Source organism: Anoxybacillus sp. MB8, assembly GCF_011006755.1.
In the GTDB taxonomy this organism is placed as follows: Bacteria; Bacillota; Bacilli; order Bacillales; family Anoxybacillaceae; genus Anoxybacillus; species Anoxybacillus gonensis.
This window is the reverse complement of the sequence record NZ_RXXX01000018.1, coordinates 1-51,972: the sequence shown is the minus strand read 5'-3', so window position 1 is coordinate 51,972 and position 51,972 is coordinate 1. Positions and strand designations below refer to the sequence as shown.

Sequence of the window (51,972 nt, the reverse complement as noted above, 5' to 3'; positions counted from 1 at the left end):
AAAAAGTATGTGATGAATTTTGTCGAAAAATATTTTTTTGGCACCCCTAAGATGCCAAGAAACCTTGATATATCAACATTTCTAGAGGGAGTGTGAATATTCATTGGGAGATTTGCCTCTGAGTTTAATTTTTTTACTCATTGCTTTAATTTTATTATCCGCCTTTTTTTCAGCTTCAGAAACAGCGTTTTCGAGCGTCAATAAAATTCGCTTGAAAAACTATGTGGATGAAAAGCGACGTGGCAGTAAAAAAGCACTATATATTACAGAAAACTTCGACAAAGCCCTCTCTACCATCTTAGTCGGGAATAATATCGTGAACATTGCCGCAGCGTCCATTTCTGCCAAAGTGGCGACAGATTTGTTTGGTGGCAGTACAGGTCTTGTCATTAGCACCGTTGGCATGACGATTTTAATTTTAATTTTTGGTGAAGTATTGCCAAAGTCATTGGCGAAAGAACATGCGGAGTCGTTTTCACTTCTTATTTCCGATGTACTATATATGCTTATTCAACTATTTACTCCCGTTACAGCATTGCTCGTCATGTTAAAAAAACTTGTATCGAAATTCGTTGGCCATCAAGCAGATATTCCTTCTGTAACAGAAGAAGAAATTAAAGTCATGGTCAATTTAAGTGAGGAAGAGGGAGTGATTGATAATAAAGAGAAAGAGCTCGTCCATCGTTCGCTCGATTTTAATGATATTTTAGTTGGTGAAATTTTTACACCCCGTATCGATATGGTTGCAGTAGAAGTGAATCAGCCCGTTGAAGAAATTCGCGACATTTTTTTACGTGAACGATATTCGCGCGTGCCGGTATATGAAGGAGATATTGATAACGTCATCGGCATTTTATCGGAAAGCGACTTTTTTAGTCAACTCGTACAAGGGAAAGAAGTCAACGTTCGCGAGTTGTTGCGTACGCCGCTATTTGTTGTTGAATCGATGCGCATCTCTACATTGTTGCCTGAATTGCAAAAAAGTAAAGTACATATGGCGATCGTTATCGATGAGTTTGGCGGCACATCGGGATTGATTACGTTAGAAGATATTTTAGAACAAATTGTCGGCGAAATATGGGATGAACATGATGAAGCGGTGAAAACGTTCCAAAAAATTAACGATTACGAATATGAATTTAATGCCGAATTACCGCTTGATGAGTTTTGTGACATTTTAGGAATTGATGAATTAGAAAGTTCTTCTCATACGCTTGGAGGATGGGTGTTTGAAATGTTTGAACGCATCCCCACCGTTGGAGAATCGTTTGAATACGAATCATTAACCGTCACCGTTCGCCAAGTGGAAAACCGTCGTATTCGCAAAGTGCTCGTTCGCATTCGTGAACCGATTATGGAAAATGTGTAAAAAGGGAGCGATTCGCTCCTTTTTTTGTTGACATCTTTGTCAACTTCCATTACGATGAATAAGCGTAAAAACCGATAAGATTAATGGGGGTTATATGATGAAAAAGTGGTTATTAATGATCGCATTGTTCGTAATGGGGGTATTGCTGACGGGTTGCGGTCAAAATGAAAAAGAAAACGACTTATTTGCTCAAATAAAAGAAAAAGGGGAATTAAAAATCGGAACGGAAGGAACATATCCGCCGTTTACGTTTCATGACGAAACAGGAGAGTTAACAGGATTTGACGTTGAAATTGCTAAAGAAGTAGCAAAACGTCTCGGTGTGAAACCTGTATTTGTAGAAACACAGTGGGATGCGATGTTTGCTGGCTTAGATGCGAAACGTTTTGATATGATTGCGAACCAAGTCGGTATTCGTCCAGATCGTCAAGAAAAATACGACTTTTCTGATCCGTATATTACGTCAGCAGCTGTTCTCGTCGTTCATAAAGAAAACCAACAGTTGAAATCATTTAACGACCTAAAAGGGAAAAAAGCAGCACAATCGATGACGAGCAACTATGCTGATTTAGCTCGTTCATACGGGGCTGAAGTGGTAGGAGTAGAAGGATTTAATCAAGCGATTGAACTGTTAAATTCGAAACGAGTCGATGCAACGATTAACGATAAATTATCTGTCCTTGATTTTCTTAAACAAAAACCAGACGCTCCCATTCAAATTGTGGCTACACACGATGATGCTTCCCAAAGCGGACTTATGTTCCGAAAGGGGAGCGACACGCTTGTTGAAGCTGTAAACAAAGCGCTAAAAGAGATGATGGAAGACGGCACGTATGCAAAAATTTCAGAAAAGTGGTTTGGTGAAGATGTATCTAAGTAATATGTGGATTGATCCAGAACGATTAGAAAGATTGATGAATATAGCAGAAAGTTCCCTTCTCCCTTTGGTGAAGGGAGCTTTGTTATATACGATTCCGTTAGCGGTGATAACGTTTATTATTGGCTTGGCTATTGCACTTTTCACTGCTTTAGCTCGGCTATCCACCATAAAAACGTTGCAATGGGTGGCGCGTGCGTATGTGTCGGCCATTCGCGGCACACCATTGCTTGTGCAATTGTTCATTATTTTTTATGGTTTTCCAACTGTCGGGATAACAATCGATCCGTTTCCAGCTGCAATCATTGGTTTTTCACTCAATGTCGGAGCATACGCATCCGAAATTATTCGTGCCGCTATTTTATCGATTCCAAAAGGTCAATGGGAGGCGGCATATTCTCTCGGAATGGACGATGTGCAGACGTTACGCCGTATTATTTTGCCACAAGCTGCACGCGTATGTATTCCTCCGTTATCGAATACGTTTATTAGCTTAGTGAAAGATACATCTCTCGCTTCGCTCATTCTTGTTGCTGAAATGTTTCGAAAGGCACAAGAAATTGCGGCGACAAATTATGAATTTTTATTGCTTTATACCGAAGCGGCACTGATTTATTGGATCATTTGCTTTGTCCTTTCAATTGTCCAAGGGATCATTGAAAAACGCTTCAGTCGTTATGTTGTTCGATAAACGAATAAGGAGAGCTACGATGTTAGTTGTTGAAGGATTGCGTAAAACGTTTGGAAATCATGACGTGTTAAAAGACGTTCATTTAACGGTGAAAAAGGGAGAAGTTGTTGTCATTATCGGCCCATCGGGATCAGGAAAAACGACGTTATTGCGTTGTTTAAACGTATTGGAAATGCCTGATCGTGGAACAGTAACGATCGATGGTGAGCAACTTCAATTTATAAACAAGTTATCAAAAAAAGAAATCATACATTTTCGCCGATTGACAGGAATGGTGTTTCAAGCATACAACTTATTTCCACATATGACAGCGCTTGAAAATGTTATGGAAGGGCCGATGACCGTTAAACGACTAAGCAAACATGAAGCAAAAGAAAAAGCGGAACAATTGCTTATGAAAGTCGGATTAAAAGATCATATGCATATGTACCCATTTCAATTATCCGGAGGGCAACAACAACGTGTCGGCATCGCACGGGCGCTTGCGATGGAGCCGAAAGTATTGTTATTTGATGAACCGACGTCAGCATTAGATCCGGAACTTGTTGGTGAAGTGTTGAAAGTGATGAAAGATTTAGCGAATGAAGGAATGACGATGGTCGTTGTAACTCATGAAATGCGCTTTGCGCGTGAAGTTGCTGATGAAGTGATCTTTTTTGATGAAGGAATGATCATTGAACGTGGTCATCCGGAGCAACTTTTTACAAATCCAACACATGAACGAACGCGTCAGTTTTTACAACGTATTCAGTAAAACCCCCAAGCAAACGCTTGGGGGTTTTCAGCCATGTTATTTAGTTGTGTAAGATCCGCCTAATTGTTGTTGCGCCATTGCAACAAGACGTTTTGTAATTTCGCCACCAACTGAACCGTTTGCGCGTGATGTTGCATCTGGTCCAAGGTTTACACCAAATTCTTGAGCGATTTCATATTTCATTTGATCGATTGCTTGTTGTGCACCGTATACTAGTAATTGATTTGTGTTTGCCATGTTCATTCATCTCCTCGTTACAATTTTTTATGGTTGGGTTAGCTGGATTTGCACCAGCAACACGTGATGATTTTCACGCTGCCAAGCTTGGCTTAACCCATCGAATGTTGTTTGCTTGTTTGTACTACTATTTTGGGGAAAAAACATTTTATTATTCTTTTTTTTATGTGGTAATTTTTTGTGTAGTGGGAAAGATAATGGAAAATCACGAAGCGAGGGATGAATATGCACATTTGTCCGTTATGTAATGGTTTGCGGACAATCGTTTTTTATTGTGAGCAATGTGGAGAAAAATTAAAAGATGAAGGAAAATTAACGGATTATTTTGATGATTATAGTCCGTATATGGATGCAGATATGATGAAAATGGTTGATGGCTATGCACATACGAGAAAACAACATGTCTGCGTTCATTTGTTTCATTGTGATAATTGTGATGACGATGTTGTTCGTTTTATTCAAGAGTAAAAGCCCGCTCAAACGAACGGGCTCTGTTATTATTTTTCACTATTTGAACGAATACGTAATTCTGTGTTGACGTCGAAGAAATGTGCTTTATTCATATCTAACGCAAGATCGATCGTTTGACCTGCTTTGACGTCTGTGCGTGCATCGACACGCGCAACAAATTCTTGACCGTTAATTTGAGAATATACCATAATTTCTGCGCCGAGCAGTTCTGCCACTTCAACATGTGCGCGCACTTTTGTATTTTGTGACGCTTCTAGAAATACTGGCTCGTCATGGAAATCTTCTGGGCGAATGCCTAAAATGACTTCTTTTCCAACGTATCCTTGTTCACGAAGCACTTTCATTTTTCCTTCTGGAACTGCAATTTTGACATCGCCAATAACGAATACACCGTCTTGAAGTACGCCGCGCAAGAAGTTCATTGCTGGTGAGCCGATAAATCCGCCGACGAAAATATTTTCTGGTTTTTCATATACTTCTTTTGGTGTTCCAACTTGTTGAATGACGCCATCTTTCATAACGACAAGGCGCGTCGCCATCGTCATTGCTTCCGTTTGGTCGTGTGTGACGTAAATGGTCGTTGTTCCTAAACGTTGATGAAGTTTTGCGATTTCTGCACGCATTTGTACACGCAATTTGGCATCTAAGTTTGAAAGCGGCTCATCCATTAAAAATACTTTCGCATCGCGCACAATGGCACGTCCTAATGCTACGCGCTGACGCTGACCGCCTGATAATGCTTTCGGTTTACGATCTAAATATTGTTCGAGACCGAGAATGCGTGCAGCTTCCCGAACGCGACGGTCGATTTCATCTTTCGGGAACTTACGCAATTTCAATCCGAATGCCATGTTATCGTATACGCTCATATGCGGATAAAGGGCATAGTTTTGGAACACCATCGCAATGTCACGATCTTTTGGCGCAACATCATTCATTCGCTTTCCATCAATGTAAAAATCACCTTTTGAAATTTCTTCAAGACCTGCGATCATGCGAAGCGTTGTCGATTTTCCGCAACCAGATGGACCGACGAATACGATAAACTCTTTATCTTGAATGTGTAAGTTAAAGTCTTTTACAGCGGTTACGTTATTGTCATAAATTTTATACACGTGTTCTAAACGAAGCTCAGCCATGTATATGCCTCCTCATGTAATCGATTTCATTTGATTTAAGCATATATAAAAATAAACGAACGGTAAATGGACATCGTGCACAAAAAAAGAAAACGTTTTCGGGCAATGTGCCTAGTGCCGTTCATAAAGTAAAATGGCTAAATACACGGTTAGTGCTCCTTTAAACTGCTTTATATCAATCCCTGTTTTTTCGATCAGTTTATCAATGCGGTATTGTAAGCTGTTGCGGTGCATATGAAGCTTTTTTGCCGCAAGAGAAACGTTTAAATTGCATTCAAAAAACGTCTTCATCGTTTTAACTATATCGGGATCTTGCTTAATCGGTTGTAAAAACGTCATCGCATACGTGATGTCCTCATTGTTGATCAGCAAAAGAGGAAAGACGTCTTCGATGCAGTAGACGCGTTGTTCGGGCTTATGCGTTATGGCAACTTGAAAATATCGTTTTTCGGCAAGGAACATGTGCGCAAGTTCAACAGTATGTGGACACTTTTGCCCAATATATGCCCGCAATTGAATGTAAAAATCGCTACATAACGTATCGATCAGCTCAGACAAAGTAGAAGCAACGTTTTCTTCTTGTTGTTCAATGACGATAAAGCATTGTTCTGTTTCGGAAATGATCGTCACGTCATAAGGAAAAAGCGATTGAATCGCTTCCATAAAATCGTCTGCATCCACCGTCCCTTTTTGTATGTAAAAGTAAATGAAGCGCGTATATGTCGAGGAAGGTAACTGTTCAAATGTTTGTTTGTCGTTTTGAATTAAAAAACGATACCATGCTCGTTCGTGTTCGGTCATCCAAGGAGGCATAAGTTTACGAGGTGCAAACAACGTCGCTAAAAGTTCCCGTTCTTTTACGGTAAGTGCTTCTTTTTTTATGCCAAAAAGCTCACCTTGTTCTGTGACAAACCATTCATATTCATGCTGCTCGCTCACATGTGCATGTTCAACAAGCGCTTCTTGATAATATGCTCGTAATTTTTTTAACATATATGCCCATTCCTTTCGTCTCCCATCACGATCATTATACAAAAAGCGGCGAGAAAATGCTCGCCGCTTTATTTCACTTCATGTGGCGGTTGTTCTGTTTGAACATCGCGCGCCTCTTCAATATTTGTTGCTTGATAGCACGAATATACGTATCCTCCTGCCATGCCTTCGTTAATCATTCGATCAATATCCCATTCATAATTATCGCGTTCTTTCATGATCTATGCCCCCTTATTCGTTATTTTGTATATGCGAAAGAAAAGTATGCATTGTTCATTTGTTGTCCACATATATTCATGACGAGAGGTGAAAATGATGACTGTTCAGTTTTTACACGCATTAACGAATTACTATTTAGATAAAGAGGAAGAAGCACTCGTTCGTTATTTATATGTGTTGCATATGGGGAAAGAATGGGAAAGAAATCAAAAAGAAACAAAAGATGAATGGCGCGAGCAGTTTGAGAAAATGAATATATATAAAGAAGCGTGGCTTGCGTCTGAACGTGCGACAGAACGAGAACTGTTTCGCATCTTGTTATGTAAAAGTTTGAAACAGCTGCACAAACAGTTATCACACGTTTGCACTCATAACGGACAAGCCCTATAATGAATGGTTAGAAAAGCTTATTGGCAGAAGGGAGATCATTATGGGGCTTTTTCTTTATTTATTGTTTATGATCGCTGTTGGCGCATTGATCGGAGGGGTCACAAATTCACTGGCGATTAAAATGCTTTTTCGTCCGTATCGCCCAATATATATTGCGGGAAAAAGGCTTCCATTTACCCCGGGATTGATTCCGAAGCGGAGAGAAGAATTAGCGGAACAACTTGGGCGCATGGTCGTTGAACATTTATTAACAGCTGACGGACTGCGACGGAAACTAAACGACGAAACATTTGTTCATGATATGACAAGCTATGTACAGGAAGAAGTAGAACGTTGGCTACAATCGGATCGAACGGTTGCCGATTGGCTTGAGCGATTCGGTGTTAAACATCCTGAGCAAATCGCTGAAATGTGGATTGAAAAAAAATATAAAACGATGATGTCACAATATAGAGACCAGCCGCTTTATCATGTCATTCCAAGTGAAATACTCCAAAAAATTGATCGCGCCATTCCTTCGATCGCCGAGCGGTTATTGTTTCGCCTGCGCACGTATGTAGAGAGCGAACAAGGAGAGCGGCAAATTGAACAGATGATTAATGAATTTTTACAAAGCCGCGGCATGTTTGGCAATATGATTCAAATGTTTCTTGGCAACGTCAGCTTAGCAGACAAAATTCGCCCGGAAATCGTGAAATTTTTACAAAGCGATGGTGCAAAGCAGTTGCTTGTGCAACTATTTACAAACGAATGGGAAAAAGTGAAAGCAATACATGTGCACGATGTGGAGCAAATGATCGGTGATGAAAAAATGGTGCTATGGATAAAGAGACTGACAGCAGCCGTTGTGCAAGAACCGCTTCAGCAGCCGTTCGGTCCGCTTGTCGCTTCTCATGTGCGCGCTTCATTGCCGACATTCGTTCGTTTTCTTTTACAGTTCGCTTCTCAACGCATTGAACAATGGATGAAGCGACTTCATTTGCAAGACATCGTTCGGGAAGAAGTGGCATCTTTTTCTGTTGAGCGGCTAGAGGAAATGATTTTAACGATTTCGCGCCGCGAGTTTAAAATGATTACATATTTAGGGGCTTTGCTAGGTGGAGTGATCGGACTAATTCAAGGTTGTATAACGTTTTTCATTCAATTGTAGACATACAGCGACCGCTTCGCTCATATCGTAAATAGAAAGGGAAAAAGAGAGGAGCGTGTCGCATGGACGTCCTTCAAGCGATTGACGAACTTTCAACAGTCATTCGTATGAGTGAACCGTTTGCGGAACTTCGCCGCGCTTATGAACAAGTGCAACGTGACCAAACGGCGCACCAATTATTTACGAAATTTCGTACGCTGCAAAAACAGCTCCAACAAAAACAAATGAGCGGATTCCCGGTCAGCGATGCAGATGTCGAATTGTTGCAACAACATTTACACGTTATTGAAATGAATGAAAATATCGCACGGCTTATTCAGGCAGAAGAACGTTTAAACGAATTGTTTGCTCAAGCGATGGCTGCGATGATTCAACCAATTGAGCAGCTATATGACGGACACTCATGAAAATGGGTGTTCTTTTTTTTATACCCTTGTCATACGTATGAATGAAGCCACGACATCGAGGGGGGACGATCATGTATAAATTGCTTGCGCTCAATATTGACGGTACGTTATTAAAATCAAACGGAAAATTAGAGAAAAAAACGAAAGAAGCGATCGATTTTGTGAAGAAAAAAGACGTATATATTACGTTGCTGACGTCAAGAAACTTTTTGTCAGCTAAAAAAGTGGCGAAAGCGTTGAAATTAGATTCGTATTTAGTGACATTTCAAGGGGCGCTTGTGGCGAAGTCATTAGAAGAAAAGTTATATGAGTCGGTTATTCCAGCACAAAAAACGTTTGATGTTGTGCACGTGCTTGAACATTTCAACTGCAACGTTCGTTTGCTTCACGAACGGTATTCAATCGGAAATCGAAAAAAAGTAAAAAACAATATGATTGCGAAAACGATTTTAGGGGATCCGTTTTTTTACCCAGCGCAGTTTGTAGACTCATTAAGTGATGTGTTGCGCGATGACCCGATTGATGTCATGAAAATCGATGTTTTTTATTCGAATGAAGACGAACGTGATGAAATTGTTGAAACGATGGAGCGTGCGTTTCCAGAGCTCTCCCTCACTATTAGTGATGGGAAAATTGAATTGTTGCCAAAAAACGTTTCAAAACTAAATGGGCTTATTCGTCTTGGAAACGAACTTGGAATTTCGTTACAAGAAATGGTTGTGATCGGCGATCATATGGATGATATGCCGGCCATTGAAGCGGCTGGTCTTGGCGTTGCGATGGGGAATGCGGCAAATGAAGTAAAAGCGATTGCCGATTGGGTGACGCGTTCAAACGACCAGCTCGGTGTTGCTTATATGATTAAAGAACATTTTCGAAAACAACATCGCCCACAATTTTTACGGCAAATTCGCACGACAGAGAAAAAATAATTTCCGTTTCTTGACGAGCTTTTCGCTTCTTCTGTACACTTAAATGAGTTTAATACTTTGAAGCGAAAGGTGATTTCATTGCGTATTGACATTTGCGGACTTGAGCCGGTTGATCGTTTTCAACGTTCTTTAGAGGTTATTACCGGTCTATTTTTTGAAGAGCAAACGCTCTCTTTCGCACGAACAGAAGAAGCGAATGTGCGTGTAACTATCGATGTACAACAAGGAGACCAGCTCATCGTTGTTGGTACGTTGCGAGATGAACATGGTCGCACGTATGCGGCTCATTACGAACGGTTTTGGAAAACAGAAGAAGAAAAAGGACGTATGAAGCAAGTAAAACATGCGGTTTCGTATATATATTTATCTCTATTACAGCAATACACAGGCGTTGTGCAACAGTGGGGGATTTTAACAGGCGTTCGTCCGGTAAAGTTACTTCATCAAAAATTACGTTCTGGTTTCACAAAAGAAGAAGCGCATCGCACATTGCGTGAAGATTATTTAGTGACGGACGAGAAAATTGAGCTTATGCAACAAATTGTCGATCGTCAGTTGACGGTTGTGCCAGATTTGTACGATTTATCGAAAGAAGTGAGCATTTATATTGGCATTCCGTTTTGTCCGACGAAATGTGCGTATTGTACGTTTCCAGCCTATGCGATTCAAGGAAAACAAGGGTCTGTCGATTCGTTTTTATTCGGATTGCATTACGAAATGGAACAAATTGGACGGTTTCTGAAAGAGCGCAACATTCCGATTACGACGATTTATTACGGTGGTGGCACACCGACAAGCATTACAGCGGAGGAGATGGATGCGCTATATGCGCATATGTATCGCGCTTTTCCAAACGTCGAGCGCGTGCGTGAAATTACAGTTGAAGCAGGAAGACCAGATACGATTACAACAGAGAAGCTAGCGGTGTTGAAAAAATGGAACATTGACCGCATTAGCATTAACCCGCAATCATATATTCAAGAAACGTTGCGAGCGATCGGCCGTCATCATACGGTTGAAGAGACGATTGAAAAATTTCATCTTGCGCGCGAAGCAGGTATGAACAATATTAATATGGACTTAATTATCGGATTGCCGGGTGAAGGGATTGAGCAATTCCGTTATACGCTCGAACAAACAGAAAAGTTGATGCCGGAGTCGTTGACGGTGCATACGTTGTCGTTTAAACGCGCTTCAGAGATGACGAAAAATAAAGAAAAGTATAAAGTGACGGATCGGGACGAAATTAGTGAAATGATGAAGCGCGCGGAACGATGGACGAAGGAAAAAGGATATGTGCCGTATTATTTATACCGTCAAAAAAACATTCTCGGCAATTTAGAAAATGTCGGTTATGCATTGCCAGGTCAAGAAAGCATTTATAATATTATGATTATGGAAGAACAACAGTCGATCATCGGATTAGGATGTGGGGCATCAAGCAAGTTTGTGCACCCAGAAACAAAAGCGATTACGCATTTTGCTAATCCGAAAGAACCGAAAGTGTATAATGAACATTATGAACATTACACAAATGAAAAATTAAAAATGATGGAACAATTATTTTAGCCCCGACATGATCGGGGCTTTATCGATGAAATAAAATGAGTTTACCGCTTGATGTCGTGCAACGATGCGTTTTATGTTCTAACTGTTTCTCTTTTAATTTTTGCTCGCCGATTCGTTTTGCTTCGTCATCGTTTGCGGCAGTAAATGTTTCATCAAGCAATTTTTCTCCCGTCTTTTCAAAAACGGTTAACGTATATGTTTTCAAATTCCCCACCCCTTTCTTTTCATGTATTCGCTTCTTCATCATCATTTCCTTCTTTTATACTTCTATTTTTCCGGTTGTGCGCATATGTGTAAAGTAAGACAAGCTTAAAGGAGGATATGTATGGTTATTACATTGCTTCTTGTTGGGATTATCATTAGCGGATATATGGCCATTCGTACGGCAAAAGAAGAACGAAAAATAGATGAGAAGTTGTTAGAAAAAGAAGGAGAAGTGTATATGGAGCGCATTCGTCAAGCGCGCCAGCAGCGACAAAAGGCCTTGGAATAACAAGGTCTTTTTTCTTTTTTAAAAATTCACAAAAATTTTTCTTCATTTTTTTGCGTTTCATGTTAGGATATATATTATTACATGACATGAGGGGGAGAAAAGCGTGAAGCGAGCGTACAATTTTAATGCAGGACCGTCAGCTTTGCCGCTAGCTGTGTTAGAGCGAGCGCAAAAAGAATTGCTCAACTTTCGACAAACAGGCATGTCAGTCATGGAACTGAGCCATCGAAGCAAAGAATATGATGCGGTGCATGAGCGCGCAGAAACGTTGTTGCGCAAGCTGATGAACATTCCTGATACGCATGATGTGCTTTTTTTACAAGGAGGAGCAAGTTTACAGTTTTCTATGGTGCCGATGAATTTATTGAAAGAAGGGGAAGTCGGCAACTATGTGTTAACGGACTCATGGTCGGATAAAGCGATGAAAGAGGCAAAAAAAGTAGGAGCAACGCACGTAGCAGCTTCGTCGAAGGAGGAACAATATACGTACATTCCGACGAATATTGAGCTGTCCGAGCGTCCAGCGTATTTGCACATTACGTCGAACAATACGATTGTAGGAACACAATGGCGTGAATTTCCGAACGTGTCTGTTGATTTAATTGCTGATATGTCGAGCGATATTTTAAGCCGCGATATAGATGTGAGCCGTTTTGCGCTCATTTATGCAGGAGCGCAAAAAAATTTAGGACCTTCAGGCGTGACGGTAGTCATTATTCGGAAAGATTTGTTGGCGAAAGGGGACGACCGTTTGCCGACGATGTTAAACTATCGGACGTATAGCGAAAGCCGTTCGTTATATAACACGCCACCGACGTTTGCGATTTATATGTTATCGCTCGTGCTCGAATGGGTAGAGGAACAAGGTGGCGTGCAAGCGATCGAAAAGAAAAATGCGGAAAAAGCCGCGATATTATACCGTTGTATTGATGAAAGTGAAGGATTTTACAAAGGGCATGCAAAAAAAGAAAGCCGTTCGCATATGAATGTAACGTTTACGTTGCCGAATGAGGAGCTCACAAAGAAGTTTTTAGCGGAAGCAAAAGAAAAAGGGTTGATTGGATTAGCAGGTCATCGCTCTGTTGGGGGATGTCGCGCATCTATTTATAATGCGGTTGACATCGAAGCATGTGAAGTGTTAGTGCAATTTATGGAAACGTTCCGAAAAAATATTTTTTGAAAATTTTTATTTTACGTCGACACTTTAAAGTGCTATAATATTGTTAAACTTGTTTACAAGCTGAGAAGAGAAAAGAATGAGATGAGGAGAGATGAGAAATGAATACGAGAACGTTAGTATTATTATCGCTTTTTGTTGGGATCGGTGCGGTGTTGCACGCAGTCATTCCGGGATTTTTCTTTGGGATGAAGCCAGATATGATGTTGACGATGATGTTTTTAGGTATGATGCTCTTCCCGAACAAAACAGCCGTTAGTTTATTAGCGATTGCAACAGGGATCATTTCTGGGGTGACGACAAGCTTCCCTGGGGGATTTATCCCGAACGTCGTTGATAAAATTGTGACGGCTACACTCTGTTTTGGATTGTTAATGCTGTTTAAGACGAAAGTGACGCCAGTAAAAGCGGCATTGCTTACTGCGATTGGCACGTTTATTTCTGGTGCGACGTTCTTGGCCGTTGCTTTAGCGGTTGTCGGTTTGCCAGGAGGAGCAACGTTTGGCGGATTGTTCGTTGCTGTCGTCATTCCAACAGCGTTTGTCAATACGATTGCGATGGTCGTCATTTATCCGATCGTACAATCGCTGATGAGACGAACATATACCGTTCCGCAACAATAATAAAAAGAACCCGATCGTTTATGGTCGGGTTTTCCTTATATCGTTGTTACTGCTGCATGCGTAAAAGTAAAAAGGTAATGGCGATAAAAAAGAGAGCAAGGCTTCCAAATACACTCATGCGTTGCTTTAACACTTTTTTCGGGGGATACATGCGCGCTTTATTCAACATAGAAAACGTGGCAATCGTCAAATACAAAAAGATGAACCCAAGCGTCGCCGTCGCGATGACCATGTTTGTTCCTCCTAGTTCGAAAATTCTATATTTCAATTTATTAAAAAATTCTAATATTTAATACTTTATTATTTATTGTTTTACTGGCATAATAAAAGATAAAAAGAAAGAAATACGAAAAAGTGGGTGGAGAGATGAAAAGCACGGAACGACATTATTCTGTTAAAGAGGCGATGTTATTTAGTCAAAGGGTGGCCCAATTAAGTAAAGCGTTGTGGAAATCAATCGAAAAAGATTGGCAACAATGGATTAAACCATTTGACTTAAACATTAACGAGCATCATATTTTATGGATTGCATACCATTTAAAAGGAGCATCGATTTCTGAAATCGCAAAGTTTGGTGTCATGCACGTATCGACGGCATTTAACTTTTCGAAAAAATTAGAGGAGCGCGGGCTATTGTCGTTTTCGAAAAAAGAAGACGATAAGCGAAATACGTACATTGAGTTGACGGACAAAGGGGAAGAGATTTTATTAAAATTAATGGAGTCGTATGATCCGAAACGGACGTCTGTTCTTCAAGGGATTCAGCCGCTGTACGAATTGTATGGTAAATTTCCAGAAATGTTAGAAATGATGTGTATGATTCGAAATGTGTACGGCGACGATTTTATGGAAATTTTTGAACGTTCCTTTCAAAACATCGACCAAGAGTTTGTTGAAGAAAATGGAAAGTTAAAAAAGAAAGATGAGCAAAAAGAAGAAGTAGCTTCATTCGTTGAGCGTATGTAATAAACGTTGAAACTCTGTCATAAGTGGAACGAATAATTGTTGTTTTTTTAACGCGTCGATCGTCTCAGCAAGTGGAAGGTTCGGATGAAGCGCACCCGCAAATTCATGAAAAAGCGAGGTGAAAATGACGAATCCTTCCTCTTTTTGTTGTTTATATTGTTCACTTAATTGTTCGCAAAGGCGCAACGTATGTTCAACTTCTTCTTTTGTCAAGCCATACCGAATGACGAGCGCATAAAATGGCTTCGTTTCTGGTACGATCATGTCCAACATGAGCGAACAATAATATTCAAGTTTTTCAATGCGTTGTTCGATGCTCATCTTTCGAAACTCCTTTTGTGTGCTTATGTGTATTATATTTTACAGGAATTGTTGCATAAATGAAATGTCCATTATTGATTTATCAAAAAAATCGTTGTAAAGTAGGGGAGTAAATACATAAAACTAGGAGGGGAATGTTTTGGCGCTTTATTTTATACCCCTTGCGACAATTATACTTTTCATGATCAATCAGCTCACGAATTCACTTTGTATTCAAAAAGAAATTCCAGAAGAAAAACAGCCGAAAGTGTTTCGCACAATTAACGTCCTTATTACGATTTTACTTATTTCTTCCTACATCGAAGTATTATTTGCGTAAAAAAGCTGACAGTGTCCCTGTCAGCTTTCGTTCGTTTAGTATAACCAAGCCGCACCAACGATAATTAATAAAATAAACAACACAACGATTAACGCAAATCCGTTTGCATATCCTACTCCTGCACCCATAGACGACACCTCCTTTCGTATATGAAGGCGTTGCGACGCTTTGACAATGTATTGTATGTCAATAGAGGTGAAATGGTATGGGCGCATACGTGCTTTATTTTAGCTTTCGGAAAAAATATGGTATAGTATGTTTTGTGTACATTTATAGATAGGAGTTGTGAGGAAATGAAAAAATGGACAGTTGCAATGTCGGCAGCGGCAATGCTTGCGCTTTCGGCTTGTAATAACGGATCAGACGTTGTCGTCGAAACGAAGGCAGGCAACATTACAAAAGACGAGCTATATAACGAAATGAAAGAGCGTTTCGGGAAAGATGTGTTGCGCGATCTTGTACATGAGAAAGTGTTAAGCAAAAAATTTAAAGTAACAGATAAAGAAATCGATAAGGAAATCGAAAATTTAAAAGAGATGTATGGCGTTCAATATGATTTAGCGGTGCAACAAAACGGAGAAGAAGCGATTCGCAACATGGTAAAACTTGATTTGTTGCGACAAAAAGCTGCGATGGAAGATATAAAAGTGTCCGATGAAGAATTGAAAAAATATTATAATGAATATAAGCCGAAAGTGAAAGCGAGCCACATTTTAGTGGACGATGAAAAAACAGCAAAAGAAATTAAAGCGAAATTAGAAAAAGGCGAGGATTTTGCGAAATTAGCAAAAGAATATTCGAAAGATACCGCTTCTGCTCAAAATGGCGGCGATTTAGGTTGGTTTGGACCTGGAAAAATGGTTGAAGAATTTGAAAAAGCAGCTTATGCGTTAAAAGTCGGTGAAGTAAGCGACCCAGTGAAAACGCAATTTGGCTACCATATCATTAAAGTGACAGATAAAGAAGAGAAAAAGTCGTTTGATGAAATGAAAGAAGAAATGGAATACGAAGTGAAAAAGAGCAAACTCGATGCATCGAAAGTGCAATCGAAACTCGATAAGCTTATGAAAGAAGCGAATGTCGACATTAAAGACAAATCGTTAAAAGACGCATTAAAAAGCGAATAAAACGTTTATAAGAAAAGCGCAAAGCGCCCGCCTATCGGCGAAGAGCGCACAAGCCCCACCGAGGAGGCTGTTGCCGCCGCAGTGTGGGGCGAAGCGACTCGAGCCGATGGCGCTTGGAGCTAGACATCAACTCCAAATTTTATACTTTCTTATCTTCGAACGAAAGAAGGTGCCCACGAAGGACACCTTCTTTTTATAAACCTTGTTTTATTTGCGAAGCGATATGTTGTAACTCATCAAACGTGTAGTCGCTTTGATGTGATTTCCACACAGCCCCGAATCCATCCCCTTTACCGTATCGCGGAATAATATGCATATGATAATGGAAAACGGTTTGTCCCGCAATTTCTCCGTTGTTGCTTAAAATATTGATGCCTTCTGGGGAAAACTGTTCACGAATCGCATTGGCGATTGTCGGAACGACCTCAAATACACGTTGGGCGATGTCTGAAGTTAATTCATAAATATTTTCTTTATGTACTTTCGGGACGACGAGCGTATGTCCTTTCGTCACTTGGCTAATGTCTAAAAAGGCGATGACATGCTCGTTTTCAAATACTTTTGCGGCAGGAATGTCTCCGTTTATAATTTTACAAAAAATACAGTCGCTCATCATAACGCCACCTTTCTTTCCATTTTGTCTTTATTTTACCACACGATTGTCGTTTCGAAAACGGAAAGAGCAGGATGCGCCTCGCATCCTGCCCATTGAAGAGGGAGCTTCATGATTACGTGTCTTTTGGGAACACCTCATTTACGAGTAGAGTCCGTTACGCGTTTGTGAGTACGACGTTGTTCAAGATGACCATCCCCTTTTTAAGGGAGTGCTTTCGTTGTTACAGGCTAGCTTATGTGCGGCCCGTAGACACCTCATTTCATCGTGTTCTTGAACTTGCTTTGTTGCTCACTGCGACTTGCTACTTGTTTGTCCCTCTTCGCTACTTATCATAACCCGTTTTTCTTTTCGTTATTCATTTGTTAAAATAAAAAATAATGATATGAAGAAAGGAAAGCGACGATGGCGCTATTACAAGTTCAACACATATTCGGGGGCTATACGAAACAAAACATTTTAGATGACGTATCGTTTACTGTACAAAAAGGGGAAGTCGTTGCGTTAATCGGGTTAAATGGGGCAGGAAAAAGCACGACGATTAAACATATTATCGGCTTCATGCAACCACGTAAAGGGACGATTACGATCAACGACATAACGTTTCAAGACGACCCAGAACAATATCGGGCGCAATTTACATACATTCCCGAAATGCCTGCTTTATACGAAGAATTAACGTTAGAAGAACATTTACGCCTCACTGCTATGGCTTATGGCGTATCGGATGAAGCGTATGAACAGCGCGTGTCAACATTGTTGAAGGCGTTTCGGCTTGAGAAAAAATTGAATGCGTTCCCTGCGTTTTTTTCAAAAGGGATGAAACAAAAAGTGATGATTATGTGCGCTTTTTTAGTAGACGTCCCGCTTTATATCATTGATGAACCGTTTGTTGGATTAGATCCGCTCGCCATTCAAGCGTTGCTTCAGCTTATTGAGGAGAGAAAAAAAGAAGGGGCAGGCATTCTTATGTCAACGCACATTTTAGCGACAGCAGAGCGGTATTGTGATTCGTTTGTCATTTTACATAACGGACAAATAAAGGCAATCGGATCATTGCCGATGCTTCAAGAACAGCTACATATGCCTCATGCGACGTTAGATGATATATACATCGAATTAACAAAGGAAGAGACGAACGATGATTGATGGAAAACAGTTATGGAAACAGCGAATGGCCGCTCATATGGCGGAAGTGAGACGATACGGTCGATATATGTTTAATGATCATTTATTGCTCGTCTTATTTATTAGTATCGGGGCGGGTGCGGTATTTTATAAGCGGGCAGTCGATGAACTGACGTCGTTTCCTTACGCGATCGTTGCGGCGCTTCTGCTCGCTTTTGCGGTGACGCAAGGCGGGGTGCGGACGTTCGTCAAAGAAGCCGATGCGGTGTTTCTTCTTCCGGTGGAAAGACGGCTCCGCCCTTATTTTTGGCGCGCAGTGGGATATAGTTTTTTTCTTCACTTGTCCGTTTCGCTTGCTGTCTTCGTCGTTCTTTTGCCTCTTCATGTGAAGTTTTCCGTTCAGCCATTTTCAGTTGTCGCGATAGCGATTGTGTTATTAACGGGGTGGAATACGTTCGTTCAATGGCAAGAGGAGGCACGAATCGGGCGAGATCGCTTTCACACATTCGTTCGCTTTTTTGTGAACGTGACGTTATTTTATTTTTTATTATTGAAACAATATGTATGGATGCTTGTCCCTTTATTGTTCATGGTCATCATTGCGCGACATGTAAACTTAAAAGGGAGAAAAAACGGAGTGCAATGGGAACAGCTGCTTGCAGATGAGCGAAAGCGAATGCAAGCATTTTATCGGCTCGCACATGCGTTTGTCGATGTTCCATACATCAAACATACAGTCAAAAAACGAACGTGGCTTCGTTTCTTTTTCCGTTTACTCGATCGTTCACATATGCGACCGTATACGTATTTGTATGTACGCACCTTTTTCCGCGCAGGCGACTATTTCGGTTTGTTCGTTCGCTTAACAGCGATCGGTAGCATCTTTATTTTTACGTTGCCTCGCGGTGTAGAGTGGTTTGCTCTTTTGTGTGCTTATGCCACAGCGCTTCAACTGCTTTCGATTCGTTCGTATCACCGAGGTCATTCCCTGTTGTTTCTTTATCCGTTGTCGCCTCATGAGGCGCGTCGGTCGTTTATGCTCGTACTACTTGTTATTGGGATGAGCCAGGCGCTTATTTTTGCGATGGTTGCATATATCGCTCACAGCGTTTTTGTTATGCTATGGACGTTTTTTGTTGTTTTTATTTGTTATGTTGCGGTGATATTTTATGTCGGAAAGAAACGAGAAGCGGTTTAAAACGGCTTCTCGTTTTTTTTCATATAATTGATTGCTGTAAGACCAAGCGTTTTTGCTGCAATAAGCATGGCTCGTTCATCGAAATCAAATTTCGGATGATGGTGCGGATAGGCGATCGTTGTTGTTTCCGCTTTTGCGCCTGTAAAGAAAAACGTTCCTTTTACATGTTGTAAATAGTAAGCGAAATCTTCTCCGCCCATATGTGGCTGAATTTCAACGACATTGGTTACGTCTTCTATTTCACGAGCGGTAGCGACGAGAAATTTCGTTTCGTCTTCATGGTTTACAACGGGTGGATAGCCGCGCATATACGTGTATTCGTACGTACAACCGTTGGCGATGCAAGTCCCTTTGACAATTTGTTCAATTTCCCTTTCAATGTCATTGCGCACTTGTTCAGAAAATGTGCGCACTGTCCCGACTAATGTCGCGCGGTCAGCAATCACGTTAAATGCGTTGTCGGAAACGAAAGAGCCGATCGAAACAACAGCAGGTTCAAGCGGATCGACGCGTCGGCTGACGATTTGCTGCAAATGCAGGACAAGCTGTGATGCAGTAACGATCGCATCTTTCGTTTTGTGAGGTTCTGCGCCGTGACCGCCAGAGCCTTGAATAACAATTTGGAACCGGTCTGCAGCTGCCATGATCGGCCCTGTACGATATTGAATGACACCTGTTGGCTCTGTTGCCCATAAATGTGTGCCAAAAATGGCGTCTACTCCTTCTAAACAACCGTCTTCAATCATCGCTTTTGCTCCGCCTGGTGCGTATTCTTCTGCGTGCTGATGAATGCACACGATCGTGCCGCTCCAATGCTCGCGCAATTCATAAAGCGCCTTAGCAAGCACAAGCAACGTGGCCGTATGTCCATCATGTCCACATGCGTGCATGACACCCGGAACGGTCGATTTGTAAGGGACATCTTTTTCATCTTGAATCGGGAGAGCATCGAAGTCCGCCCGAAGTGCTACTGTTTTTCCGCCTTGTTGGCCGTGGATGGTGGCGACTACTCCATTTCCTCCGACATTTGTTCGAACAGGAATGCCGAGTTGTTTATAATAATTGGCAATATACGCGGCTGTTTTATACTCTTGAAACGATAGCTCAGGATGTTGATGGAAATGGCGACGAATCGCCACCATGTCGTCATAATATTCGTGAAGTTTATGAAATAACAACGTTTTCATACGCACGATCCTTTCTGTTTTTTTCCATTATACCATCGTTGACAAACGTTCGAAAACAATGTAATATACCCATATACGTATTTAGGAGGAGAGCATATGAGCACATGGGTGAATGTTGTTTTCATTATTTTACTCATTTACTTCGTTGCGACGAAAATGTTGCCGACAAAAGGTGTTGAACATATCACGCCAGATGAGTTAAAAAGCAAACTAAAAGAAACGAAAAATCGTCAATTCGTCGATGTACGCACACCGGCAGAATATCGCGCTCGCCATATTCGCCAATTTAAAAACGTGCCGCTTCATGAGCTATCTGCAAAATTGCACGAACTTGATCGGGAAAAAGAAACGATTGTTATTTGCCAAAGCGGCATGCGCAGCAATCAAGCAGCGAAAATATTAGTGAAAAATGGTTTTAAGCGCGTCGTCAATGTGCGTGGCGGCATGAACGCTTGGAACGACTAAAGGCTGACGAGATGTCAGCCTTCTTTTACGACTGTATATGTTGTCACATAGGATGGACGCGGGAAAATGGAGCGTTGTTGATCAATTCCTTCTTCTGTGCCACGTTTTTGATGCGCTTTTTCATACGCTTTTGATTGTTGCCAACGGCGAAAGGCACTTTCGTTTTCCCACATCGTCATAATGACGTATGTATCGCTTTTTAACGGACGTAAGACGCGAATGGCGATAAATCCTGGTTCTTGTTCAATTAAGCGCGCCCGCTGTTGAAACCGATGTTCAAATAGCGGTCTTCCTTCATCGGTGACAGGAATGTTATTACACACAACAAACGTCCCTCCGAATGATCCGACAGCATCAAGTACTTCATACGGACGCGGCTCATGAAAGACGCTTTTTCCTTCCGTCTCATGAATGAGCATTCCGTTTTCTCCATCGCATACGAGCAACATCTGCTCGCTCGGATATTGATTGCGCAATCGTTGTAAATAATCGATCGTACCATTTGTTATAAATACGTACACGAACATCCTCTCCTTTCATCCACTACTCGTATTTTATCACTTTCTTTTCTTCTTGGCGATTTCATGAACGTTGCGTATTATTACTACCCAGACGGTGAAAAAATCGGTATAGTTGTGTTAGTGGAAACAAATCAGTTATTTCGCTACACTATAATATAAGCGATTACATAATGTGAAAGGATGGACATGATGATTAAAAACGATACATTTTTACGCGCTTGTCGCGGAGAAGCGACGGAATACGTTCCAGTTTGGTACATGAGACAAGCAGGACGTTCACAACCAGAATATCGGGCTTTAAAGGAGAAGTATTCCCTTTTTGAAATTACTCATCAACCAGAGCTATGTGCGTACGTGACACGTTTGCCTGTCGAACAATATAACGTCGATGCGGCGATTCTTTACAAAGATATTATGTCACCGCTTCCAGCCATCGGGGTTGACGTTGATATTAAAGCGGGAATTGGACCGGTCATTGCGAATCCAATTCGCTCTCTTGCCGATGTCGAACGCCTCGGTGAAATCGATCCAGAAAGTGATGTACCGTACGTGCTTGAAACGATTCGAATATTAACGAAAGAGCAACTGACTGTGCCGTTAATTGGTTTTGCCGGTGCACCGTTTACATTAGCGAGCTACATGATTGAAGGTGGGCCGTCGAAAAACTATAATAAAACGAAAGCGTTTATGTATGCAGAACCGAAAGCATGGTTTGCACTGATGGATAAACTAGCGGATATGACGATTCGTTACGTCAAAGCGCAAATTCGCGCAGGAGCAAGCGCGATTCAAATTTTCGATTCATGGGTCGGAGCGGTGAACGTTGCCGATTATCGTCAATTTATTAAACCGACGATGGAGCGTATTTTTACAGCACTTCGCGACGAAAATGTGCCGCTTATTATGTTCGGTGTCGGTGCAAGTCATTTAGCGAAAGAATGGCATGACTTGCCGCTTGACGTCGTCGGTTTAGATTGGCGTTTACCAATTCGTGAAGCGAAAGACATGGGACTAACGAAAGCGCTCCAAGGCAACTTAGATCCAGCCGTGTTGCTTGCGCCATGGGAAGTGATTGAAGCGCGCGTGAAACAAATTTTAGATGAAGGAATGGCACATGAAGGTGGGTACGTATTTAACTTAGGGCATGGCATTTTCCCACAAATTCAGCCGGAGACGTTAAAACGGCTTACGGCGTTTATCCATGAATATTCAGCAAAAAGAAAAGGATGAATGAACGATGTCAAAAAAAGTCATGGGACTGCTTGTCATGGCGTATGGTACGCCATACAAAGAGGAGGATTTAGAGCGATATTATACACATATTCGTCACGGTCGCAAACCGTCGGAAGAAATGTTGGCCGATCTTCGTGAGCGATATGAAGCGATCGGGGGGATTTCTCCGCTTGCGGCCATTACGAAGGAACAGGCGGAAAAGCTTGCTGAACGGCTAAATGAAGTGCAAGATGACGTTGAATTTCGCGTATACTTAGGGTTGAAGCATATTGAACCGTTCGTTGAAGATGCCGTTCGGCAAATGTATGAAGACGGCATAACAGAAGCGGTTTCGATCGTATTAGCCCCACATTTTTCAACATTTAGCGTCAAATCGTACAACGGGCGAGCGAAAGAAGAAGCGGCTCGTTTAGGTGGACCGACATTGACGTGTGTGGAAAGTTGGTATACTGAGCCAAAATTTATTCAATATTGGGCAGATCGAGTAAAAGAAACGTATGCAACGATGTCTGAGCAAGAACGAAACAAAGCTGTATTAATTGTGTCAGCGCATAGCTTGCCTGAAAAAATTATTGCTATGGGAGATCCGTATCCGAAACAGCTACAAGAAACAGCAGATTTGATTGCGAAAGAAGCAGGTGTTTCCGAGTATGTGATCGGATGGCAAAGTGCAGGGAATACGCCAGAGCCGTGGTTAGGCCCTGATGTGCAAGATTTAACACGACAATTATACGAAGAAAAGAAATACGAGGCGTTTGTATATGTTCCAGCGGGGTTTGTCGCAGATCATTTAGAAGTATTATACGATAACGACATTGAATGTAAGCAAGTAACGGACGAATTAGGGGTAAGTTACTATCGTCCACCGATGCCAAATGCGCATCCACAGTTTATTGACGCCCTTGCAACCGTTGTTTTAAACCATTTACGTAAAGAAGGCGAGTCATTATGAAAAAGAAAGTCGTCATTATTGGCGGTGGAATGACGGGATTGACAGCTGCGTATTACTTGCAAAAAGAAGCGCGAGAAAATCAGCTGCCGATTTCGTGTGAATTAATTGAAGCGAGCCATCGACTTGGAGGAAAAGTGCAAACGGTGTATCGCGACGGGTTTGTTATTGAACGCGGTCCAGACTCTTTTTTAGCACGAAAAATGAGCGCTTCACGTCTTATTCACGAAGTCGGGCTTGAAAAAGAACTTGTGCATAACACGGCCGGTCAATCGTACATTTTAGTGAATCGAACGCTACATCCGATTCCGGGCGGAGCGGTGATGGGGATCCCGACAAAGCTTGCCCCGTTTGTCGTGACGCGTCTTTTTTCTCCGTTTGGCAAGCTTCGTGCCGCTGCTGACTTTGTTTTGCCGCCGTTGAAAACAGAAGGAGATGTATCGCTCGGTCAGTTTTTCCGTCGTCGTCTCGGCAATGAAGTTGTCGATCGGTTAATCGAGCCTTTACTATCGGGCATTTATGCGGGGGATATCGATCAGTTAAGCTTAATGGCGACATTCCCTCAATATTTCCATTTAGAGCAAAAGCACGGAAGTCTTGTGCTAGGGATGAAACGATCGATGCCAAAGCAAAAAACGAAACAAAAAAGCGACAAAGGCATTTTCCAAACGTTAAAAACAGGGTTGTCATCGCTCGTTGATGCCATAGAGCAAAAGCTCGAAAAAGGAACCGTGCATAAAGGGGTACGTGTTGAGCTCATTGAAAAGATAGATGACCGATATGTGTTAACGTTAAGCAACGGAGAGAAAAAAGAAGCGGATAGCGTCATCGTTGCGGTTCCACATCAATCGTTAACATCGCTTTTTCCGAACGAACCGATGTTTTCTTCTTTTGAAACGATGCCATCTACATCTGTCGCAACGGTCGCATTAGCCTTTCCGAAAGAGGCGGTAGCAAAAGATATGAACGGAACAGGATTTGTCGTTTCACGAGATAGCGACTATACGATTACGGCATGTACGTGGACGCATAAAAAATGGCCGCATACGACACCAGAAGGCTACGTGTTGTTGCGTTGTTATGTCGGGCGCCCTGGAGATGAAGCGATCGTTGAACAAACAGATGATGATATTGTCCAAGTGGTGATGGACGATTTAAATAAAGTGATGAACATAACGATGAAACCGATGTTTTCGATCGTAACGCGTTGGAAACAATCGATGCCGCAATATACTGTCGGTCATCGCGAGCGAATCGAGCGCGTCAAACAAAATATGCAACAACATCTTCCGGGCATCTTTTTAGCGGGAAGTTCATATGAAGGTCTCGGACTTCCGGATTGTATTGATCAAGGGGAAGAAGCGGTAAAAAAAGTGTTGCACTATTTATGTTACACGAAGGAAAAGGTGTCTTCTTAAAATAAGGCACCTTTTTTGTTGCAACTGTATGTTGTTTATGTTACGATATAAAACGAAATGACCAAAATGTTCATTTAGTCAAAACAAAGGATGAACGCCTATGTCGGAAAAAAGAAAACAAATTATTGAAGCGGCAGCGAAGTCGTTTTCGCTTTTTGGATATAAAGCGACGACGATGGACCAAGTAGCGAAAATGGCGAACGTTGGAAAAGGAACGATTTATACGTTTTTTAAAAGCAAAGAAGAGCTGCTTGAAGAGATCGTTTCTTCCATCATTTCTGAAATTAAGTGTGAGGCGGATGCAGCGATTGATCCACGCTTATCGTTTAACGAAAACGTACAACGTGCTTTGCAGCGTATTTTTACGTTTCGCAAAGAGCACGAACTGACGATAAAGCTTTTACAAGAAGTTCGTGATATTGGCACGCCAGCTGTGCGAGACGTCATGAAGCGACTTGATCGTGAAATGATCGCATACATTCGCGAAAAAATTGAAGAGGCGATGGCAAAAGGGGAAATTCGTTCGTGCGATGTGGAATTAACGGCGTTTTTAATGTTTAAAATGTATATCGCTTTAAACGTCGAATGGGAAAAAGAGCATGAGCCATTGTCCCGACAAAAAATTGCCGAGCTGTTTGATTTATATTTGTTAAAAGGATTATCTCCGAGATGATCCTTCTCTTTTTTGTAAGAAATGACTAAATGAACAAATTGGTCAATGTTTTAAAAAGGGGGTTGAGCAAATTGTTGATGAAAGAAATAAAAGCGGTCACGTCCAATCGGAAAGTGCTCATTCCGATTATCGCTGTGTTGTTTATTCCGCTTTTATATAGCGGCATGTTTTTATGGGCGTTTTGGGATCCGTACGATCATTTAGATGATTTACCTGTCGCTGTTGTAAACAAAGACAAAGGAGCAACGTTTGAAGGAAAAGAGCTCCATATTGGTGACGATCTTGTCGATAAGTTAAAAGAAAAGAAGCAGTTTAATTGGCATTTTGTAAATGAACAAGAAGGGGAAAAAGGGTTAAAAGAACAACGATATTATATGCTCATTGAAATTCCTGAACATTTTTCACAACATGCTACGACGTTACAAGATGATCACCCGAAAAAACTGCAACTCATTTACAAGCCAAATGAAGGATTTAACTTTTTATCTGCCCAAATTGGCGCAACGGCAGTTGAAAAAATAAAAACGGAAGTAGCAAAAACATTAACTGAAACGTACGCAGAAAACATGTTAGAGAGCGTAAAAACGTTGGCAGATGGGTTAACAAAAGCGAGCGACGGGGCAGAAAAGTTGCATGATGGACTCGTTGATGCAAAAGAAGGAACGGATAAACTATATGATGGCATGAACAAAGCGCAAGATGGCTCGAACGAATTGTATCGCCATTTAGCGACACTTGCGGAAAAATCAATCGCATTTACCGACGGATTGCATCAAGCGGCTGACGGTTCAATGCAAGTGCAAACAGGCGTCCAAACGCTTCATGACGGAATGAAGCGCATGATGGATGGGCAAGGACAGTTGGTTGCTGGAGCGCAGCAAGCAAAAGAAGGGACAGAAACACTTGCTTCAGGAGCGAATCGTGTTCTTGAAGGAATGAAAACACTCGATGAACGCATGCCGCAACTGTTGCAAGGTTCGGAGCAATTGAGCGGGGGAGCAGAAAAGCTAGCGACATCGCTTGCCGAGTGGCAACAAGGAGCTACGCAAGTACAAACAGGTGCCGCGCAAGTGACAAGCGGATTAGAGCAGTTAGCTGTCCAACTTGATGCCCTTATCGCGCAAACGTCAGATCCAGCGCAAAAAGCGGTATATGAGCAATTAAAACAAAATATTGTGCAACTATCATTAGGAAACAAACAAGTGGAAAACGGAATGGCCCAGTTAAACGACGGTGCCAAAGCGTTGCAAACAGGGGCAACATCGTTAAGTTATGGGGCGAAGCAGTTACATGAAGGACATATCGCTCTCGATCGCGGCGTAAACGAGTTGCTTGCCGGACAACAACAGTTGGCAAATGGTGCAAATGCGTTAGCGAACGGACAAGAAAAGCTTGTTTTAGGCATGAATACGTTGTATGAAAAAATGAAAGAAGCGGAGCAAGGAACAGCAAAGCTTGCTTATGGCGGCAAAACGCTCGCCTCTGGATTGCAAGTTCTTGCGGACGGTGCTGATCAACTTCAAAATGGTGCACATCGATTGGCAGATGGTTCGCAACAATTGGCAAGCGGAATGAATGAATTAACGAGCGGAACAGGGAAATTGCAAGATGGCATGAATCAATTGGCAGATGGCTCGAAAGAACTAGCAAATAAACTAAAAGAAGGTGCCGAAAAAGCAAGCGATGTGAAGGCAAATGAAGATGTATACAACATGTTTGCTGAACCGGTGAAAGTAAAAAATGAAAAAATGAATGAAGTGCCAAACTACGGAACAGGGTTTACGCCATATTTCTTATCGTTAGGATTGTTTGTTGGGGCTCTTTTACTTTCAATCGTCTTTCCACTTCGCGAGCCAGCCGAAGTGCCACGTTCGCCATTTAGCTGGTTTTTTGCGAAATTTGGTGTACTCATGATCGTCGGTGTTTTGCAAGCACTTCTTGCCGATAGCGTATTGCTTCTCGGGCTCGATTTGCATGTAAAAAGCGTTCCTTTATTTATCATCTTTAGCATTGTGACAAGCATTTCCTTTTTATCTGTTATTCAATTTCTCGTTACCGTTTTTGGGGATCCTGGGCGATTTATCGGTATTGTTGTATTAATTTTACAATTAACAACAAGTGCTGGAACGTTCCCGCTTGAGTTAATTCCACGCTCATTGCAACTATTTAACGCATGGCTTCCAATGACATATTCCGTTTTCGGATTAAAAGCGGTCATTTCAAGCGGAGATTTCTCATTTATGTGGGAAAATGTCGGTAAATTGCTTATGTTTATCGTTGTCATGATGGCTGGAACAATGACGTATTTTACTATTCAACATCGTCGACAATTTACAACGATCGTTGAACAAGCTTCTGAGGCGTAAGACGCTTCAGAAGCTTTTTTGTAATGAAAAAAATTTTTAAAAAATTAACTTGCATATACAAGATGATGTGAGTATAATATGAATATGAAAACGATTTCATTCGTTTCTTTTCGATTGAAATAAGGGGGAATGGGAGGATGGCGACGATTGAAGATGTCGCCAAGCTAACGGGGCTTTCACGGACGACCATTTCGCGCGTCATAAACAATCACCCGTACGTGTCAGAAGAGAAACGAAAGCTCGTGCTTGAAGCGATGGAGAAGCTAGGATATGTGCCTAATTCTTCGGCGAGAAGTTTGCGGAATCAAAAAACGAGCATTTTAGCATTATTTATTCCGCGTATTACAAATCCGTTTTTTAGCGAACTTGTCGAAGCGACCGAAATAGCAGCAGCGGAACATGGCTATCAGCTTATTATTTGTCAAACGCGCTATTCGCCGGAAAAAGAATTAAACTATATGAATTTATTAAAGACAAAGCAAGTAGATGGAGTCATTTTAGCTTCTATCCAAAATGAGTGGAAACAGCTGAAGCCTTTTTTACAGTATGGGCCGATCGTTCTTTGCAACGAGTTTGATGATTGTGCAAACGTTCCAACCGTTCGGCTCGATCAAGTGTACGGGGGATACATAGCGACGAAACATTTGCTTGAACAAGGTCATACGAAAATCGCGTATTGTTCTGGTGGCTATCGAAGCAATGTAGCCAAATCGCGTGAAATTGGTTTTAAAAAAGCGTTAGCGGAATATAAGCTTACATTTGATGAACGATACGCTTTTCGCGATGCGTTTCACATTGCTGACGGGAAGCGCGTATTTCGACAAATGATGGCGCTTTCCAATCGGCCGACTGCCGTATTTACCGGAAGCGATGAAGTAGCGGCTGGCATTATATCAGAAGCATTGGCGTGCGGCTATCGCATCCCTAAAGATTTAGCGGTCGTCGGTTTTGATAATCAAGCGATTACAGAGCTAACGAATCCGACAATTACGACGGTGCATCAACCTGTGAAACAAATGGCGCAAAAAGCAGTCGATATTATCGTAGAAAAAATTCAGACGAAAAAATATGACACGCAAGAAATTTACGAATTTCCACTTCAACTGATTGTTCGCGCATCGACAGTTGGTAGCGAGCTTCACCAAAGTGAAGCTTGACATACATTTCATTTTAAAAATAAGGGGGATTTTTTCATGAAGAAAGCAACGAAATTTTCTTCTGCATTGTTAGCGCTTACGCTCGGTTTGACAGCTTGCTCTGGCGGTCAAGACACAGACAAGAAGGAAACAACGGATAAAAAAGACGATGCAAAAAAATCTGAAGAAGTTGTAAAAATCGTGTATGCTCGCGGGAAAGATGCGACAAAAGCGACAGAAGAAATCGTAAAAGCGTTTGAAGCAAAATATCCAAACATTGACGTCGAATTTCGTGAAATGCCTTCCGACACAGGAGCACAGCACGATGCGTACGTTACGATGTTAAACGCGAAATCATCGGAAATTGACGTCATGGACTTAGACGTTATTTGGCCAGCGGAGTTTGCGCAAGCTGGATATGTTCTTCCACTCGATCGTTTCATCGAAAAAGACGGCATTGATTTAAGTGCATACAACCAAGGTGCACTTGCAGCTGGAAACTTTGACGGAAAACAATGGGCGATGCCAAAATTTATTGACACAGGACTATTATTTTATCGTAAAGACATTGTACCAGAAGATAAAGTGCCAAAAACATGGGATGAATTGTTAGCAGCTGCTCGCGAGTTTAAAGGACAAGGCGGCACACAATTCGGATACTTAATGCAAGCGAAACAATACGAAGGATTAGTATGTAACGCGATTGAATTTATTGCGGCATACGGTGGAAAAATCGTCGATGAAAACAACAACGTTGTCGTCAACAGCCCTGAAACAATTAAAGGGTTAAAGAAAATGGTTGAAATTGCAACGTCTGACGTTGTGCCAAGCAACATTACAACATTTACAGAACCAGAATCTCATACAGCGTTTATTGAAGGTCAATCGCCATTTATTCGCAACTGGCCATACCAATACGCATTAGCAAACGATCCAGAGCAATCAAAAATCGTTGATAAAGTTGGCGTTGCGCCACTACCTGCTGGTGATAAAGGTTCAGCTGCTGCATTAGGTGGATGGATGACAGCGATTAACGCATATTCAAAAAATAAAGAAGCAGCTTGGGAATTTGTGAAGTTTATGACTGGTCCAGAAGGTCAAAAAATTTCTGCGATTTACGGCGGTTTAGCGCCAACGCTTCCAGAACTATTTAAAGACGAAGAAGTGTTAAAAGCGAACCCATTCTTTGCAGAAGAAGGATTTGTTAACGGATTAAATGCAGCGGTACCGCGTCCAGTTGTACCAAACTATCCAGAAGTATCTGAAATTATTCAAATTAACGTATCAAAAGCAATTGCAGGACAAATTACAGTAGAAGAAGCTGTTGCGAATATGGAAAAAGAAATTAAAGCAGTGATGCAGTAGTTACACGTTAGCCTTCAGCCTCATATGAGCGCTGAAGGCTAAATCCTTTGCATAAAGGGGGAACAACGAGTGAAAAACGAAAAAAAATCGGAGCGCCGTTTAGCGTATATTCTTGTCGCTCCATCGCTTTTGCTTATTTTAGCTGTCGCCATTTGGCCGGTTATTCAGTCGTTTTATTTCAGCTTATTTGACTATCGTCTGAACAACCCAGCGAAATCTTCTCTCCATCTTGATTACAGTTTAAACTTAGAACGATATTTAGAAAGTTATCCGTTTTTAATGAGCGCATTAAAACAAGAAATAACGCAAGCGACGGGTGATGAAAAAGAGCAGTTAACATCAATACAACAAAAACTGCAAAAAGTAGATGAAGAAATTCGGGCGGATGAAGAAGTAGCGAAACGATATGAGCAAATAGATGAAATTTTAAACAATTTTGAAGTGCCAAGCGAAGACATAAAAATCGTTTCTATTGATGAACAAGCGGCACAACATTTAACAAAAACGATTAACGAAACGAAACAAACGTTAAAAACGTTAAACGAAAACGGACAATTGAAGCAAGGGGACAAATTGACAGGGCTTGCAAACGGGCTAAGCGGAGCGGTCATTGAACCGAACTTTGTCGGTCTCGCTCATTATAAAAACTATTTAAGCGATGCTCGTTTATGGAAAGCGCTTTGGAATACAACGGTATTTACCGTCATTTCTGTTTCGATTGAATTAGTGCTCGGTTTAGCGATTGCGTTGCTTATTAATAAAGCGTTTTTCGGCCGCGGACTTGTCCGGGCAACGATTTTAATTCCGTGGGCGATTCCGACAGCGGTGTCTGCATTAATGTGGAAGTTTTTATATGACGGACAAAATGGGATTGTCGCAAAATATTTTGCGGATATCGGCATCATCAATAATATGAGTGAACTATTAACGACAGGTGCGGGAGCGATGTTTGCCGTCATTTTTTCTGACGTATGGAAAACAACACCGTACATGGCATTATTGCTGCTTGCCGGATTGCAAACGATTCCGAGCTCCTTATACGAAGCAGCATCGATTGACGGAGCGACAAAGTGGCAACAGTTTGTCAAAATTACGTTACCGCTTTTGAAATCAAGCATTCTCGTTGCGCTTTTGTTCCGTACGCTTGATGCGTTCCGTGTATTTGACTTAATTTTCGTATTAACAGGTGGCGGACCAGCGAACTCGACAGAAACGATTTCGATTTTAGCGTATAAAGTGATGTTCTCGCAAACAAACTTCGGTGGCGGTTCAGCGTTAGCGGTGATCGTGTTCATTTGCGTAGCGATCATTTCGACGATTTACATTAAATTTTTAGGTGCTGACCTCATTTCTGATCGAAAATAGGAGGTGCAACGATGCAAAAGAAAGCCGGTCCATTGTTTTATGTGTTTTTATTTGTTTTCGTTTTTTTAGTCATGTTTCCATTTTTATGGATTTTATTAAGTTCGATTAAGCCGTTAAGCGAATTGTTTGGTGAAGAAGCGTTTAACTGGTTTACGAGCCATCCGACGTTAAAAAGTTACGTCTCTGTTTTCGTCAATTATCCGTTTGTAAAATATTTATGGAACAGCACAGTCATTGCGACGATTACGACTGTATACACCGTCTTTGTCGCTGCGTTTGCCGCGTATGCGATTGCGCGCCTAGATTTTAAAGGGAAGTCGATCATTTTAGGTATCGTGTTATCGGTATCGATGTTCCCGCAAATTGCGACCATTTCGCCGATTTACATGTTTGTGAAAAAGTTTGAGTTGACGAATAGTTATTTAGGATTAATTATTCCGTACACGACGTTTGCGTTGCCGCTTTCCATTTGGCTATTAGTGACGTTTTTCCGTAAAATTCCGTTTGATTTAGAAGAAGCAGCGAAAATGGACGGGGCAACACCGCTACAAACGTATTTTAAAGTGATTTTGCCGCTCGCTGTACCAGGCATTTTTACAACGTCGATTCTCGTTTTTATTGCGGCGTGGAATGAATTTTTATTTGCGTTAACGATTAACACAGCAGAAGACTATAAAACGGTGCCAGTCGGTATCGCGATGTTTCAAGGGCAATATACAATTCCTTGGGGCGAAATTTCAGCAGCGACAGTTATTGTAACGATTCCGCTCGTCATTATGGTATTATTATTCCAACGTCGTATTGTTTCAGGTTTAACGTCTGGTTCAGTGAAAGAATAATGGAGAGGGGAAAAGGAAATGGAATCGATTCCAAAAACGAAACAATGGTGGAAAGAAGCGGTCGTGTATCAAATTTATCCGCGCAGTTTTAAAGATTCAAACGGGGATGGGATCGGTGATTTGCGCGGGATTATTGAAAAGCTAGATTATTTACAAGAGCTCGGTGTCGATGTCGTTTGGTTGTCACCTGTTTATCAGTCGCCAAACGATGATAACGGCTATGACATTAGCGACTATCAAGACATTATGGACGAATTTGGGACGCTATCTGATTGGGACGAACTGCTTCGTGAAATGCATGCGCGTGGCATGAAGTTAGTGATGGATTTAGTTGTGAACCATACGTCTGATGAACATCATTGGTTTATTGAATCGCGCAAGTCAAAAGATAATCCGTACCGCGACTATTACATTTGGCGTCCGGGGAAAGACGGAAAAGAACCGAACAATTGGCAATCATTTTTCAGCGGTTCGGCATGGCAATACGATGAGGCGACAGGGGAATATTATTTACATTTATTTTCGAAAAAACAGCCGGATTTAAACTGGGAAAACGAAAAGGTGCGCGAAGAAATTTTTAATATGATGACATGGTGGCTAGATCGCGGCATTGACGGATTTCGCATGGACGTCATTAACTTGTTGTCAAAAGTCGAAGGTTTACCAGATGCGCCGGTGACGAATCCGAATGACCGTTATCAATGGGGCGGACAATATTTTGTTAACGGACCGAAGTTAATGGACTATTTGCGTGAAATGAAAGAAAAAGTGTTAAGTAAATACGACATTATGACGGTCGGAGAAACGCCGATGGTGACGACGGAAGATGCGATTCAATTTACAAATGAGCAAGACGGTGTCATGAATATGTTATTTCAATTTGAGCATATGGACGTCGATTCGAAGCCGGGAAGTCATCTTGGGAAGTGGGATATTCAACCCTGGAAACTGACAGATTTGAAAAAAATTATGAGCAAGTGGCAAGTGGAGTTGCACGGAAAAGGATGGAATTCGCTTTATTTAGAGAATCATGATCAACCACGTTCCGTATCTCGTTTTGGCGATGATAAAACGTATCGGGTCGAAAGTGCAAAAATGTTGGCGACATGGCTACATATGATGCAAGGGACGCCATACATTTATCAAGGACAAGAAATTGGCATGACAAATGTTGCGTTTCCGTCCATTGAATATTATCGCGACGTTGAAACAATAAATTTATGGAACGATGTCGTTGTGAACAAAGGATACGACCCAGATCAAATATTAAAAGCGATTCATTATCGTGGTCGTGACAATGCACGTACGCCGATGCAATGGGATGCCACAGAACATGCTGGATTTACGACAGGCACGCCGTGGATTCATGTCAATCCGAATTATCGCGACATTAACGTTGAACAAGCGTTAAAAGATGAGAACTCGGTATTCCATTATTACAAAAAGCTGATTCGTCTTCGAAAAGAACATCCGATTATCGTGTACGGATCATACGAGTTATTGCTTGAAGACGATGAACAAATTTACGCATATTTGCGCAAGTTCAACGATGAACAGCTGCTCGTGGTAACAAACTTTAGTAGCGACCAGCCGACATTTACATTGCCATCACACGTGACGTTTACGGAAAAACAGCTGCTCATTAGCAACTATGCAGTTGACGAAAATGAACCGATTGAAACAATTGTGCTAAAACCGTATGAAGCACGTGTATATAAGTTAAAGTAAAAAGCAGCCACGCTGGCTGCTTTTTACTTTAGCAAGAAACGTTTAAGCAATGAACGCAAACATTGCCATAACATTCATGTTGCTCTTCCATTTCTTTCCCGCATTCGCAACATGTTTTCGGAGGTAACTTTTTATAAAATTCAGACATTTTTTCTAGCATAGTTCCCCATCCCCTTCGTTTTTGTTAATCTCATTGTATTATAACAGATACACATTTGTCAATAGTTGTTTTATAACATTTGTATATGTGAAATGGAGACGAAAATTTGGTATTGTGTAGGTGTACACAATTTCAATAGGAAGGGTGAATACATATGAAAGTGACAGTGATCGGTTATTGGGGAGCATTTCCGAAAAAAAATGAAGCGACATCGTGTTATTTGTTCGAACATGATGGGTTTCGTCTGTTAGTCGACTGCGGAAGCGGAGCGTTAGCGCAGCTGCAAAACGTCCTTGACATTGAACAAATTGATGCGGTCATCGTATCGCATTATCATCACGATCACGTGGCAGATATCGGCCCGCTTCAATATGCCCGACTGATTAAGAAAAATTTAGGCGTCGATTTGCCGGAGTTGCCGATTTATGGCCATTCGCTCGATCGAGATGGATTTGCACGCCTCGCTCATAAAGGGGTGACAAAAGCGGTGGCGTACGATCCGAATGAGACGCTTCATATCGGTCCGTTTACGATTTCGTTTATGGAAACGGAACATCCAGCCATTTGTTATGCGATGCGAATCACCGCAGGAGAAAAAACGGTCGTGTACACAGCCGATTCAAGTTATTTATCGCAGTTCGTTCCTTTTTCTAAACAGGCGAATTTACTCATTTGCGAATGCAATTTTTACGCAGGGCAACCCGCAAAACAAGCTGGACATATGACGAGTGAAGAAGCGGCAACGATCGCTCGCGATGCAGGCGTTGAAACGTTGCTGCTTACGCACTTACCTCATTTCGGCAACGTCGAACAACTTGTCGCCGAAGCAAAAATGATTTTCCATGGCGATGTGCAATTAGCGAAAACAAGATGGACATGGGAAGGGTAGCGAATCGCTGCCCTTTTGTTATAATACAGAATAAAAATTTTGAAAATTTTTTGAACAGATGCTTGACGATCCATTGAAAAGTAGAGATAATATGGTTGTGTTAGAATTTTCTTAAAATTTAGTAACACATACTAGGAGGTGGGGGCTAAAAGAAAATGATAACGCTTACAAGATAAAGGGGGTATTTGTTTGGTTGCGTTTTACCTCATCTTAGCGATTACAGTCGTAAGTTTATACGTTGCTTTTCGCAAGCAAAAGCCTTTCTTTTTACTCATTCCATTCTTGTCAGTCTTCGCTTACTTTTTATTTGAAGTCATAACGTTCCCGGCACCATTTTTAGAAACGGTCAAATTTATTTTTAACTTGGGGGTGTGTTTGTTTGAAACAAATTGATAAAAAAGTGGCGGATTCATATTTCCGTGAGCGTGTGCGATTAATTGTTATTTTCTTGATTATTTGGTTTATTGTTTCATTTGGCATCGTCATGTTTGCGGAGTCGTTTAAAAATATGACGTTCAACGGCTTCCCGTTCCATTATTTTATGGGGGCGCAAGGGGCGATTGTAACGTTTATCGTGTTGTTGTTTATTAACGCAAAAGTAAGCGACAACATTGATAAAAAGTACGGCATTAGCGAAGAGAAAAACGAACAATTAAGCGCAGGCAAAGTGCTTGATCATTAAGAGAACAAAGGGGAAGGGGGAGCAATATGGATACACAATTTCTCGTGTCTTTATCCATTATTATTGCATCATTTGCGTTATATATCGGGATTGCAATTTACAATAAGGCGAAAGAAACGTCTGATTTCTACGTAGCAGGTCGCGGCATTTCTCCGTTTTCAAACGGAATGGCGATCGCAGCGGACTGGATGAGCGCAGCATCCTTTATCGGTATGGCCGGTACGATTATGTTGTTAGGATACGACGGCCTTGCATATATTATGGGCTGGACGGGTGGTTATTTGTTGCTTACGTTTTTACTCGCTCCACAGCTTCGCAAATATGGTCGCTATACGGTGCCAGAGTTTATCGGCGATCGTTATGAAAGTCATACGGCTCGCATGATTGCTGCTCTTTGTACAATTATTATTTCGTTCGTTTATTCAATCGGGCAGCTTTCTGGTTCGGGCGTTGTTATCGGGCGTTTGCTTGAAGTGGACGCAAAAGTCGGTACGATGATTGGTGTTGTATTAATTGCGTTTTATGCTGCGTTTGGCGGAATGAAAGGAATTACATGGACGCAAGTAGCGCAATACGTCATTTTAATTATCGCTTACTTAATTCCGGTCGTTTTCATGTCGCTTCAGTTGACAGGAAACCCAATTCCTTGGCTTTCTTACGGAAAAATTGTTGGCGAGTTTCAACAGCTTGATCAACAGTTAGGCATTTCGCAATATACGGATCCGTTTTTAAAAGGTAGCAAATGGCAGTTTCTTGCACTTATGTTTACGTTAATGGCTGGAACGGCAGGACTTCCGCATGTCATCGTTCGCTTTTATACGGTATCAACGATGAAAGCGGCACGTTGGTCGGGAGCATGGGCGCTTTTATTTATCGGGTTGCTTTATTTATCAGCGCCTGCGTATGCTGCATTTTCACGCTTCATCCTCATTAAAAATGTCGTCGGTCAAAAAATTACTGAATTGCCAGCTTGGACAGAAAAGTGGATTAACACAGGAAAATTACAAATTGCGGATGCAAATGGCGACGGTATTTTACAATGGCAAGAGATGGTCATTAGCAACGACATCGTCGTAATGGCGACGCCAGAAATTGCAAATCTCGGTATGTTCGTTATCGGTTTAGTCGCGGCTGGAGCGATGGCGGCAGCGTTATCGACAGCAGGTGGTTTAATGATTGCTATTTCGTCATCGTTTGCGCATGACATTTACTATCGTATTTTACGTCCGAACGCATCAGAGCAAAATCGTTTGCTTGTTGCGCGCATTTCGATCGTTGCTGCAACATTGTTAGCTGGTTTAGTCGCATTAAATCCACCGGGTGTAATTACGCAAATTGTTGCGTGGGCGTTTGCGATTGCGGCAAGTACGTTCTTCCCAGCGCTTGTGCTTGGGGTATGGTGGAAACGCTCAAATGCGGCTGGTGCCATTGCAGGTATGCTTGTCGGGTTAGTCGTTTCGTTAGGCTACATTTTAGCAGCGAAATATGGTGGCTTTTCAGTTGCAGGAATTGTTGATACAGGGGCAGGAATTTTTGGAGCAGTCGCCGCGATTGCAGCGAACGTCGTCGTTTCATTGATGACGAAAGAGCCTTCGCAATCTGTGCAAGAAGAAGTATATGACCTCCGTTATCCAGAACAAATGACATACAAAGACGGTCAAGTGTGGATGAGATAATGTAAAAGGCATCTGTGTATACAGATGCCGTTTTTATAAGGGAGGGGATATTGATGCATCCATTATTTCAGGGGTTGCCACAACGTGAAATCGAACAGCTTATCGCTGAATGTGAACAAAAGACGTTTGACAAAGACGATCTCATTTTAGGGAAAAATGAGCGGCGCAAAGGGCTTGTTTTGTTGCTTGATGGGGTGGCGGAAGTATACGTTGAGCATGAAGGGTATGACGAAGTGCTTGAAGTCGTACAAAAAGGTGGGATTATCGGGTTTTCAAGCTTAGCCCATTTTTTAGGTGTATCGAAAAACGAAGGAAAAGAAGAGCTCGTTGCTGTGCGGGCGGCGGAACGATGCGAAGTGCTTGTCATGCCGTTTTCTGTGTTAACGCGGTTATGGGATGATCCGAATGTCCATGACTATTTGCTTGCGCAGGCGTGCATCCGTTTAAAAGACGTATATGTGTCGCTTGCTGAACAAGTCAAACAAGCGCGAAAATTTGGCGATTCTACATCATTTGTCGTTCCTGTGCAAGATTTAATGGTACGTAATGTCGTCACTTTACCACCAACGGCAACAGTACAAGAAGCAGCAAAAAAAATGGCGGCGACTCATATTAGTTCGATCGTTGTGACGAATGACCAACAGTTATGTGGTATTTTAACGGAAACGGATCTTGTTGAACGAGTGCTTGGACAGTCTCTTCCGTATGACACACCTATTGAACGAGTGATGACAAAACATGTCGCGACGATTTCACGATTTGCGTATTATTACGATGCGCTTGCCATGATGATTGAGCGTGGGGTGAAACATTTACCTGTTGTCGACGACGGAAAAGTAGAAGGGATTGTGACGTTTTCAGATTTAATGCGAAAGAAAAATGAAAGCATGATGCGCACGATTCAACAAATTGATCATGCGGATGAACATACGCTATCAAAAATGAAAATAGCGATTTACGAGTTGTTGGCGACAATGTTGCGCGATCAAGTGCCGATTGCTCAATGTTTAAATACGATTACGAAACTGTACGATCGACTCGTCTTTCGTTGTTTATCGTTAGCGATCGAACAAGTCGGAGATCCTCCGTGCCGTTTCGCTTTTTACCAGATGGGATCAAGCGGACGGAGGGAGCAGTTTTTATTAACCGACCAAGATCATTTTCTTGTGTATGAAAGCGAGGAGCACGCTTCATATTTTGCAACGCTTGGCGAAGCGATTGTGCGCGTCATGGAGAAAGCGGGATATGAGCGATGCAAAGGGAAGATGATGGCGAGCGAAAACGCATGGCGCGGTTCGCTTGAAACGTGGAAAGACCGATTGCGCGAGTGGATGATTCATGCGACAAATGACAATTTGTTGTTGGCACAAAACTTTTTCTCGTATCGATTTGTATATGGCGATATCGACTTGCATCGTGCGTTTGAACAACAAATTCGTGAGCAGTTAAGCCGCGCAAAAATTTTCTTTTTTCGGCTTGTTGAGATGGAAAGGCAAAATGAAATTCCGACGCTCGATCGTCCGATTCGCTCGATTTTCGGGCTTGAGCGAAAAACAATCGATATGAAAAAAGAAGTGTTATTTCCGTACCATCATAGCATACAAATTTTAGGGCTCATTCATGGAATCGTATCTGGCACACCGTTTGAGCGAATTGAGAAGCTAAAGGAAAAACAAGTGTTATCTCCTGCGTTTGCGAAAGATGTGCAAAAAGCGGCCGAAAACGTGCTAGCTATTTACATTCGCCATAAATGGAATCATTACAAAGCGAATAAACAATCGTCGTCCGTCTTATCGTTTACGACGATGACGACAAGAGAAAAAGATGAACTCATATTAAGTTTAAAAACGTTAAAGCAACTTCAGGCGCAATTATTTTCTCATTTTTAGGGGGGATAGGGGTGTTTTTTTTACGAAAGGCGATTGACTATAAGTTAAATGATAACATCCCGTTATCGACGCCGATTGATGATATTGTTTTTACCGTATTTGATACAGAAACGACCGGTTTTGATGTAGCAACAACGGATCGGTTAATTGAGATCGGCGCGGTGCAAGTGAGGGGAACGACGGTGATAGAAGACGAAACGTTTCATACGTATGTGAATCCGAATCGCGATATCCCACCGGTTATTGTTGAATTGACGAACATTACGGAAGAAAAGGTGAAACATGCGCCGACGGCAATTGAAGCATTGCAACATTTTTTTCAATTTGTTGAACAAAAACAAAGCGTCTGCTTTGTCGGACATTACATTTCGTTTGACTTATTTGTGATGAAACACGAATTGCGCCGCGAAAAAATGAAATTTCGCAAACCGACGTTTATCGATACGCTCGATTTAATTGGCTTTATTGCACCGTCATATGATATGCGCGATTTAGAGCGATATGCCCAGGCGTTCGGTACACGCATGTATGAACGCCATTCCGCCATTGGCGATGCGCTCACGACAGCGTATTTATTCGTTGAGCTGTTGGAACAATTTCGCATGCGCGGCTATCGAACGTGGGGAGAATTGCTGCGCGCCACAGATAGCCAAATGCGATCCATATCTTTTTAATACGGGGCGACAAAGCCTCGTTTTTTTAATTCAATATGTCTCGCTTGCCTGTTTTTTTATTTTAAAATATAATACATTTAGAATTTTTTTAATTTTAAAATGAATGATCATTCATTCACTAAAGGGGTGGGGAAAATGAATTTAGTTTCACGGTTACAACAAATAGCTACGCAAAAGCCAGATAAGCAGGCGTATATGTTTGACCAAACGTCAGCAACGTACGGTGAACTGAACGGCGCGATCATGAAATTTGCGAGCGGACTTGAGAAGCTAGGGGTAAACAAAGGGGATCATGTGGCGCTATTGTTAGGCAATTCACCTTATTTTATCGTCAGTTTATATGGTGCGATGCGTGCGGGGGCGACGGTGATTCCGATTAATCCCATTTATACGGCAGATGAAATTCATTACATTTTAACAAACGGCGATGTGAAAGTTGTCATTGCGCTTGATGTTGTCATGCCGACGCTTATGAAGCTTGACGGACGTTTACCGAATGTCGAGCATATCATCATTTGTGAAACACCGCAAGGGAAAGAACATGGCATCGTCGTGCCGGAAAAAATGAAATCGTTTACAAATGTGCTAGCGACAGGTGATGTGCCGTTCTTCGGGCCAGAGCTTCACGATGATGATGTGGCGGTCATTTTATATACATCAGGAACGACTGGAAAGCCAAAAGGAGCGATGTTGACGCATAAAAATTTATACAGCAACGCCCAAGATGTCGCAGATTACTTAAAAATAAACGAAGATGATCGCGTCATTGCGACGTTGCCGATGTTTCATGTCTTTTGTTTGACGGTGGCGCTCAATGCCCCGCTCATGAACGGTGGAACGGTGCTTATTCTCCCGAAATTTAGCCCAGGGGAAGTATTTAAAGTGGCACGTGAACAAAAGGCGACTGTTTTTGCGGGTGTGCCGACGATGTATAACTTTTTATATCAATATCCAGACGGAAAGGCGGAAGATTTTGCGCATATGCGCCTATGTATTTCAGGCGGAGCATCGATGCCTGTTGCGTTATTGAAAAACTTCGAGAAAAAGTTTCAAGTTATCGTTTCCGAAGGGTACGGACTGTCAGAAGCTTCGCCAGTTACATGTTTTAATCCGCTTGATCGTCCGCGTAAACCGGGCTCGATCGGGACGAGCATTATAAACGTTGAAAATAAAATCGTCAATGAATTAGGAGAAGAAGTGCCTGTTGGTGAAGTCGGAGAACTGATCGTGCGCGGTCCGAATGTGATGAAAGGATATTATAAAATGCCAGAAGAAACCGCGCATACGATTCGAGACGGTTGGTTATATACAGGTGACTTAGCGAAAATGGATGAAGAAAGATATTTTTACATCGTTGATCGAAAAAAAGATATGATTATTGTTGGAGGATATAACGTATATCCGCGTGAAGTGGAAGAAGTGCTTTACAGCCATCCGGATGTCGTGGAAGCGGCAGTCATCGGCGTGCCAGACCCGAATTTTGGAGAGGCGGTAAAATGTTATGTGGTAAGTAAAAATAAACAGTTGACAGAACAACAGCTAATCGCTTATTGTAGCGAGCATTTAGCGAAATATAAAGTGCCAAGTTCGATTGAATTTTTAGAGGAATTGCCAAAAAATACGACAGGAAAAATTTTAAGACGTGCATTAAAAGAACAAGTCATCTCTCAAAGCGGTGCGATGTGAGCACCGTTTTTTTTCAAGATGAGAAAGTATAAAATTTCGGTTTCATGTCTAGCTCCAAGCGCCATCGGCTCGAGTCGCTCCGCCCCACACTGCGGCGGCGACAGCCTCCTCGGTGGGGCTTGTGCGCTCTTCGCCGATAGGCGGGCGCTTTGCGCTTTTCTTATTTTTTTTAGAATTGACTTGATATTTAGAAAATATATTTGTATAATTTAACGCATAAAAGCGAAACAGCGAAAAAGTGAGGGGGATACGAATGAAGTGGTTAAAGACGTGTGGCGCGTTGTTGCTTGCAGGAAGTGTGCTAGCAGGATGCGCTGAAGAAAAAACAACAACAGAAAAAAGCGAGGAGAAAACATATAAAGTTGGTGTGACGCAAATTGTTGAACATCCGTCGCTTGATGCAGCGTTTAACGGATTTAAAAAGGCGCTTGAAGAAAAAGGGTTAAAAGTCGAATACGATGTGCAAATCGCGCAAGGGGATATGAACAATAACCAAACGATTGCCAACAACTTTGTTGCGGATGGCGTCGATTTAATCTTCGCCAATTCTACACCGAGCGCGCTTGGTGCATTAAATGCGACGAAAGATATTCCGATCGTCTTTACGTCTGTGACAGATCCGGTTGGAGCGAAGCTTGTACAATCGATGGAAAATCCGGGTGGAAATGTGACAGGGACAACAGATACACATCCAGATGCCATTCCGAAAACGGTGCAATTTATTGATCAATTTGTGAATGGAAATCGCGTCGGCATGATTTACAACGCGGGCGAGCAAAACTCTGTGGCGCAAATTGATGCGGTGAAAAAAGCGATGGAAGGGACCGACTTAACGATCGTACCTGTTTCGGTGTCGACATCGGCGGAAGTAAAACAAGCGGCGGAATCGTTAGTTGGCAAAGTCGATTGTTTTTACGTCATTACGGACAATACGGTCGTTTCAGCGCTTGAGTCGGTCATTCAAGTCGCGAACGATCAAGATTTACCGCTTTTTGTCGGCGAGTTAGATTCCGTGAAACGTGGCGGTTTTGCGGCGTACGGTTTTGACTACTACGATATTGGCTATGAAGCAGGCGTCATGGCAGCAGACATTTTAGAAGGGAAGAAAAAGCCGTCTGAACTTCCTGTACAATATCCGCAAAAATTGAAGCTCGTCATCAATAAAAAAGCAGCAAAAGAGATGGGTGTCGAATGGCGTAGTGAATGGGATAGCATGGCGGAATTTATTGAATAAAACAAAGGATGGATCCGTATGATTACAGCATTGTTTAGCTCAGTTGAAGCAGGATTGTTATATGCGCTTATGGCGCTTGGGGTGTATATATCGTTTCGCGTTTTAGATTTTCCTGATTTGACGGTGGACGGAAGTTTTGTGACGGGAGCGGCAGTCGCTTCCGTTCTCATCGTCGGTGGCGTCAATCCGTTTATTGCTTCGCTTGCGGCGCTTGGTGCTGGCTTTTTCGCAGGATGTGCGACAGGCCTTTTGCATACGAAGGGGAAAATTAATCCGTTATTATCAGGGATTTTAATGATGATCGCTTTATATTCGATTAACTTGCGCATTATGGATAAACCGAACGTCCCGCTTTTACAACAAGAAACGGTCATGACGATCATCACAAAAGCGTTTCAACGTTTCGATCAAGCGTTGGCAACGATATTTCCTTTCGTTCCGAAAACGTGGGCGATTATCGTTTTTGGGATGTTTTTAGTCGCTGTAGTGAAAGTAGTCATTGACGTATTTTTAAAAACGGAAGTCGGCTTGGCGCTTCGTGCCGTCGGGGATAATAAAAAAATGATTGCTAGTTTTTCAGGCAACACGGACCGTTTAACGATGATTGGTCTCGGCTTGTCAAACGCACTCGTCGCGTTTTCAGGTGCGCTTATTGCGCAATATAGCGGCTTTAGCGATATCGGCATGGGGATCGGCATGATCGTCATCGGTTTAGCGTCGGTCATTATCGGTGAAGCGTTATTTGGGGCGAAAACGATTGTGCGGGCGACGCTTGCGGTGATTTTCGGAGCCATTGTATATCGCATCGTCATTACGCTTGCGTTGCGCGTCCAATTTTTAGAGACGGGCGATGTGAAGCTCATTACAGCGATGATTGTCATTTTAGCGCTCGTCGTTCCGCAAATGGTAGCGGCGCGTGCCGAAAAACAGCGGAAAGCGAGAAAGCGAGGTGCAGCCGTTGCTTCAACTCAAGCAGATTACGAAAGTGTTTAACGAAGGAACGCTCGATGAAAAAGTGGCGTTAAAACATATCGAACTTTCGCTTCAGCCGGGCGATTTTGTAACGATTATCGGCAGCAACGGAGCGGGAAAATCGACGTTAATGAACATTATTTCAGGGAGACTGGCTCCAGATACAGGAGAAGTGGTGATTGACGGGAAAGATGTGACGACGATGAGTGAACACGATCGAGCGCGTTATATCGGTCGCGTCTTTCAAGATCCGATGGCAGGGACAGCACCAAATATGACGATTGAAGAAAATTTAGCGATCGCTTATAACCGAACAGTCAAGCGAACGCTTCGTTTCGGCGTAACGAAAAAGCGGCGCGAATTTTTTAAAGAAACGCTCGCCACGCTTCAGCTCGGATTAGAAAACCGTCTCCATGCGAAAGTCGGCTTGTTATCTGGCGGGGAGCGGCAAGCGTTGTCGCTTTTAATGGCGACGTTTACGAAGCCGCATGTGCTCCTTCTCGATGAACATACCGCGGCGTTAGACCCTGCGCGCGCGAAGTTAATTACAGATTTAACGAAACAAATTGTTGAACAATATCGCTTAACGACATTAATGGTGACGCACAATATGGAGCAAGCCGTCCAATTAGGCAATCGGCTTATTATGATGGACGGTGGGCAAATTATTTTTGAAGCGAGTGGAGAGGAAAAGAAAAAGCTCACTGTCGAAGCGTTGCTTCAAGAGTTTCAGCGCATTCGCGGCAGCCAATTTGCAAGCGATCGCGCGGTGCTCGTATAAAAAATCCCCGAGTTACATCGGGGATTTTAATGTGTTAACCATTTGTTGTAATGATACGATCGTGTTTGGTAGTTGTTCGAGCGATACGGGTCGGCTAAAGTAAAAACCTTGCAGTTGCTCGCACTGTTTTTCAATTAAAAATTGTGCTTGTTGTTTTGTCTCGACTCCTTCAGCGGTAACAGTTAACTGTAAATTATGCGCTAGAGAGATAATGGCGGTGACAATTTCTTTGCTTTTTTCATTGTTTATGATGTTTTGAATAAACGAGCGGTCAATTTTCACTTCGTCGATTGGGAAGCGATTTAAATATTCAAGTGACGAGTAGCTGACGCCAAAGTCGTCTACCGCAATCGAAAAGCCAAGCTGTTTTAACTGTTCTAACGTTTTTACGACGTGCTCAGGATTTTTAATAATCGTTGTTTCAGTAATTTCGAAAATAAAGCATGAGGCGTCACAACGCTCTTCTTGTAAAATATGCTGAATATCTTCGACGAGATGTTCGTCTGAAAATTGTTTGGCGGATAAATTGATGGCGATTTTCATACATCCAGCTACACTTTGACGTAAAAAGGTAAGATCGCGACATGCTTGGCGTAACACCCACTTTCCGATGTCGTAAATGGCATTCGTTTCTTCTGCCATGGGAATAAACTCTGCAGGGCTTACAAAACCAAACTGTGGATGTTTCCAACGAACGAGCGCCTCTACACTAAACGAGCACGCATGGAAATTTACTTTCGGTTGATAAAGTAAGAAAAGCTCTTCGTTTTCTACAGCTGATGAAAGGGCGTTTTCAAGTTGAATTTTTCGAGTAAAAACGTTTGACATATGCGGCTCGTATGGCTTAATAATATTTGTTCCTTCCATTTTTGCGAAATATAATGCTTTTTCAGCATTGTTGATTAGTGTTTCTGCGCACAATTGAGCGTCGAATGCATAGCTAATGCCAATATGAACCCCGATTCGAATCGATTGATTACCGATGGTGTAAGGTTCTTGAAGCGTTTCTTTTATTGTATGCGCAAGCTGTCCCACTTCGTCTTGTTTTTCATACGAAAGGGCAATGATGAATTGGTCACCGTTTATTCTTGTCCACATCACTTTTGTATCAATCGTTTCATGAAGACGGATACCGATTTGTTTTAATAGCTCGTTGCCGTTTTCATATCCGAGAAAGCTGTTAATAAATTTAAATTGGTATACGTCAATTAAAAGAATAGCGACTCCTTCATGTGCAAAAAGAAGATCGGTTAACTTTTCGACAAACTCGTTTCTTTCTATATATGTTTCATCTTTTTGACTTGCGGCAATCGGTTCGATTGGTTTCATGAGCATCAATTCAGTCCGTTTCGGTTCGTATGGAAATGGGAGTACGTCGATGTGTACGGGGATCATTTCGCCATTTATTGCTGTGATGGTTGGTTGTTGGACTGTATTGATCCATTGTTGAATTGGTTTGTTTTTTAAATCGTCAAGCGTCGCTGTTTTAAACATATGAAGGGCAACGGAATTGGCGTATGTGATTTTATCGTCTGTACAAATGATGATTGCATCAGGAAATGCTTCAACAATGTGACGATGCAACTTTTCGCTTTGTTTTAATTGCTTTTGTGTTTGGATGAGATCTGTAATATTCAACAGACTAGCAAAACCTGCAATGATGTTTCCGTTTTTGTCTAACAGCGGAGAAGCATTGACGGAAACGTATATGTTGTCGTTGTTTTTCGTCTTCAGCGTTAAACGAATGGCATGTAACGGCTTTCCTTCGCTTAGTCGTGCTAATGTTTGCTCGATATTTTCTTTATACGCTGGGATGACTTCGGAAAGTGTTTTTCCAACAAGTTCTTTTTTCTGCAATCCGAATAAATGTTCTACCTCTTTATTGATACGAATGATTCGTCCGAATAAATCAAATAAAATAAATGCTTCTTGTGAATGAGTAAATAAAGAATCAATTAATTGAAGCGCTTCTTCTAGCTGCTCTTCTTTTTGCAATATGTCGGTAATTTCACGCGTACATGCGACAATATGTGTGACTTCGCCGTTTTCATTTAAAACAGGAATTAACGTAGATTCCGCAAAACGCACTCCTTCTACGTTCATACGATCGCGAAAGGTAACGAGCGATTTTGTTTTCCATGCTTTTGTATATTGTTCATTTAAATGATTTGCAACGTGATGATCATATATATCTTCGATGTATTTTCCGATATCTTTTTCCGTTAAACTCGCTAAATGGAGAGATGATGGACTAACACGTTCATACCGAAAGCGCGGCCCTTCTTCCACTTTCATTAAAAAGACGATATCAAACAATTGGTCCATGACGTTAAACAAAAGCTGTTCATTTGTAAACAGGGCATGTGGTATATGTATATGTTTTTCCATTCCAAGCCCCTCCTTAAAGAAAAATAGAATATATGTCTATTATTGTCGAAAGATGTTGGTTTTTCAACATATAAAATGAGGATGAATATTTTAAATAAATTGTATCATAATAGTCAAATTTACCTCCTTTTATTACATACTTATTTTATTTATGATAAATACATATATGAAAAATTATCGGCGAGGGGGAAAAGTTATGAGAAGTATTAGGGGAAAGCTACTGTTGGTCATTATGCCAATTGTCATTATTTCTTTATTTTTAGTGGCATATTTGAACCATCAAAAAGCAAAACAGTTTTTAGAGGATCAATTTGAACAAACAGCGAAAGTGGAGCTTGGACGGCTGCAAACTGCGGTCAATCAATGGGTTACGGATCATAAAAAGTTAATTGAAGGATTAAGTAGTGAAGGAGGATGGAATGTTGTCGAACTACAACAAAATGAGAATCGGCTTAAGCATATACAAAAAATATGGTCAACATTTGAATTAATCGCAGTATCTGATCGGACTGGAAAAGCGTATGCAGGCGGAAAGCAATTGGAGATTAGCGATCGCCCATATTTTCAAGAGGCGCTACGTGGAAACACAGTTGTGTCAGATGTCATCGTTTCGCGAGCGACGGGGGAGAAAGTGATCGTCATCGCTTCGCCAATTCGTGAAAAAGGTGAAATTATCGGTGTGCTTCTCGGCACAGTAAAAACAGAAGAAATCACAAATCTTGTTGTTGACGTTAAGGTTGGGAAAACGGGATATGGCTATTTAATTCAAAAAGATGGTGTGCTTATTGCACATCCAAAAAAAGAATATGTGTTAGAGAAAAATTTATTACAAGAAAAAAATGATAAGCTCGTTTCGTTATTAAGACATGCATTAGCTGGCAAAAAAGGAATGGGTATATATGAATTTGAAGGGGTAAAAAAATACGCCTTTTATGCACCAATTCAGTCGACGGGATGGGGACTTGTGCTTACGGTGCCTGTTGACGAGGCGACAGAAAAGTTATATTATTTAGCCATTTTATCGTTTGTTACAGCGGGCGTTGTGATTTTATTTGCGGCTGTTGTCATCGTTTTATTTGCTTCGCGACTCGTCCGTCCATTGCAAAAGTTAAGTCAATTGACGAAAGAAGTAGCAAGCGGTGATTTAACGGTAACGATTGATCATCAAAGTAAAGATGAAGTTGGACAACTCGGGCAATACTTTCAACAAATGGTGCACCATATGCGCAATATGCTACAACAGTTGCATCATTCAGCTGAACAGCTTCGCCAATACTCACAAATGTTTGTCGTTGCTAGCGACGAAACGAAGCAAACAACGAATCAAGTGGCTGTGACGATGAGCGAAATGGCGCACGGTTCAGCAGCGATTGCACATTCTGTTCAAGATGTAACAGAACGAGTGAATCGGATGATGAAAGAATTGCAACTTTTAATAGAAGATGCAGAAAACATGGAACAAGCAATGACTGAAGCTAAGCAAGTGTCATTGCAAGGAGAAATGATTCTCCAAACGATGAGTGAGACAATGATGTCAGCTGCTAGACATTCAAGTGATGCAGTTGAAGCGATGAAACGATTAGGTGAACGCTCAAGGGAAGTGAGAGAAATCGTTAATGTCATTAGTCGTATTACATCGCAAACGAATTTATTAGCATTAAATGCTTCAATTGAGGCGGCGCGAGCTGGCGAAGCAGGAAGAGGATTTGCGGTTGTAGCTGGAGAGGTAAGAAAGCTAGCAGAAGAAACAGAGAAAGCAACAGATCAAATTGCTCAAATGATCCAGCAAACATATCATGATACACAGGAAGCGATAGCTATTGTAGCGGAAGGAAGTAAAGTAGCCAATCTTGCTTTTGAACGAGTAATCGAAGCAAAGCAAGCGTTTCAACACATTTCACAAAATTTAACGAACACGAGTGAACGAAGTGATCGAGTTATTGCTCGTATTCATACAGTGCAAAACGATAGTAAGACAATTGCAGAACATATGCAAGATGTAGCAGCTGTTACAGAAGAAGCATCAGCAAGCATTGAAGAAGTAAGCGCAGCGACAGAACAACAAGCAGCAGCTGCCCATCAAATTTTTGAACAAGCAAAACAAGTAGAAGAATTAGCTGATCAATTAACGGAGATGATGAATCAGTTTAAGGTTAAGTAAAAAAGGCTTCGAGCAAGCCTTTTTTACTTAACTAAATTGGCTACATTTTTGTAGTTGCACAACCCATTCGATACTCTGTTGGTAAATAGCCAACGTTTCTTGGAGAGAGATGCTCAACGTGTTTGTCAAATCGCTTATTTTTTTTGTATCGTTTGTTTCTAATGCGATAACAAGTTCGTATAAAAGTGAATAAATGCAAGAATGACCATTTAGTCCTTGTTGAATTGCTTCGTCAACGTGTAGTTCTTTTAATATTTCATGTAATGGGCGATGAAGTAATAAATGTAAAGACGAACAAATACCCATAAAAAATAAAACATCTTTTTCATCACGCAAATGAATAAGTTCAGCTAGTTGCTCCAATGTTTTTGCACGTACAAGAGAATTAATAATTACTTCATTTTTGAATGGCTCGTTTGGCTCTTGTAACGTTAAAACGGTAAGCCAGCTTTTTAAGTGGTTTGTTCCTAATAAAATCGCTGCATGTCGAATTGATTTGATTTTTGGAGTAGAAGATAAAAAAAACGAATTAACTGTTTTTAATAGCCGATATGTTAAAGAAGGATCGCTTTCAATTGCTGCAACGATTTCTTCAAAGTTTAGTTCGTTTTTATTTAATTGAGTAATTAAAGATAAACGAGATGTGTATGCGATTTTTGGCAACGATTTTTCTTTTACTATAATCGGTTTGCTGAAAAAATAACCTTGAAAATAAGAAAAACCGTTACGAACTGCTTCTTCCAGTTGATCACTCGTTTCAATTTTTTCTGCGAGCAAGTGAATATGGTACATATCAATGTATGGTTTAAATCGTTTATAATCATTTTGCTTTGAGAAATCAATTTTTATTATATCGATGTATGGAAAAAGAGGGATATATTGATCGTAAAAAATAAAATCATCAAGAGCAATCGTATATCCTTCGGCTTTTAGTTTCCTGCAAATGTCTAGCAATCCTTCTGAATATGGGATGTTTTCTAAAATTTCGACGACGACTAAATTTTTCGGAAAATGAAAGGGCAATTGCTTTTTCAATAAAGTTTCTGTAAAGTTAATAAAACAACGAGCACCATTCGTTAATTTTTCAATACCGATGTTCATAAAACTGTTGATCAATACATCAATGGTAGCTTTGTCTCCATCGATCGCATCATAAAAATTTTTGTCTCCACTTCGATATAGCAATTCGTATCCGATGACTTCATAATTTTTATTAAAAATCGTTTGTCTACCTACGTAAATGTCCATATTTTATCCCCCAATTTATAACAAATGGCTAAATTTTGCGATCAACTGCGAACGACGTCTTACCTCAAGCTTTTGAAAGACGCTATTAATATGATTTTTAATTGTATGTTTGCTTAAAATAAGTTCTCTCGCAATTTCTTGATTACTATATCCTTTCATTAATAGAAAAAAGACTTGTTTTTCTCGTTCGGACAGTTGGTCAATTTGGTCTGCTAATAATTTTTCTTTATACTCTTTTTGAATCATTAGTTCAAATAACTTTATGAGACACTCAATATAATGATGCACTGCAAGATGATAAGGATGTGCAACAAATAGTAAAGCTCTCACATCTTTCAAATTTGTTTCGATAGGAAAAACATCCCATTTTGTAGTGCCATACTGCAATAATGTAGGCGTTGATATACGGAGTGAATCTTCTTTTATTGTCGATTCATTTTTGTAAAAAAAATATTTCACATCGTCGGATAAATGATGTGAGAAAATGATCGCTTCATTCATGATTAAAACAGTCGGGCGATTAATTTGTTGTTCAAAGCAAGAGAGAGTTGATTTTAATAAGTTCGTACAGTTCAATGAACGTTTCTCCTTTCTATCCCAAGAAAAAAGCGATACGAAGTCTTACATCTTCTTATCGCTACTATACCATATTTATTTCTTTTTTAGTTAATAAATGGGTAAAAATATGGACGATTTCTGCATCCCATTTCGTTCCACTTTCTTCTCTTAAAATACGAATGGCTTCATATTTACTTTTATTATTTCGATATGGTCGAAATGACAACATTGCATCGAAAGCATCAGCAACAGAAATAATTTTAGCGAGCAAAGGAATTGCCTCGTGATTTATTTGATATGGATACCCTGTGCCGTCTATATATTCTTTATGATAGAGAATAGCATATAACAAGTCTTTATTTGCAGTTTGAAACATGGCTTTTGTCAAAAGGTAACTGATCGTCGGATATTGCTTTATAATTGAAAATTCATCTTTAGATAAAGGCTCTTTTTTTAATAAAATATAGTCAGGTATCACGGCTGTTGATTATCCAAAATTATGAATACTTCTCCCATAAAAATGGGCATGCTCAAATAAGACAGATACCATCTCTGATTTCCAATCG

General features: G+C 41.3%; 56 protein-coding genes. 40 read left to right on the top strand and 16 right to left on the bottom strand.

The window, feature by feature from the left end; translation table 11 throughout:
- Positions 1–103: 103 nt before the first annotated feature.
- The 4 genes from EKC99_RS08320 to EKC99_RS08305 all read left to right on the top strand — a co-directional run bounded on the left by EKC99_RS08320 (position 104) and on the right by EKC99_RS08305 (position 3,691).
- Positions 104–1,369, top strand: a complete 1,266-nt coding sequence (locus EKC99_RS08320) for a hemolysin family protein (protein WP_163151388.1) — start codon at positions 104–106, stop codon at positions 1,367–1,369.
- A gap of 97 nt (positions 1,370–1,466) precedes the next feature.
- Positions 1,467–2,249 (top strand): amino acid ABC transporter substrate-binding protein, encoded by a 783-nt coding sequence (locus EKC99_RS08315; protein WP_163151391.1) that lies wholly within the window; start codon positions 1,467–1,469, stop codon positions 2,247–2,249.
- A complete protein-coding gene (locus EKC99_RS08310; protein WP_035064735.1) occupies positions 2,236–2,937 on the top strand; it encodes an amino acid ABC transporter permease in 702 nt (233 codons plus the stop codon). The genes EKC99_RS08315 and EKC99_RS08310 overlap by 14 nt, the downstream gene beginning before the upstream one ends.
- A 19-nt stretch (positions 2,938–2,956) precedes the next feature.
- On the top strand, positions 2,957–3,691 hold the full coding sequence (locus tag EKC99_RS08305; RefSeq protein ID WP_009362019.1) for an amino acid ABC transporter ATP-binding protein: 735 nt from the start codon (positions 2,957–2,959) through the stop codon (positions 3,689–3,691).
- A 36-nt stretch (positions 3,692–3,727) separates the two neighbouring features.
- Here the strand turns inward: EKC99_RS08305 and EKC99_RS08300 are convergent, their stop codons facing one another.
- Positions 3,728–3,928, bottom strand: coding sequence for an alpha/beta-type small acid-soluble spore protein (locus EKC99_RS08300; RefSeq protein ID WP_003395655.1), 201 nt, complete (start codon positions 3,926–3,928; stop codon positions 3,728–3,730).
- 225 nt (positions 3,929–4,153) lie between these two features.
- Here EKC99_RS08300 and EKC99_RS08295 point away from each other — a divergent pair, with 225 nt between their 5' ends.
- Entirely contained in the window at positions 4,154–4,396 is a 243-nt protein-coding gene (locus EKC99_RS08295; protein WP_035064737.1) for a hypothetical protein, read from the top strand.
- A gap of 29 nt (positions 4,397–4,425) precedes the next feature.
- Here EKC99_RS08295 and EKC99_RS08290 read toward each other — a convergent pair whose 3' ends face one another.
- From EKC99_RS08290 to EKC99_RS08280, 3 genes are all read right to left on the bottom strand, one after another.
- Positions 4,426–5,538, bottom strand: a complete 1,113-nt coding sequence (locus EKC99_RS08290; protein ID WP_009362017.1) for an ABC transporter ATP-binding protein — start codon at positions 5,536–5,538, stop codon at positions 4,426–4,428.
- A gap of 111 nt (positions 5,539–5,649) precedes the next feature.
- Positions 5,650–6,531: a PucR family transcriptional regulator gene (locus tag EKC99_RS08285; RefSeq protein WP_163151386.1), complete on the bottom strand. Its 882-nt coding sequence runs from the start codon at positions 6,529–6,531 to the stop codon at positions 5,650–5,652.
- 68 nt (positions 6,532–6,599) lie between these two features.
- Entirely contained in the window at positions 6,600–6,749 is a 150-nt protein-coding gene (locus EKC99_RS08280) for a hypothetical protein (protein WP_009362015.1), read from the bottom strand.
- A 94-nt stretch (positions 6,750–6,843) separates the two neighbouring features.
- Here EKC99_RS08280 and EKC99_RS08275 point away from each other — a divergent pair, with 94 nt between their 5' ends.
- From EKC99_RS08275 to EKC99_RS08255, 5 genes are all read left to right on the top strand, one after another.
- Positions 6,844–7,140 carry a hypothetical protein gene (locus EKC99_RS08275; RefSeq protein WP_238148420.1) on the top strand — a complete coding sequence of 99 codons (297 nt, stop codon included), beginning with the start codon at positions 6,844–6,846 and terminating at the stop codon, positions 7,138–7,140.
- 40 nt (positions 7,141–7,180) lie between these two features.
- Positions 7,181–8,290 carry a DUF445 domain-containing protein gene (locus EKC99_RS08270; protein WP_163151384.1) on the top strand — a complete coding sequence of 370 codons (1,110 nt, stop codon included), beginning with the start codon at positions 7,181–7,183 and terminating at the stop codon, positions 8,288–8,290.
- A gap of 62 nt (positions 8,291–8,352) precedes the next feature.
- Entirely contained in the window at positions 8,353–8,697 is a 345-nt protein-coding gene (locus EKC99_RS08265) for a YlbF/YmcA family competence regulator (RefSeq protein WP_009362012.1), read from the top strand.
- Between the two features lie 71 nt (positions 8,698–8,768).
- On the top strand, positions 8,769–9,629 hold the full coding sequence (locus tag EKC99_RS08260; RefSeq protein WP_009362011.1) for a Cof-type HAD-IIB family hydrolase: 861 nt from the start codon (positions 8,769–8,771) through the stop codon (positions 9,627–9,629).
- A gap of 69 nt (positions 9,630–9,698) precedes the next feature.
- Entirely contained in the window at positions 9,699–11,198 is a 1,500-nt protein-coding gene (locus EKC99_RS08255; RefSeq protein WP_163151390.1) for a coproporphyrinogen III oxidase, read from the top strand.
- Between the two features lie 19 nt (positions 11,199–11,217).
- Here EKC99_RS08255 and EKC99_RS08250 read toward each other — a convergent pair whose 3' ends face one another.
- Entirely contained in the window at positions 11,218–11,403 is a 186-nt protein-coding gene (locus EKC99_RS08250) for a YhzD family protein (protein ID WP_026011563.1), read from the bottom strand.
- 120 nt (positions 11,404–11,523) lie between these two features.
- Here EKC99_RS08250 and EKC99_RS08245 point away from each other — a divergent pair, with 120 nt between their 5' ends.
- The 3 genes from EKC99_RS08245 to EKC99_RS08235 all read left to right on the top strand — a co-directional run bounded on the left by EKC99_RS08245 (position 11,524) and on the right by EKC99_RS08235 (position 13,491).
- Complete coding sequence (locus EKC99_RS08245) at positions 11,524–11,691, top strand: sporulation YhaL family protein (RefSeq protein ID WP_163151382.1); 168 nt, start codon at positions 11,524–11,526, stop codon at positions 11,689–11,691.
- Between the two features lie 103 nt (positions 11,692–11,794).
- On the top strand, positions 11,795–12,871 hold the full coding sequence (serC, locus tag EKC99_RS08240; RefSeq protein WP_009362007.1) for a 3-phosphoserine/phosphohydroxythreonine transaminase: 1,077 nt from the start codon (positions 11,795–11,797) through the stop codon (positions 12,869–12,871).
- Between the two features lie 98 nt (positions 12,872–12,969).
- Positions 12,970–13,491, top strand: a complete 522-nt coding sequence (locus tag EKC99_RS08235) for a tryptophan transporter (protein ID WP_009362006.1) — start codon at positions 12,970–12,972, stop codon at positions 13,489–13,491.
- A gap of 46 nt (positions 13,492–13,537) precedes the next feature.
- On the opposite strand, the gene yhzF is transcribed toward EKC99_RS08235, so the two are convergent.
- Positions 13,538–13,723, bottom strand: coding sequence for a membrane protein YhzF (gene yhzF / locus EKC99_RS08230; RefSeq protein WP_009362005.1), 186 nt, complete (start codon positions 13,721–13,723; stop codon positions 13,538–13,540).
- A gap of 134 nt (positions 13,724–13,857) precedes the next feature.
- On the opposite strand from yhzF, the gene EKC99_RS08225 reads away from it, so the two are divergent.
- Positions 13,858–14,457, top strand: a complete 600-nt coding sequence (locus EKC99_RS08225) for an HTH-type transcriptional regulator Hpr (protein ID WP_009362004.1) — start codon at positions 13,858–13,860, stop codon at positions 14,455–14,457.
- Here EKC99_RS08225 and EKC99_RS08220 read toward each other — a convergent pair.
- A complete protein-coding gene (locus EKC99_RS08220; RefSeq protein ID WP_009362003.1) occupies positions 14,437–14,778 on the bottom strand; it encodes a YhaI family protein in 342 nt (113 codons plus the stop codon). The two genes, EKC99_RS08225 and EKC99_RS08220, sit on opposite strands and share 21 nt — an antisense overlap.
- Positions 14,779–14,917: 139 nt before the next feature.
- Here EKC99_RS08220 and EKC99_RS08215 point away from each other — a divergent pair, with 139 nt between their 5' ends.
- The gene (locus EKC99_RS08215; RefSeq protein ID WP_009362002.1) at positions 14,918–15,097 is read left to right on the top strand and encodes a hypothetical protein; all 180 of its coding nucleotides are present in this window, start codon (positions 14,918–14,920) and stop codon (positions 15,095–15,097) included.
- Positions 15,098–15,132: 35 nt separating this feature from the next.
- Here EKC99_RS08215 and EKC99_RS08210 read toward each other — a convergent pair whose 3' ends face one another.
- A complete protein-coding gene (locus EKC99_RS08210; RefSeq protein WP_009362001.1) occupies positions 15,133–15,225 on the bottom strand; it encodes a YjcZ family sporulation protein in 93 nt (30 codons plus the stop codon).
- Between the two features lie 165 nt (positions 15,226–15,390).
- Here EKC99_RS08210 and EKC99_RS08205 point away from each other — a divergent pair, with 165 nt between their 5' ends.
- On the top strand, positions 15,391–16,224 hold the full coding sequence (locus EKC99_RS08205; RefSeq protein WP_009362000.1) for a peptidylprolyl isomerase: 834 nt from the start codon (positions 15,391–15,393) through the stop codon (positions 16,222–16,224).
- Positions 16,225–16,417: 193 nt separating this feature from the next.
- Here EKC99_RS08205 and EKC99_RS08200 read toward each other — a convergent pair whose 3' ends face one another.
- Complete coding sequence (locus EKC99_RS08200) at positions 16,418–16,837, bottom strand: HIT family protein (RefSeq protein ID WP_009361999.1); 420 nt, start codon at positions 16,835–16,837, stop codon at positions 16,418–16,420.
- Positions 16,838–17,242: 405 nt separating this feature from the next.
- On the opposite strand from EKC99_RS08200, the gene EKC99_RS08195 reads away from it, so the two are divergent.
- Both EKC99_RS08195 and EKC99_RS08190 read left to right on the top strand, forming a co-directional pair.
- Positions 17,243–17,986 carry an ABC transporter ATP-binding protein gene (locus EKC99_RS08195; protein ID WP_009361998.1) on the top strand — a complete coding sequence of 248 codons (744 nt, stop codon included), beginning with the start codon at positions 17,243–17,245 and terminating at the stop codon, positions 17,984–17,986.
- Positions 17,979–19,163: an ABC transporter permease gene (locus EKC99_RS08190; protein WP_163151380.1), complete on the top strand. Its 1,185-nt coding sequence runs from the start codon at positions 17,979–17,981 to the stop codon at positions 19,161–19,163. Before EKC99_RS08195 ends, EKC99_RS08190 begins: the two co-directional genes overlap by 8 nt.
- On the opposite strand, the gene EKC99_RS08185 is transcribed toward EKC99_RS08190, so the two are convergent.
- Positions 19,160–20,350 (bottom strand): M20 family metallopeptidase, encoded by a 1,191-nt coding sequence (locus EKC99_RS08185; RefSeq protein ID WP_009361996.1) that lies wholly within the window; start codon positions 20,348–20,350, stop codon positions 19,160–19,162. The genes EKC99_RS08190 and EKC99_RS08185 overlap by 4 nt on opposite strands.
- A 96-nt stretch (positions 20,351–20,446) precedes the next feature.
- Between EKC99_RS08185 and EKC99_RS08180 the strand changes: the two genes are divergently transcribed.
- Entirely contained in the window at positions 20,447–20,815 is a 369-nt protein-coding gene (locus EKC99_RS08180; RefSeq protein WP_009361995.1) for a rhodanese-like domain-containing protein, read from the top strand.
- A gap of 14 nt (positions 20,816–20,829) precedes the next feature.
- On the opposite strand, the gene EKC99_RS08175 is transcribed toward EKC99_RS08180, so the two are convergent.
- The gene (locus EKC99_RS08175) at positions 20,830–21,336 is read right to left on the bottom strand and encodes an antibiotic biosynthesis monooxygenase family protein (RefSeq protein WP_009361994.1); all 507 of its coding nucleotides are present in this window, start codon (positions 21,334–21,336) and stop codon (positions 20,830–20,832) included.
- Between the two features lie 180 nt (positions 21,337–21,516).
- On the opposite strand from EKC99_RS08175, the gene hemE reads away from it, so the two are divergent.
- From hemE to EKC99_RS08125, 10 genes are all read left to right on the top strand, one after another.
- Positions 21,517–22,566, top strand: a complete 1,050-nt coding sequence (gene hemE / locus EKC99_RS08170) for a uroporphyrinogen decarboxylase (protein WP_128713010.1) — start codon at positions 21,517–21,519, stop codon at positions 22,564–22,566.
- 7 nt (positions 22,567–22,573) lie between these two features.
- Positions 22,574–23,521 (top strand): ferrochelatase, encoded by a 948-nt coding sequence (hemH, locus tag EKC99_RS08165; protein ID WP_163151377.1) that lies wholly within the window; start codon positions 22,574–22,576, stop codon positions 23,519–23,521.
- A complete protein-coding gene (gene hemY, locus EKC99_RS08160) occupies positions 23,518–24,936 on the top strand; it encodes a protoporphyrinogen oxidase (protein ID WP_019417049.1) in 1,419 nt (472 codons plus the stop codon). The genes hemH and hemY overlap by 4 nt, the downstream gene beginning before the upstream one ends.
- Positions 24,937–25,036: 100 nt before the next feature.
- Positions 25,037–25,609 (top strand): TetR/AcrR family transcriptional regulator, encoded by a 573-nt coding sequence (locus tag EKC99_RS08155; protein ID WP_163151375.1) that lies wholly within the window; start codon positions 25,037–25,039, stop codon positions 25,607–25,609.
- Between the two features lie 77 nt (positions 25,610–25,686).
- Complete coding sequence (locus tag EKC99_RS08150) at positions 25,687–27,975, top strand: YhgE/Pip domain-containing protein (RefSeq protein ID WP_240468831.1); 2,289 nt, start codon at positions 25,687–25,689, stop codon at positions 27,973–27,975.
- Positions 27,976–28,112: 137 nt separating this feature from the next.
- Complete coding sequence (locus tag EKC99_RS08145; protein ID WP_163151370.1) at positions 28,113–29,132, top strand: LacI family DNA-binding transcriptional regulator; 1,020 nt, start codon at positions 28,113–28,115, stop codon at positions 29,130–29,132.
- Positions 29,133–29,168: 36 nt separating this feature from the next.
- Positions 29,169–30,476 (top strand): ABC transporter substrate-binding protein, encoded by a 1,308-nt coding sequence (locus tag EKC99_RS08140; protein ID WP_021095301.1) that lies wholly within the window; start codon positions 29,169–29,171, stop codon positions 30,474–30,476.
- Between the two features lie 69 nt (positions 30,477–30,545).
- Positions 30,546–31,841 carry an ABC transporter permease subunit gene (locus EKC99_RS08135; protein WP_021095300.1) on the top strand — a complete coding sequence of 432 codons (1,296 nt, stop codon included), beginning with the start codon at positions 30,546–30,548 and terminating at the stop codon, positions 31,839–31,841.
- An 11-nt stretch (positions 31,842–31,852) separates the two neighbouring features.
- A complete protein-coding gene (locus EKC99_RS08130) occupies positions 31,853–32,680 on the top strand; it encodes a carbohydrate ABC transporter permease (protein WP_021095299.1) in 828 nt (275 codons plus the stop codon).
- Positions 32,681–32,698: 18 nt separating this feature from the next.
- On the top strand, positions 32,699–34,408 hold the full coding sequence (locus tag EKC99_RS08125; protein ID WP_009361985.1) for a glycoside hydrolase family 13 protein: 1,710 nt from the start codon (positions 32,699–32,701) through the stop codon (positions 34,406–34,408).
- A gap of 28 nt (positions 34,409–34,436) precedes the next feature.
- On the opposite strand, the gene yhfH is transcribed toward EKC99_RS08125, so the two are convergent.
- Positions 34,437–34,568: a protein YhfH gene (gene yhfH, locus EKC99_RS08120; RefSeq protein ID WP_009361984.1), complete on the bottom strand. Its 132-nt coding sequence runs from the start codon at positions 34,566–34,568 to the stop codon at positions 34,437–34,439.
- Between the two features lie 154 nt (positions 34,569–34,722).
- Here yhfH and EKC99_RS08115 point away from each other — a divergent pair, with 154 nt between their 5' ends.
- The 10 genes from EKC99_RS08115 to EKC99_RS08070 all read left to right on the top strand — a co-directional run bounded on the left by EKC99_RS08115 (position 34,723) and on the right by EKC99_RS08070 (position 45,051).
- Entirely contained in the window at positions 34,723–35,457 is a 735-nt protein-coding gene (locus EKC99_RS08115) for an MBL fold metallo-hydrolase (RefSeq protein WP_163151368.1), read from the top strand.
- Between the two features lie 189 nt (positions 35,458–35,646).
- Positions 35,647–35,850, top strand: coding sequence for a hypothetical protein (locus EKC99_RS08110; RefSeq protein ID WP_009361982.1), 204 nt, complete (start codon positions 35,647–35,649; stop codon positions 35,848–35,850).
- A complete protein-coding gene (locus tag EKC99_RS08105; RefSeq protein WP_163151366.1) occupies positions 35,837–36,139 on the top strand; it encodes a DUF4212 domain-containing protein in 303 nt (100 codons plus the stop codon). The genes EKC99_RS08110 and EKC99_RS08105 overlap by 14 nt, the downstream gene beginning before the upstream one ends.
- A 26-nt stretch (positions 36,140–36,165) precedes the next feature.
- Entirely contained in the window at positions 36,166–37,815 is a 1,650-nt protein-coding gene (locus tag EKC99_RS08100; RefSeq protein ID WP_163151365.1) for a sodium:solute symporter family protein, read from the top strand.
- Between the two features lie 53 nt (positions 37,816–37,868).
- Positions 37,869–39,704, top strand: coding sequence for a DUF294 nucleotidyltransferase-like domain-containing protein (locus EKC99_RS08095; RefSeq protein ID WP_163151363.1), 1,836 nt, complete (start codon positions 37,869–37,871; stop codon positions 39,702–39,704).
- An 11-nt stretch (positions 39,705–39,715) separates the two neighbouring features.
- Positions 39,716–40,378: a 3'-5' exonuclease gene (locus tag EKC99_RS08090; protein ID WP_021095291.1), complete on the top strand. Its 663-nt coding sequence runs from the start codon at positions 39,716–39,718 to the stop codon at positions 40,376–40,378.
- Between the two features lie 135 nt (positions 40,379–40,513).
- A complete protein-coding gene (locus tag EKC99_RS08085) occupies positions 40,514–42,064 on the top strand; it encodes a fatty acid--CoA ligase family protein (RefSeq protein WP_021095290.1) in 1,551 nt (516 codons plus the stop codon).
- Positions 42,065–42,317: 253 nt separating this feature from the next.
- Positions 42,318–43,298 (top strand): ABC transporter substrate-binding protein, encoded by a 981-nt coding sequence (locus tag EKC99_RS08080; protein ID WP_021093966.1) that lies wholly within the window; start codon positions 42,318–42,320, stop codon positions 43,296–43,298.
- 18 nt (positions 43,299–43,316) lie between these two features.
- Complete coding sequence (locus tag EKC99_RS08075; protein ID WP_021093967.1) at positions 43,317–44,291, top strand: ABC transporter permease; 975 nt, start codon at positions 43,317–43,319, stop codon at positions 44,289–44,291.
- On the top strand, positions 44,257–45,051 hold the full coding sequence (locus tag EKC99_RS08070; RefSeq protein WP_163151361.1) for an ABC transporter ATP-binding protein: 795 nt from the start codon (positions 44,257–44,259) through the stop codon (positions 45,049–45,051). The genes EKC99_RS08075 and EKC99_RS08070 overlap by 35 nt, the downstream gene beginning before the upstream one ends.
- Before the next feature lie 12 nt (positions 45,052–45,063).
- Here the strand turns inward: EKC99_RS08070 and EKC99_RS08065 are convergent, their stop codons facing one another.
- The gene (locus tag EKC99_RS08065) at positions 45,064–47,439 is read right to left on the bottom strand and encodes an EAL domain-containing protein (protein ID WP_055440469.1); all 2,376 of its coding nucleotides are present in this window, start codon (positions 47,437–47,439) and stop codon (positions 45,064–45,066) included.
- A gap of 196 nt (positions 47,440–47,635) precedes the next feature.
- On the opposite strand from EKC99_RS08065, the gene EKC99_RS08060 reads away from it, so the two are divergent.
- Positions 47,636–49,600 carry a methyl-accepting chemotaxis protein gene (locus tag EKC99_RS08060; RefSeq protein ID WP_163151359.1) on the top strand — a complete coding sequence of 655 codons (1,965 nt, stop codon included), beginning with the start codon at positions 47,636–47,638 and terminating at the stop codon, positions 49,598–49,600.
- A gap of 27 nt (positions 49,601–49,627) precedes the next feature.
- Here EKC99_RS08060 and EKC99_RS08055 read toward each other — a convergent pair whose 3' ends face one another.
- From EKC99_RS08055 to EKC99_RS08045, 3 genes are all read right to left on the bottom strand, one after another.
- Entirely contained in the window at positions 49,628–50,848 is a 1,221-nt protein-coding gene (locus tag EKC99_RS08055) for an EAL and HDOD domain-containing protein (RefSeq protein WP_075039238.1), read from the bottom strand.
- A 15-nt stretch (positions 50,849–50,863) separates the two neighbouring features.
- Positions 50,864–51,424, bottom strand: coding sequence for a helix-turn-helix domain-containing protein (locus tag EKC99_RS08050; protein ID WP_075039239.1), 561 nt, complete (start codon positions 51,422–51,424; stop codon positions 50,864–50,866).
- 64 nt (positions 51,425–51,488) lie between these two features.
- The gene (locus EKC99_RS08045; RefSeq protein WP_163151357.1) at positions 51,489–51,884 is read right to left on the bottom strand and encodes an HD-GYP domain-containing protein; all 396 of its coding nucleotides are present in this window, start codon (positions 51,882–51,884) and stop codon (positions 51,489–51,491) included.
- Positions 51,885–51,972 lie beyond the last annotated feature (88 nt).

Bases quoted from the DNA above. Each gene is read 5' to 3' on its own strand.
- EKC99_RS08315 (WP_163151391.1), top strand. From the start codon at position 1,467: ATGAAAAAGTGGTTATTAATGATCGCATTGTTCGTAATGGGGGTATTG.
- EKC99_RS08310 (WP_035064735.1), top strand. From the start codon at position 2,236: ATGTATCTAAGTAATATGTGGATTGATCCAGAACGATTAGAAAGATTG.
- EKC99_RS08305 (WP_009362019.1), top strand. From the start codon at position 2,957: ATGTTAGTTGTTGAAGGATTGCGTAAAACGTTTGGAAATCATGACGTG.
- EKC99_RS08300 (WP_003395655.1), bottom strand. From the start codon at position 3,928: ATGGCAAACACAAATCAATTACTAGTATACGGTGCACAACAAGCAATC.
- EKC99_RS08295 (WP_035064737.1), top strand. From the start codon at position 4,154: ATGCACATTTGTCCGTTATGTAATGGTTTGCGGACAATCGTTTTTTAT.
- EKC99_RS08290 (WP_009362017.1), bottom strand. From the start codon at position 5,538: ATGGCTGAGCTTCGTTTAGAACACGTGTATAAAATTTATGACAATAAC.
- EKC99_RS08285 (WP_163151386.1), bottom strand. From the start codon at position 6,531: ATGTTAAAAAAATTACGAGCATATTATCAAGAAGCGCTTGTTGAACAT.
- EKC99_RS08280 (WP_009362015.1), bottom strand. From the start codon at position 6,749: ATGAAAGAACGCGATAATTATGAATGGGATATTGATCGAATGATTAAC.
- EKC99_RS08275 (WP_238148420.1), top strand. From the start codon at position 6,844: ATGATGACTGTTCAGTTTTTACACGCATTAACGAATTACTATTTAGAT.
- EKC99_RS08270 (WP_163151384.1), top strand. From the start codon at position 7,181: ATGGGGCTTTTTCTTTATTTATTGTTTATGATCGCTGTTGGCGCATTG.
- EKC99_RS08265 (WP_009362012.1), top strand. From the start codon at position 8,353: ATGGACGTCCTTCAAGCGATTGACGAACTTTCAACAGTCATTCGTATG.
- EKC99_RS08260 (WP_009362011.1), top strand. From the start codon at position 8,769: ATGTATAAATTGCTTGCGCTCAATATTGACGGTACGTTATTAAAATCA.
- EKC99_RS08245 (WP_163151382.1), top strand. From the start codon at position 11,524: ATGGTTATTACATTGCTTCTTGTTGGGATTATCATTAGCGGATATATG.
- EKC99_RS08235 (WP_009362006.1), top strand. From the start codon at position 12,970: ATGAATACGAGAACGTTAGTATTATTATCGCTTTTTGTTGGGATCGGT.
- yhzF (WP_009362005.1), bottom strand. From the start codon at position 13,723: ATGGTCATCGCGACGGCGACGCTTGGGTTCATCTTTTTGTATTTGACG.
- EKC99_RS08225 (WP_009362004.1), top strand. From the start codon at position 13,858: ATGAAAAGCACGGAACGACATTATTCTGTTAAAGAGGCGATGTTATTT.
- EKC99_RS08220 (WP_009362003.1), bottom strand. From the start codon at position 14,778: ATGAGCATCGAACAACGCATTGAAAAACTTGAATATTATTGTTCGCTC.
- EKC99_RS08210 (WP_009362001.1), bottom strand. From the start codon at position 15,225: ATGGGTGCAGGAGTAGGATATGCAAACGGATTTGCGTTAATCGTTGTG.
- EKC99_RS08205 (WP_009362000.1), top strand. From the start codon at position 15,391: ATGAAAAAATGGACAGTTGCAATGTCGGCAGCGGCAATGCTTGCGCTT.
- EKC99_RS08200 (WP_009361999.1), bottom strand. From the start codon at position 16,837: ATGAGCGACTGTATTTTTTGTAAAATTATAAACGGAGACATTCCTGCC.
- EKC99_RS08195 (WP_009361998.1), top strand. From the start codon at position 17,243: ATGGCGCTATTACAAGTTCAACACATATTCGGGGGCTATACGAAACAA.
- EKC99_RS08190 (WP_163151380.1), top strand. From the start codon at position 17,979: ATGATTGATGGAAAACAGTTATGGAAACAGCGAATGGCCGCTCATATG.
- EKC99_RS08185 (WP_009361996.1), bottom strand. From the start codon at position 20,350: ATGAAAACGTTGTTATTTCATAAACTTCACGAATATTATGACGACATG.
- EKC99_RS08180 (WP_009361995.1), top strand. From the start codon at position 20,447: ATGAGCACATGGGTGAATGTTGTTTTCATTATTTTACTCATTTACTTC.
- hemE (WP_128713010.1), top strand. From the start codon at position 21,517: ATGGACATGATGATTAAAAACGATACATTTTTACGCGCTTGTCGCGGA.
- hemH (WP_163151377.1), top strand. From the start codon at position 22,574: ATGTCAAAAAAAGTCATGGGACTGCTTGTCATGGCGTATGGTACGCCA.
- hemY (WP_019417049.1), top strand. From the start codon at position 23,518: ATGAAAAAGAAAGTCGTCATTATTGGCGGTGGAATGACGGGATTGACA.
- EKC99_RS08155 (WP_163151375.1), top strand. From the start codon at position 25,037: ATGTCGGAAAAAAGAAAACAAATTATTGAAGCGGCAGCGAAGTCGTTT.
- EKC99_RS08150 (WP_240468831.1), top strand. From the start codon at position 25,687: ATGAAAGAAATAAAAGCGGTCACGTCCAATCGGAAAGTGCTCATTCCG.
- EKC99_RS08145 (WP_163151370.1), top strand. From the start codon at position 28,113: ATGGCGACGATTGAAGATGTCGCCAAGCTAACGGGGCTTTCACGGACG.
- EKC99_RS08140 (WP_021095301.1), top strand. From the start codon at position 29,169: ATGAAGAAAGCAACGAAATTTTCTTCTGCATTGTTAGCGCTTACGCTC.
- EKC99_RS08130 (WP_021095299.1), top strand. From the start codon at position 31,853: ATGCAAAAGAAAGCCGGTCCATTGTTTTATGTGTTTTTATTTGTTTTC.
- EKC99_RS08125 (WP_009361985.1), top strand. From the start codon at position 32,699: ATGGAATCGATTCCAAAAACGAAACAATGGTGGAAAGAAGCGGTCGTG.
- yhfH (WP_009361984.1), bottom strand. From the start codon at position 34,568: ATGCTAGAAAAAATGTCTGAATTTTATAAAAAGTTACCTCCGAAAACA.
- EKC99_RS08115 (WP_163151368.1), top strand. From the start codon at position 34,723: ATGAAAGTGACAGTGATCGGTTATTGGGGAGCATTTCCGAAAAAAAAT.
- EKC99_RS08100 (WP_163151365.1), top strand. From the start codon at position 36,166: ATGGATACACAATTTCTCGTGTCTTTATCCATTATTATTGCATCATTT.
- EKC99_RS08095 (WP_163151363.1), top strand. From the start codon at position 37,869: ATGCATCCATTATTTCAGGGGTTGCCACAACGTGAAATCGAACAGCTT.
- EKC99_RS08085 (WP_021095290.1), top strand. From the start codon at position 40,514: ATGAATTTAGTTTCACGGTTACAACAAATAGCTACGCAAAAGCCAGAT.
- EKC99_RS08080 (WP_021093966.1), top strand. From the start codon at position 42,318: ATGAAGTGGTTAAAGACGTGTGGCGCGTTGTTGCTTGCAGGAAGTGTG.
- EKC99_RS08075 (WP_021093967.1), top strand. From the start codon at position 43,317: ATGATTACAGCATTGTTTAGCTCAGTTGAAGCAGGATTGTTATATGCG.
- EKC99_RS08065 (WP_055440469.1), bottom strand. From the start codon at position 47,439: ATGGAAAAACATATACATATACCACATGCCCTGTTTACAAATGAACAG.
- EKC99_RS08060 (WP_163151359.1), top strand. From the start codon at position 47,636: ATGAGAAGTATTAGGGGAAAGCTACTGTTGGTCATTATGCCAATTGTC.
- EKC99_RS08055 (WP_075039238.1), bottom strand. From the start codon at position 50,848: ATGGACATTTACGTAGGTAGACAAACGATTTTTAATAAAAATTATGAA.